At 48.6% G+C, this 57,671-nt stretch carries 50 protein-coding genes and 1 pseudogene (1 of these 51 running past the window's edge); 9 read left to right on the top strand and 42 right to left on the bottom strand.

Annotation, left to right across the window (positions count from 1 at the left end):
- From NK662_RS18510 to NK662_RS18450, 13 genes are all read right to left on the bottom strand, one after another.
- On the bottom strand, positions 1 to 600 hold the 5' portion of the coding sequence (locus NK662_RS18510) for a Gfo/Idh/MocA family protein (protein ID WP_254760433.1). 441 nt of this gene lie to the left of the window's left edge; only the first 600 of its 1,041 coding nucleotides appear in the window; the start codon lies at positions 598 to 600; its stop codon lies beyond the left edge, outside the window.
- Positions 601 to 661: 61 nt separating this feature from the next.
- Positions 662 to 1,819 carry a Gfo/Idh/MocA family protein gene (locus tag NK662_RS18505; RefSeq protein WP_254760432.1) on the bottom strand — a complete coding sequence of 386 codons (1,158 nt, stop codon included), beginning with the start codon at positions 1,817 to 1,819 and terminating at the stop codon, positions 662 to 664.
- Positions 1,816 to 2,709 carry a sugar phosphate isomerase/epimerase family protein gene (locus NK662_RS18500; protein WP_254760431.1) on the bottom strand — a complete coding sequence of 298 codons (894 nt, stop codon included), beginning with the start codon at positions 2,707 to 2,709 and terminating at the stop codon, positions 1,816 to 1,818. Before NK662_RS18500 ends, NK662_RS18505 begins: the two co-directional genes overlap by 4 nt.
- Positions 2,710 to 2,739: 30 nt before the next feature.
- Positions 2,740 to 3,594, bottom strand: coding sequence for an AraC family transcriptional regulator (locus NK662_RS18495; protein WP_254760430.1), 855 nt, complete (start codon positions 3,592 to 3,594; stop codon positions 2,740 to 2,742).
- A 326-nt stretch (positions 3,595 to 3,920) separates the two neighbouring features.
- A complete protein-coding gene (gnd, locus tag NK662_RS18490; protein ID WP_254760429.1) occupies positions 3,921 to 5,333 on the bottom strand; it encodes an NADP-dependent phosphogluconate dehydrogenase in 1,413 nt (470 codons plus the stop codon).
- Positions 5,334 to 5,349: 16 nt separating this feature from the next.
- Positions 5,350 to 7,152, bottom strand: coding sequence for a beta-glucuronidase (uidA, locus tag NK662_RS18485; RefSeq protein ID WP_254760428.1), 1,803 nt, complete (start codon positions 7,150 to 7,152; stop codon positions 5,350 to 5,352).
- 26 nt (positions 7,153 to 7,178) lie between these two features.
- On the bottom strand, positions 7,179 to 8,633 hold the full coding sequence (uxaC, locus tag NK662_RS18480) for a glucuronate isomerase (protein WP_254760427.1): 1,455 nt from the start codon (positions 8,631 to 8,633) through the stop codon (positions 7,179 to 7,181).
- A gap of 217 nt (positions 8,634 to 8,850) precedes the next feature.
- Positions 8,851 to 9,042: a 4-oxalocrotonate tautomerase gene (locus NK662_RS18475; RefSeq protein ID WP_254760426.1), complete on the bottom strand. Its 192-nt coding sequence runs from the start codon at positions 9,040 to 9,042 to the stop codon at positions 8,851 to 8,853.
- Positions 9,043 to 9,055: 13 nt separating this feature from the next.
- On the bottom strand, positions 9,056 to 9,841 hold the full coding sequence (locus NK662_RS18470; RefSeq protein WP_254760425.1) for a 2-keto-4-pentenoate hydratase: 786 nt from the start codon (positions 9,839 to 9,841) through the stop codon (positions 9,056 to 9,058).
- 15 nt (positions 9,842 to 9,856) lie between these two features.
- Positions 9,857 to 10,873 (bottom strand): 4-hydroxy-2-oxovalerate aldolase, encoded by a 1,017-nt coding sequence (gene dmpG, locus NK662_RS18465; RefSeq protein WP_254760424.1) that lies wholly within the window; start codon positions 10,871 to 10,873, stop codon positions 9,857 to 9,859.
- Positions 10,874 to 10,885: 12 nt separating this feature from the next.
- Positions 10,886 to 11,764: an acetaldehyde dehydrogenase (acetylating) gene (locus tag NK662_RS18460; protein WP_254760423.1), complete on the bottom strand. Its 879-nt coding sequence runs from the start codon at positions 11,762 to 11,764 to the stop codon at positions 10,886 to 10,888.
- Positions 11,765 to 11,777: 13 nt separating this feature from the next.
- Entirely contained in the window at positions 11,778 to 12,572 is a 795-nt protein-coding gene (locus NK662_RS18455) for a 2-keto-4-pentenoate hydratase (protein WP_254760422.1), read from the bottom strand.
- A gap of 12 nt (positions 12,573 to 12,584) precedes the next feature.
- Complete coding sequence (locus tag NK662_RS18450) at positions 12,585 to 14,048, bottom strand: aldehyde dehydrogenase (RefSeq protein WP_438503640.1); 1,464 nt, start codon at positions 14,046 to 14,048, stop codon at positions 12,585 to 12,587.
- Positions 14,049 to 14,254: 206 nt separating this feature from the next.
- Between NK662_RS18450 and NK662_RS18445 the strand changes: the two genes are divergently transcribed.
- Positions 14,255 to 15,025, top strand: coding sequence for an IclR family transcriptional regulator (locus NK662_RS18445; protein WP_254760420.1), 771 nt, complete (start codon positions 14,255 to 14,257; stop codon positions 15,023 to 15,025).
- 45 nt (positions 15,026 to 15,070) lie between these two features.
- On the opposite strand, the gene NK662_RS18440 is transcribed toward NK662_RS18445, so the two are convergent.
- The 3 genes from NK662_RS18440 to NK662_RS18430 are packed head-to-tail and all read right to left on the bottom strand — an operon-like array spanning position 15,071 to position 16,742.
- On the bottom strand, positions 15,071 to 15,508 hold the full coding sequence (locus NK662_RS18440) for a GlcG/HbpS family heme-binding protein (protein ID WP_254760419.1): 438 nt from the start codon (positions 15,506 to 15,508) through the stop codon (positions 15,071 to 15,073).
- Positions 15,509 to 15,528: 20 nt separating this feature from the next.
- A complete protein-coding gene (locus NK662_RS18435) occupies positions 15,529 to 15,807 on the bottom strand; it encodes a 2Fe-2S iron-sulfur cluster binding domain-containing protein (RefSeq protein WP_254760418.1) in 279 nt (92 codons plus the stop codon).
- A 20-nt stretch (positions 15,808 to 15,827) separates the two neighbouring features.
- A complete protein-coding gene (locus NK662_RS18430) occupies positions 15,828 to 16,742 on the bottom strand; it encodes a catechol 2,3-dioxygenase (protein WP_254760417.1) in 915 nt (304 codons plus the stop codon).
- 384 nt (positions 16,743 to 17,126) lie between these two features.
- On the opposite strand from NK662_RS18430, the gene NK662_RS18425 reads away from it, so the two are divergent.
- A complete protein-coding gene (locus tag NK662_RS18425) occupies positions 17,127 to 18,293 on the top strand; it encodes an ROK family protein (RefSeq protein ID WP_254760416.1) in 1,167 nt (388 codons plus the stop codon).
- Between the two features lie 106 nt (positions 18,294 to 18,399).
- Here NK662_RS18425 and NK662_RS18420 read toward each other — a convergent pair whose 3' ends face one another.
- Positions 18,400 to 19,251, bottom strand: coding sequence for an alpha/beta fold hydrolase (locus NK662_RS18420; protein ID WP_254760415.1), 852 nt, complete (start codon positions 19,249 to 19,251; stop codon positions 18,400 to 18,402).
- A gap of 368 nt (positions 19,252 to 19,619) precedes the next feature.
- Positions 19,620 to 21,026 carry an MFS transporter gene (locus NK662_RS18415; protein ID WP_254760414.1) on the bottom strand — a complete coding sequence of 469 codons (1,407 nt, stop codon included), beginning with the start codon at positions 21,024 to 21,026 and terminating at the stop codon, positions 19,620 to 19,622.
- A gap of 642 nt (positions 21,027 to 21,668) precedes the next feature.
- On the opposite strand from NK662_RS18415, the gene fsa reads away from it, so the two are divergent.
- On the top strand, positions 21,669 to 22,346 hold the full coding sequence (gene fsa, locus NK662_RS18410) for a fructose-6-phosphate aldolase (RefSeq protein ID WP_254760413.1): 678 nt from the start codon (positions 21,669 to 21,671) through the stop codon (positions 22,344 to 22,346).
- A 72-nt stretch (positions 22,347 to 22,418) separates the two neighbouring features.
- On the opposite strand, the gene NK662_RS18405 is transcribed toward fsa, so the two are convergent.
- Complete coding sequence (locus tag NK662_RS18405; RefSeq protein WP_254760412.1) at positions 22,419 to 24,641, bottom strand: MMPL family transporter; 2,223 nt, start codon at positions 24,639 to 24,641, stop codon at positions 22,419 to 22,421.
- Positions 24,642 to 24,754: 113 nt separating this feature from the next.
- Between NK662_RS18405 and NK662_RS18400 the strand changes: the two genes are divergently transcribed.
- Positions 24,755 to 25,390 (top strand): TetR/AcrR family transcriptional regulator, encoded by a 636-nt coding sequence (locus NK662_RS18400; RefSeq protein WP_254760411.1) that lies wholly within the window; start codon positions 24,755 to 24,757, stop codon positions 25,388 to 25,390.
- A gap of 60 nt (positions 25,391 to 25,450) precedes the next feature.
- On the opposite strand, the gene NK662_RS18395 is transcribed toward NK662_RS18400, so the two are convergent.
- The 5 genes from NK662_RS18395 to NK662_RS18375 all read right to left on the bottom strand — a co-directional run bounded on the left by NK662_RS18395 (position 25,451) and on the right by NK662_RS18375 (position 30,695).
- A complete protein-coding gene (locus NK662_RS18395) occupies positions 25,451 to 26,239 on the bottom strand; it encodes an ATP-binding protein (RefSeq protein ID WP_254760410.1) in 789 nt (262 codons plus the stop codon).
- A 660-nt stretch (positions 26,240 to 26,899) separates the two neighbouring features.
- Entirely contained in the window at positions 26,900 to 27,238 is a 339-nt protein-coding gene (locus NK662_RS18390; protein WP_254760409.1) for a zinc ribbon domain-containing protein YjdM, read from the bottom strand.
- Between the two features lie 189 nt (positions 27,239 to 27,427).
- Positions 27,428 to 28,243: a DUF4405 domain-containing protein gene (locus tag NK662_RS18385; RefSeq protein WP_254760408.1), complete on the bottom strand. Its 816-nt coding sequence runs from the start codon at positions 28,241 to 28,243 to the stop codon at positions 27,428 to 27,430.
- A gap of 164 nt (positions 28,244 to 28,407) precedes the next feature.
- Complete coding sequence (gene scpC / locus NK662_RS18380; protein ID WP_254760407.1) at positions 28,408 to 29,922, bottom strand: succinyl-CoA:acetate CoA-transferase ScpC; 1,515 nt, start codon at positions 29,920 to 29,922, stop codon at positions 28,408 to 28,410.
- Between the two features lie 128 nt (positions 29,923 to 30,050).
- Positions 30,051 to 30,695 (bottom strand): LytTR family DNA-binding domain-containing protein, encoded by a 645-nt coding sequence (locus NK662_RS18375; protein WP_254760406.1) that lies wholly within the window; start codon positions 30,693 to 30,695, stop codon positions 30,051 to 30,053.
- A 132-nt stretch (positions 30,696 to 30,827) separates the two neighbouring features.
- On the opposite strand from NK662_RS18375, the gene NK662_RS18370 reads away from it, so the two are divergent.
- The gene (locus NK662_RS18370; protein ID WP_254760405.1) at positions 30,828 to 31,589 is read left to right on the top strand and encodes an SDR family NAD(P)-dependent oxidoreductase; all 762 of its coding nucleotides are present in this window, start codon (positions 30,828 to 30,830) and stop codon (positions 31,587 to 31,589) included.
- Positions 31,590 to 31,826: 237 nt separating this feature from the next.
- Here the strand turns inward: NK662_RS18370 and NK662_RS18365 are convergent.
- Both NK662_RS18365 and NK662_RS18360 read right to left on the bottom strand, forming a co-directional pair.
- Positions 31,827 to 32,099 (bottom strand): annotated as a pseudogene (locus tag NK662_RS18365) (methyl-accepting chemotaxis protein); the annotation flags it as partial.
- A 348-nt stretch (positions 32,100 to 32,447) separates the two neighbouring features.
- On the bottom strand, positions 32,448 to 32,648 hold the full coding sequence (locus tag NK662_RS18360) for a cold-shock protein (RefSeq protein ID WP_254760404.1): 201 nt from the start codon (positions 32,646 to 32,648) through the stop codon (positions 32,448 to 32,450).
- Positions 32,649 to 32,944: 296 nt separating this feature from the next.
- Between NK662_RS18360 and NK662_RS18355 the strand changes: the two genes are divergently transcribed.
- Both NK662_RS18355 and NK662_RS18350 read left to right on the top strand, forming a co-directional pair.
- Complete coding sequence (locus NK662_RS18355; RefSeq protein ID WP_254760403.1) at positions 32,945 to 33,106, top strand: DUF3934 domain-containing protein; 162 nt, start codon at positions 32,945 to 32,947, stop codon at positions 33,104 to 33,106.
- A gap of 271 nt (positions 33,107 to 33,377) precedes the next feature.
- Positions 33,378 to 33,800 (top strand): MarR family winged helix-turn-helix transcriptional regulator, encoded by a 423-nt coding sequence (locus tag NK662_RS18350; RefSeq protein WP_254760402.1) that lies wholly within the window; start codon positions 33,378 to 33,380, stop codon positions 33,798 to 33,800.
- Positions 33,801 to 34,018: 218 nt separating this feature from the next.
- Here the strand turns inward: NK662_RS18350 and NK662_RS18345 are convergent, their stop codons facing one another.
- Both NK662_RS18345 and NK662_RS18340 read right to left on the bottom strand, forming a co-directional pair.
- Entirely contained in the window at positions 34,019 to 34,657 is a 639-nt protein-coding gene (locus NK662_RS18345; RefSeq protein WP_254760401.1) for an MOSC domain-containing protein, read from the bottom strand.
- Between the two features lie 35 nt (positions 34,658 to 34,692).
- A complete protein-coding gene (locus tag NK662_RS18340) occupies positions 34,693 to 35,589 on the bottom strand; it encodes a LysR family transcriptional regulator (protein ID WP_254760511.1) in 897 nt (298 codons plus the stop codon).
- Positions 35,590 to 35,708: 119 nt separating this feature from the next.
- Between NK662_RS18340 and NK662_RS18335 the strand changes: the two genes are divergently transcribed.
- The gene (locus NK662_RS18335; RefSeq protein WP_254760400.1) at positions 35,709 to 36,653 is read left to right on the top strand and encodes a DMT family transporter; all 945 of its coding nucleotides are present in this window, start codon (positions 35,709 to 35,711) and stop codon (positions 36,651 to 36,653) included.
- Between the two features lie 76 nt (positions 36,654 to 36,729).
- Here the strand turns inward: NK662_RS18335 and fabF are convergent, their stop codons facing one another.
- From fabF to NK662_RS18270, 13 genes are all read right to left on the bottom strand, one after another.
- Entirely contained in the window at positions 36,730 to 37,965 is a 1,236-nt protein-coding gene (gene fabF / locus NK662_RS18330; RefSeq protein WP_254760399.1) for a beta-ketoacyl-ACP synthase II, read from the bottom strand.
- A 30-nt stretch (positions 37,966 to 37,995) separates the two neighbouring features.
- Positions 37,996 to 38,940 (bottom strand): beta-ketoacyl-ACP synthase III, encoded by a 945-nt coding sequence (locus tag NK662_RS18325; protein WP_254760398.1) that lies wholly within the window; start codon positions 38,938 to 38,940, stop codon positions 37,996 to 37,998.
- A gap of 493 nt (positions 38,941 to 39,433) precedes the next feature.
- A complete protein-coding gene (locus NK662_RS18320) occupies positions 39,434 to 40,201 on the bottom strand; it encodes a LamB/YcsF family protein (RefSeq protein WP_254760397.1) in 768 nt (255 codons plus the stop codon).
- Complete coding sequence (locus tag NK662_RS18315) at positions 40,176 to 41,180, bottom strand: 5-oxoprolinase subunit C family protein (RefSeq protein WP_254760396.1); 1,005 nt, start codon at positions 41,178 to 41,180, stop codon at positions 40,176 to 40,178. Before NK662_RS18315 ends, NK662_RS18320 begins: the two co-directional genes overlap by 26 nt.
- Positions 41,177 to 41,854: a 5-oxoprolinase subunit PxpB gene (gene pxpB / locus NK662_RS18310; RefSeq protein ID WP_279665135.1), complete on the bottom strand. Its 678-nt coding sequence runs from the start codon at positions 41,852 to 41,854 to the stop codon at positions 41,177 to 41,179. Before pxpB ends, NK662_RS18315 begins: the two co-directional genes overlap by 4 nt.
- Before the next feature lie 44 nt (positions 41,855 to 41,898).
- On the bottom strand, positions 41,899 to 42,546 hold the full coding sequence (pcp, locus tag NK662_RS18305; protein WP_254760395.1) for a pyroglutamyl-peptidase I: 648 nt from the start codon (positions 42,544 to 42,546) through the stop codon (positions 41,899 to 41,901).
- Between the two features lie 12 nt (positions 42,547 to 42,558).
- Positions 42,559 to 43,521, bottom strand: a complete 963-nt coding sequence (locus NK662_RS18300) for a DUF979 domain-containing protein (protein WP_254760394.1) — start codon at positions 43,519 to 43,521, stop codon at positions 42,559 to 42,561.
- Between the two features lie 10 nt (positions 43,522 to 43,531).
- The gene (locus tag NK662_RS18295) at positions 43,532 to 44,230 is read right to left on the bottom strand and encodes a DUF969 domain-containing protein (protein WP_254760393.1); all 699 of its coding nucleotides are present in this window, start codon (positions 44,228 to 44,230) and stop codon (positions 43,532 to 43,534) included.
- A 30-nt stretch (positions 44,231 to 44,260) separates the two neighbouring features.
- Positions 44,261 to 44,992 carry an IclR family transcriptional regulator gene (locus NK662_RS18290; RefSeq protein ID WP_254760392.1) on the bottom strand — a complete coding sequence of 244 codons (732 nt, stop codon included), beginning with the start codon at positions 44,990 to 44,992 and terminating at the stop codon, positions 44,261 to 44,263.
- A 230-nt stretch (positions 44,993 to 45,222) separates the two neighbouring features.
- On the bottom strand, positions 45,223 to 47,709 hold the full coding sequence (locus tag NK662_RS18285; protein ID WP_254760391.1) for a sensor domain-containing protein: 2,487 nt from the start codon (positions 47,707 to 47,709) through the stop codon (positions 45,223 to 45,225).
- Between the two features lie 319 nt (positions 47,710 to 48,028).
- Positions 48,029 to 48,259: an alpha/beta-type small acid-soluble spore protein gene (locus tag NK662_RS18280; protein WP_254760390.1), complete on the bottom strand. Its 231-nt coding sequence runs from the start codon at positions 48,257 to 48,259 to the stop codon at positions 48,029 to 48,031.
- A 131-nt stretch (positions 48,260 to 48,390) separates the two neighbouring features.
- Positions 48,391 to 50,094, bottom strand: a complete 1,704-nt coding sequence (locus NK662_RS18275) for a tetratricopeptide repeat-containing diguanylate cyclase (protein WP_254760389.1) — start codon at positions 50,092 to 50,094, stop codon at positions 48,391 to 48,393.
- Positions 50,095 to 50,546: 452 nt separating this feature from the next.
- The gene (locus NK662_RS18270) at positions 50,547 to 51,662 is read right to left on the bottom strand and encodes a site-specific integrase (RefSeq protein ID WP_254760388.1); all 1,116 of its coding nucleotides are present in this window, start codon (positions 51,660 to 51,662) and stop codon (positions 50,547 to 50,549) included.
- A gap of 1,027 nt (positions 51,663 to 52,689) precedes the next feature.
- On the opposite strand from NK662_RS18270, the gene NK662_RS18265 reads away from it, so the two are divergent.
- Positions 52,690 to 53,790 (top strand): hypothetical protein, encoded by a 1,101-nt coding sequence (locus NK662_RS18265; RefSeq protein ID WP_254760387.1) that lies wholly within the window; start codon positions 52,690 to 52,692, stop codon positions 53,788 to 53,790.
- Positions 53,791 to 53,866: 76 nt separating this feature from the next.
- On the opposite strand, the gene NK662_RS18260 is transcribed toward NK662_RS18265, so the two are convergent.
- Positions 53,867 to 57,211, bottom strand: a complete 3,345-nt coding sequence (locus NK662_RS18260; protein ID WP_254760386.1) for a DEAD/DEAH box helicase family protein — start codon at positions 57,209 to 57,211, stop codon at positions 53,867 to 53,869.
- Positions 57,212 to 57,671 lie beyond the last annotated feature (460 nt).

Here is a 57,671-nt window from a genome sequence, read left to right as displayed (position 1 = left end):
GTCCACATTGCCCCTTATAGAATGAATTTCACCGCCAAGCAGCTGCATGATATCCAGCGTATGCAGCGCCTGGTTAATCATCACGCCGCCGCCAGCGTACTTCAGCTGTCCGCGCCAAGGCTTCTGTTCATAATAGTCCTTTGGCCGATACCAGGCGACCAGCCCTTTTATCCCGAGAAGGCGGCCGTATCGGCCGCTGCGGACGATTTCCAGCAATCTTTCAAAGGATTCATTATAGCGGTTTTGCAGGCACACGCAAATTTTCACATGCGGATATGCTTCCTCCAGCTTCACCAGCTCCAAGCCCTCCTCCACGTTCAGCGCCAACGGCTTTTCCTGCATAACATGAATGCCCTTTTCCACACATGCCCTCGTGGCGTGGTAATGGAGGTGATGGGGCAGGCAAATATGGACACAATCCAGGGCCTCCCTTTCCAGCATCACATGATAGTCCGTGTAAAAGCTGACGCCAGGCACGGTGCCGCGCAAGGATTCATCATGATCACATACAGCGACCAATTCGGCTTGCCCGCTTGCCTGTATTGCCGACAGATGAACATTTGAAACATCTCCCAATCCAATGACAGCGACCCTCAGCATGTGTTCATCTCCTTTTGGCTGAACGCACGGAGTCTTCCCCCATGCGTTCAGCCGGGTTTCCTTACTGGGCCACGAGCGCCTTTTCTTCTGCAATCTTTTTGTTCAGCTCCGCCACATACAGCTCTTCATCAATTGGAAGCTCGACTTCCTGTTCCAGCCAGCTTGACAGATGAATTGCGTTTGCCAGGGCGACGCCATGGATGCCGTCACTTCCTGCAGCAATTAACGGTGTGCCATCCACAATGTTGGCTGCGAAGTTTTCCAGCACAGCGATATGCTGCTCGCCCCAAACACTGGCAAACTCCAAAACTTCCTCGCTGTAAATCTCCTCTGGCATTTGGCCCATGAACAGCTTCATCGCATCGGCCCAGCTCATGTTGGCATTCATTTCAGATTCCGACTTGTTAAGGCGCTTGATGATCAGCTTCTTACTGTCCTCAACTACAATCTTCCCTTTGTCGCCTAAAATTTCAAAGCGGTCAGTGCCGATGACATCGTGTGTTGCCGTAATAAATACACCCGTTGCCCCATTACCGTAATCCAACAGTGCCGTAACTTCATCCTCTACCGCAATATCCCGCTGATAGCCGTACTTCACGTTTGCATATACCTTCTTTGGCATACCGCAAATCCATTGGAGCAGGTCAATTTGGTGCGGTGCCTGGTTCACCAGCACGCCGCCGCCTTCGCCGCCCCACGTTGCTCTCCAGGCGCTTTGACCGTAGTAGGCCTGCGGGCGCCACCAGGTGGTGATCATCCAGTTGGTACGGCGGATGCTGCCAATTTCACCATCATCAATAATCTCCTTCAGCTTCTGATACAGCGGGTTCGTCCTTTGATTAAAGAAAATAGCGAAGGTCAGCTCCGGCTTTGTTGCCGCAAAGTCGTTCAGCTCTTTAACTTGCTTCGTGTATACACCGGCAGGCTTTTCCACCAGTGCATGAATATCACGTTTAAATGCTTCAATTGCCATATGCGGGTGCAGGTAGTGCGGCACTGTTGTAACAACTGCATCCACATTGCCGCTTTCCAGCATGTCAATGTAATTGTCGTAAAAAGGCACATCAGGATACGTTTGCGCACATAATTCCTTCTTCGCTGGATCGATATCACAAATGGCTCCAAGAACCATATTCTTCACTTTTCCTGTCGCAATAAAGCCGGCATACGTTCCGCCTTGTGCACCCAATCCGATAATTCCCAGTCTCACTTGCTTCATATACATGTCGCCCCGCTTTCAATTTGCTGTAAAATGTTCACTAATGCTTCATACTGCAACCTGTAGCCTTGCGCGCCATTCAGCCCTTTGTTGTCCTTGATGATGTCGGCCGGATCCTCCAGCTCTAAATCCTTTAAGGAATCAAAGAGAACAAGGTGCGGCTCCAGTGTCAAAAATCCTTCATAGCCGCTTGCAATGAATTGTGCCAGCACCTCGGGAATTTTCCCCTCCCCGGTACCGCATACCACATTTTGGCTGTCAGTCGTTACCGCGTCTTTAATATGGATGTACACAATCTCATCCCGCAGCAGATTGTAGCAGTCCTGCGTATCCTCACCGCATTGTACAAAGTTGGCAAAATCAAAGATTCCTTTCAAATATGGTGATGCAACCTGCTTTAAGATCTCATAGCAGCGTCTGGAGATGTCGCCGTACGTATCCTTCTCATTCTCGTGCAGCAAAATCATGTTATATTGAGCAGCAATGCCGGCGAACTCCCGCAGCTTACTGATGACAGCATCCCTGTAGTCGTCTGGGTTCTTGCCCCTTGGGATATAGAAGCTGAACATCCGAATGTATTTACAGTCTAATAGATTGCCAATCCGGCAGAGGCGGTCCAGTACAAGCTTTTGCTTTACAAAGCCTTCTTCGTCGTCAATAAAAACCTTGCCGATTGGCGATCCGATAGAGGAAACACCTATTCCCGCCTGCTGAAGCCGCGGCAGTATGCTTTCCTGAATCTCCGCCACTGTGTAGTCCCCAATATTCCTTCCGTCAATGCCGCGCAAGGAGATATACTGCATCCCCAAGCCCGACACCCCCTCCAACTGTGCATCAAAGTCAGATGAAATTTCATCTGAAAAGCCTGAAATCATAAGCTTCCCATTCATGTGTAACTGCCTCCATTCCCCTGCAGCGGTCTATATGGTTTTGTGTTTCCGATAATTTGCAGGAGTGACGCCTGTCTTCTCCTTAAAATAGCGGCTGAAATGTGAAACGCTTTCAAAACCGGCCGCGTGGGACACCTCTGCCACCGTTTGCACCGGTTCCATTTCCAATAAATACTTTGCTTGGTTCAGCCGGCAGCCCATGACATATTCCATCACGGTAAAGCCTGTTACCTCTTTAAAAACATGCGAGGCATAGTACTTGCTCAAATTCAATTCATGCGCAAGCCGGTCGAGGCTGATCTTCTCGGCATAGTGAGCATCAATCCAGGCGGCAATGCTCTCGGCATAATGCTCCTTTTCTGTCTTGCTCTGCTTTACCTCGGCCAGCTGCTTCTGGCTCATATCATAAATTTTTAACAGCAGCTGTACGAGCTCCAGCTTCAGCTCCGCCTCAATGTGCTCTCCATGTTTTCCCGCCTGCCGTTCACTGCGTATGAGCATGGCCGTAATACGTTCCATCTGCTCATCCACCAGCCGGCCGCCCTCATCACAGCCTGTCCGCAGCAAGCAGTTGTTCAGCTTTTGAAACGGATCCAGGATATGGCTGATGCCGAGCACCGCGAGAAGCTCACGCAGCCACGTTGGGGAAAAATGAATGACACTTCGTGTGTACAGGCTGTCCGGCCGCGGATTGGGCTTGTGCAGCGTACGCCCATCCATGATAAAAATATCGCCAGGCTGCAAATCATAGATGCGGTTGTTGATCAGATACTTGCACTCGCCGCTATGAAAAAAGTAAATCTCATATTCATGGTGTGAGTGAAACTGGAAGGCTTGTGCTGCCGCTCCTTGCATCCGATAGCCTGCTATCAGCCATTTCTGCATGCTCTTCCCTCCCGACTGATCATGCTTTTATTGTAAGAAATGATGGGCCGAAGCACATTCTCTGAGGCTGCTGACAATACGAAGCTTTTTGACTCAGATTGCTTTTTCAGCCGCTTTCCCAGTCAATAAGAGAGACAGCCGCCATGCTGACAGCTGTCTCTCTTAGAGTTTCTTAGTGTTTGGAGCCGCCGGTTACGCTTTCCTTCTGTCCAGCTGCGGCAGCCAGCCGTCTGCCAGGGAGAACCCTGAGCACAAAAAGGCAAAAAGCACCTTTTCGGGTCAGGAACCCTCCTTCTGATGGCTAAGCGGGCTGCCTCCGCTTTTCTTTATTCCATCCAGTTTGTATGGAATACACCTTCTCTATCTGTACGTTGGTACGTATGCGCGCCAAAGTAATCACGTTGTGCCTGCAGCAGGTTGGCAGGCAGTGTTTCCGTACGGTAGCTGTCATAATAAGAAATTGCACTTGCAAAGGCAGGCACCGCAATGCCGCGTTCAATGGCAATGCCTAGAACCCTGCGCAGCGCACCTTGATAGCTTTCTACGATTCCCTGGAAATATGGATCCAACAGCAGATTGGCCAGTTCCGGATTCCGATCATACGCTTCCTTAATTTTTTGCAGGAACTGCGCGCGGATGATGCAGCCGCCGCGGAAAATCATCGCAATGTCGCCGTAGCGGAGGTCCCAGCTGTACTCCTCGGAAGCAGCGCGCATTTGCGCAAAGCCCTGTGCGTAAGAGCAGATTTTACTCATATACAGCGCTTTGCGCACTGCTTCCACGAGCTCATCCCGGTCACCCGCAAATGGTTCTGCAGCCGGTCCGCCAAGCAGCTTGCTTGCCTGTATGCGCTCATCCTTCATGGCAGACAGGAAACGGGCAAACACGGACTCGGTAATGAGCGGCAGCGGCACGCCAAGATCCAGGGAGTTTTGGCTGGTCCATTTGCCAGTTCCCTTTTGGCCGGCTGTGTCCAAAATGACATCCACCAGCGGCTTGCCTGTTTCTCCATCCATCTTTGTAAAAATGTCGGCTGTAATTTCAATGAGATAGCTGTCCAGCTCACCCTTATTCCACTCAGCAAATACACGATGCAGCTCGTCTGCCTCCAGACCAAGCACGTTTTTCAGGATAAAGTACGCTTCACAAATGAGCTGCATGTCACCGTACTCGATGCCATTGTGCACCATTTTCACATAGTGGCCGGCACCGTTTGGCCCGATGTATGTGCAGCACGGATCACCTTCCACCTTTGCGGAAATCGCTATGAAAACCGGCTCCACGAGTTCGTACGCCTCGCGTTTGCCGCCCGGCATCATCGCAGGGCCCTTCAGCGCGCCTTCCTCACCGCCTGATACGCCTGTGCCGATAAAATGAAAGCCGGCTGTTTCCAGTTCCTTGTTCCGGCGGATCGTATCCTGGAAGAAGGTGTTGCCGCCATCAATAAGGATGTCGCCCTCCTCCAGGTAAGGCTTTAAAGCCTCAATAGTTGCATCTGTAGCTGTACCTGCTTTTACCATCAATAAAATTTTACGAGGCTTCTCCAGTGCAGCGACAAACTCCTCCACAGTAGCGGCGCCGACAAAGTTCTTGCCTTCCGCCTCATTCTTTAGAAATTCTTCCGTTTTCTCATAGGAACGGTTGTACACAGCAACAGAATAGCCACGGCTTTCCATATTCAAAGCCAGGTTCTTTCCCATGACTGCCAAACCAACCACGCCGATTTGTTGTTTTGCCATTATGCTTCTTCCCCTCTTAGCCTTTATAGTTGAAATCAGGAATGGCTGTCCAGCGTCGGCGCAGCTCATGTGCCGCCGCTTTCGGCTTGCGGTCCCGTGTGAATACACCTTTCTTGTTGCCCTGTACGCGCATAATGCCTTGACTTGTCGCAAAGTCAGCAAAGTTCCACACGTGCTCGCCGACAAAGGAAGGGAATTCGTCAAAGGCTGTATGGTTAGCCCGCAGGAACTCCACTTGATATTCTTCAGTGAACATGACCGGATCCACATCATGAAGGCCGGCCACTGTGTCGGCACCATATTCCGTCATCATCATCGGCTTGCCCGGGCAGCGCTCCACCCAGCCCGCCAGTTCATGGCGCAGATTGGCTGTAGCAGCTGCCAAATCGCCGCTGTCCACATACCAGCCGTAGTAGCGGTTCATAGCCAGCACATCAACAAGCTCCGCCACTTCATCACGCTGCGGTGTTGCTCCCAAATGTGTAACAATCGTAACCGGCCGCTTTTGCGGGTCACATTCCTTTGTCAGCTCAACAAGCGGTTTGAAATATTCGTACGCACCCTTTTCCTCAGTGGCAGGCTCATTGGCTACACACCACATCACCACACATGGGTGGTTCTTGTCACGGGCCACGAGCTGCTGCAGCACATCCCTATGGTGCTCGAAGGTGCCGACCTGTGACCAGGTGGTTTTCTCAGCCACAGCACCGCCCAGCACACTTGCCATAAAGTTCGTGTGAATGCCAACTGCCGGCACCTCGTCGATAACAACCAGGCCTTCGCGGTCAGCCAGACGCATCAGTTCTTCAGAATACGGGTAATGAGAGGTGCGGAAAGAGTTGGCCCCTGTCCACTTCAGCAGCTTGAAGTCCATGACGTTCGCTGCCTCATTAAAGCCGCGGCCATGGATTGCTGTATCCTCATGCTTGCCAAAGCCTTTGAAATAAAACGGCTTGTTGTTGATCAGGAACCGGCCATCCTTTACCTCCACCGTTCTCACACCGAATGGCTGCTCGTACACATCCACCACATCGCCTGCTTCCAGCAGTTCCACGCGCAGGTTGTACAGATATGCATGCAATGGCTCCCACAAACGAACATCCGCAATAGCGAGCGTGCCGGCAGCTCCTTCTCCGGCTGCAACCGTCTGTCCCGCTTCATCTGTTACACTCACTTTCACTTCAGCGCCGCCGACTGCGTCCACCGCATAATGGACTTTGCCAAGCTTGCCTTCAAAGCCGGTCACAATCGTCACATCCTGCACATGTGTTTGTGGTGTTGTATATAGCTTGACCGGGCGCTGAAGACCGGCATAGTTGAAGAAGTCAAAGTTTGGTTCATTGCGGCGCACAGTACCGATGCCTGGAATCTCCTTTTCCTTATAAAAGCCGACTGGCAGCGTTGTCAAATCCAATACGTTGTTGACAGCGACCGTCAAGCGGTTCTTGCCTGCAGTCAGCAGCGTGTTGACTTCCGCTTCAAATGGCAGGAAGCCGCCCTTATTGGTCACAACCAGCTCCCCGTTCACATACACTTTTGCTTCATGGGAGGCCGAACCAAAGCGCAGGACGATGCGCTGTGACGCCAGTACAGCCGGAACCGTGAATTCACGCTCATACCATACCCAGCCTACGTGGTTGCGAATTTCCGAAGTAACACCAACATCATTAAAGGAAGCCGGCACAGCCATCGGGATTGTATCGCTCAGTTCTTTTTCCTGCCAGTTCTCCTGAAAGCCGGCACCGTGGTCCAGCTTAAATTTCCAAATGCCATTTAAGTCTACAATGCTTCTTGTTTCCGTTACGATTGGATATAACAACGTGTTCCCCTCCGCTTGTAAGTATGTTAGGAATGAAAAAGCCCACCGATTGTAGGACGCTTGTCTGCTTCCCGTACCGGACGATGCAGGAAATACCGTTCCGCATTGCTATAGCTGATGTCCTTCGCCATTTGCCCAAGCAGCTCCATATCCTGCGGCATCAGGCCTGCCTCGGCCCATTCCCCCAGGAGATTGCAGAGAATGCGGCGGAAATAGTCGTGGCGGACATAGGATAGGAAGCTGCGGGAATCTGTCAGCATGCCGATAAAGTGCCGCAGCAGGCCCACATTTGCCAAGTCCTTCATCTGCTTCTCCATGCCGTCAATATGATCATTGAACCACCAGCCGGAGCCAAACTGCATTTTTCCAGGCACACCCGCTTCATAGAAGTTGCCCATCATCCCAGCCAAAACGGCATTGTCCTTTGGGTTCAGGTTGAACAGTACCGTTCTTGGCAGCAACTGCTCCTGCTCGAGGGCATCCAAGAACGCGGATAAGCCTGCAGCCATGTTGGCTTCTCCCACCGAGTCAAACCCGGCATCGGGGCCAAGCTGCTGCTTCATTCTCGTATTGTTGTTGCGCATTGCCCCCATATGGAGCTGCATGACCCATTCCTTTTCTGCATACATTTTACCCATTTCCTTCAGCAGATAAGAACGATACAGAATGAGCTCTGCAGCTGTCAAACCTTCGCCCTGCAAGCGCTTAACAAAAATTTGCGCTGCCGCTTCCTGCGTGGCTTCTACATACTCCATTTGCTGAATATCATGGTCAGATGCTCTGCCGCCCATTTCATGGAAAAAGTCTACCCGTTGCTGCAGTGCTTCAAGCAGTGTTTCCAAGGACATGACTGCAACTCCGCTGACGGCAGACAGCTTTTGGATCCAATCCGTAAAGGTTGGACGCTCCAGGAATAAGGCGCCGTCCGGCCGGAATGTCGGCGCTACGGCAACTTGAAAGGAAGAGTCTTCCCGCAGCAGCTGGTGATATTCCAAAGCGGAAGCCGGATCATCTGTCGTGCCGATAAAAGCGACCTTGGAGCGTTCAATCAGCGCCCGCGGACGAAAATCCTCTCCTTGCAGCTTTTCGTTGCATGCCTCCCAAATCTCCTGGGCGGTTTCCGGTGTCAGCAGCTTTTCGATACCGAAAAAGGTTTGCAGCTCCATGTGGGCCCAATGGTGCAACGGATTTCCAAGGAGATAGGGCAATGTTTCCGCCCAGGCTGCAAACTTCTCCCAGTCACTGGCACCTCCCGTTATGTAATGCTCGCTGATGCCGTGCATTCGCATCGCCCGCCACTTGTAGTGATCGCCGCTCAGCCATACTTGTGTCATATTTTCATAGGACTTGTTCTCGTATATTTCCTTTGGACTCAGATGGCAATGAAAATCAAAGATTGGCATGTCTTGTGCAGCGTTCTCATACAGCTGGACAGCCATGCTCGTATGCAGCAAAAAATCTTTGTCCAAAAACTTTCCCATGCTTCTTCCCCCTTCATAATTGTAACAGCGCAATACCGCAGTGTACGCCTGCTATATATCTCTTTTATTAATTTGTTTATTAAACAAATTAATAGACAAGACTAATTTACCATTTTTATAGTTTTCCGTCAATGTCTTTGCCGCAGGATGTCATGATCTCTTCACAATAGATGAAGCTGCCAAAAAAATTCCGGGTCCTCTTCGGGCCCGGAATTTCTCAACGCTTCAGCTCTGACATCGGTATGCCGCCGACACCCCAGTGTGTACGCGGGATTTCTGTCACAATGACACGGATGCTTTCCTTCGGTGCTTCCAATGTGGCACTTACGGTTTCAGTGACCTGCTGGATCAAATTCGTAACCTTTTCTTCCGGTCTTCCTTCCAACATCTGAATATGAATCAATGGCATGAAACAATCCTCCTTATCTTGTAACACGGAACTGCAACTCTCCCAATCCATCCCATTTTGCCGTCACAGTATCACCTTCCGTAAGCATCACTGCTCCGGTGACACCGCCTGTTAAAATGACCTCGCCGGCCTTTAGCTTTTCATGCTTGCGCGCCAGCATATTGGCAAGCATCGCCACTGAATTGGCGGGATGCCCGACAACTGCGGCGCCGGCACCAAGCTCCTTCAGTTCGCTATTGATATACAGTGTCACCCCAACCAAATCAAGCTCTATGCCATCCGGCTTTGTAAAACGGTTGCTGAGAATCACGCGGGAGGATGAGGCATTGTCGGCAATTACATCAGGCAGCGTGAACTGAAAATTTTCGTAGCGGCTGTCAATGATTTCAAGAGCAGGCGCTACATACTCCGTTGCAGCCATTACGTCCTCGGCTGTAATGCCCGGTCCCTCCAGATCTTTCCCAAGAATAAAGGCAATTTCCGCTTCCACCTTCGGATGAATGAGCTCATCCAGTTTGAGCGCTTCTCCCTCCGAAAGCATCATATAATCAAAAACGTAACCGTAAATTGGCTCTTCCACCTTCATCTGGACCATTTTGGCCCGGCTGGTCAGCCCCATCTTCGGCCCGATAATCCGGTGCCCAAGCTCTGTCTTCATGGCGACAAGCTCTTCTTGAATCTGATACGCTTCGCTTACCGACAAGTCGGGATGCTCCGCTGTGATGCGTGTCACCTCTTGCTTGTTCATCTCCGCGTCATGCAGAAAGGAGGCCAGCTCCTTCACTTGTACTGCATTCATATTCTCCTCTCCTTTCTATAAGACGACAGCGCGGCTTCTAGCCAGCTCTGCAGCAACATCAATAATCATATCCTCTTGTCCGCCAACAACCTTGCGCTTGCCCAGCTCTATTAAGATATCGCGCGCATCAATGCCAAACTGCTTGGCTGCCCGCCTTGCATGAAGCTGGAAGCTGGAATATACGCCGGCGTAGCCAAGCACCAGGCTGTCTCTCGTAATCTCCTGCGGCACCTGCAGCAACGGCGCGACAATCTCCTCAGCGACGTCCATAATTTGATAGAGATCAATGCCAGTTTGGCAGCCAAGCTGGTCCAGCACGGCGGTAAGCACCTCGGTCTGCGTATTGCCCGCACCGGCGCCCAAGCAACGGATGCTGCCGTCAATGCGGACCGCACCCTCTTCAATGGCTGCAAGTGTGTTTGCCATTGCCAAGGAAAGGTTATTATGTCCATGGAATCCAATATCAACCTGCAGACTCTGCCGGAGTGCATGAACACGTTCTTTTACCTGATGAGGCAGCAGTGCGCCGGCTGAATCAAACATGTATACGGCATCCGCACCGTAGCTTTCCATCAGCTTCGCCTGCTCCACCAGCTTCTCAACCGGCGCCATATGCGACATCATTAAAAATCCGACTGTCTCCAGCCCAAGTTCCTTTGCCTTGGCAATATGCTGTGCAGACACATCTGCTTCCGTCACATGTGTGCCGATTCTCGCCATCTTAACCCCGAGTGCGGCCGCCTCCTTCAGCTCCTTGACAGTCCCGATGCCCGGCAATAAGAGCACAGCAATTTTAGAATTGCGGCACGCCGCCACGGCTGCTTCAATCAATTCCATTTCATTCGTTCCCGATAAGCCATACTGCAGCGACGAACCGCCAAGACCATCACCGTGGGACACCTCAATATATGGCACGCGCGCCGCATCAAGTCCCCGTACAACGCGCGTTACCTGTTCGGCCGTATACTGGTGCGCCACCGCATGACTGCCGTCCCGCAGCGCTACCTCCGTAATGATAATTTGCTTTGTCATGTGCCATCCTCCTTACACTGCATGCACTGCACCGTGCTTCGCAAATTCTTCAGCAACCTTGACAGCCGCAGCCGTCATAATATCGAGATTTCCGGAGTATGTCGGCAAATAATCCCCTGCACCTTCAACCTCAAGGAAAACAGTAATACGATTTCCGTCAAAAATCGGCTTTGTGCGGAGACGATAGCCTGGTACATAGGACTGCACAGTTTGCACCATGTCTTGAATCGAAGCGGAAATTTTTTCCTCATTCATCGTCCCATCCTCTACAAGCGCATGAACCGTATCCCGCATTAAAATAGGCGGCTCTGCTGGGTTTAAAATAATAATGGCCTTTCCCTTTTTCGCTCCGCCAATTACTTCAATGCCTTTAGCAGTCGTCTCTGTGAATTCATCAATATTGGCCCGTGTGCCAGGTCCTGCACTTTTGCTGGAAATGGTGGCGACGATTTCGGCGTACGCAACCGGACTTACCCGGTGAATCGCATGAACAATGGGGATAGTTGCCTGGCCGCCGCATGTAATGAGGTTCACATTGTCCTTATCCAAATGCTCCGCCATATTGACCGGCGGCACAACGAGCTCCCCGACTGCCGCAGGTGTCAGGTCAAGCACAAGCTTTCCCGCTGCCCGCAGCAGCTCGGCATGGTGAAGATGCGCCTTTGCCGATGTTGCATCAAATACGAGATCCGCCAGTTCAGGTCGCTCGAGCAAACCATCGATGCCGTTGTCAATTGCCTCGTAGCCAAGCTCTTTGGCCCTGCGCAGCCCGTCTGATGCAGGGTCAATGCCGACAACCGCTGTCAGCTCCAGATGCTCTGACCGCCCGAGCTTGATCATTAAATCTGTACCAATATTTCCTGAGCCAAGAATGGCAACCTTCATTTTCATGGGCCTTCTCCTCCTACTCTGTAAACTGTACAGTTACTTCGCCCAAATGGGCAAACCGCGCTTTAAATTGGTCTCCCGGCTGTGCTTCTACGGCGGCTGACAGGGCGCCTGATAAAATGACCTCGCCGGCCTTCAAGGCTATTCCGAATTCTGACAGCTTGTTGGCCAGCCAAGCTACACATGTTGCGGGATGACCAAGAGCAGCCGCACCAACTCCTGTATTGACGATTTCACCGTTTTTGTACAGCACCATGCCCATCTGCGCCATATCAAACTCATGGACAGCAAGCTGCTTCCCGCCAAGCACGTATAACCCTGATGAAGCGTTATCCGCAATTGTATCCTGCAGCTGAATCTGCCAATTGGCAACGCGGCTGTCAACAATCTCCAGCGCCGGTACTACATATGCCGTTGCGCGCAGCACATCGGCGGATGTCACTCCCGGCCCTTGCAAATCCTGCTTTAATATAAAAGCAATTTCTGCCTCTACCTTTGGCTGCAGTACCCGCTGAAAGGAAATGCGCCCGCCGTTCTCCGCCTCCATGTCATCCAGCAAGTGTCCATAATCCGGCTGGTCCACACCAAGCAGCAGCTGCATCGCTTTTGAGGTAAGGCCAATTTTTTTGCCGGTAATCCGGCTTCCCCTTTGCAGCTTGCGGTCAATCGTGACCAACTGCACCTGGTACGCATCCTGTACCGTAAGCGCCGGCTCCAGTTGTGTCAGCGGCGCCACACCGGCACGGGACGATTCCGCCCCGGCCAGATGCTCCGCCAACGTTTCGTAGGATTCAGAAACAGTTTGGCTCATCTTGCTTCCTCCTTATAATTTAATACAGATATTCGTCAGTTCACTGTAAAACTCAAAGCTGTGCATGCCGCCCTCACGACCGATGCCGCTTTGCTTCATGCCGCCAAACGGTGTGCGCAAATCGCGCAAAAACCAAGTGTTTACCCATACTATACCAGCCTCAATTTGCCCCGCAACACGATGCGCCCGGCGCAAATCATTGGTCCAAACCGTTGCGCTCAGCCCGTAATGTGTATCATTCGCTTGTTCCACCACTTCTTCCTCTGTATCAAACGGCAGCACCGTAACGACCGGACCGAAAATTTCTTCGCGCACCACGCGGCAGGAACGGTCCAGCCCTGTAATGATTGTAGGCTCCAAATAGAAGCCCTTCTCCAGCCCCTCCGGCCGCTTGCCGCCTGTTACAACCGTGCCCCCTTCTGCCTTCGCCAGTTGGATATAGCTGCTGACGCGGCTATAATGCTCTTCGCTGATGAGTGCCCCGACCTTCGTATTTGGATCAAACGGATGGCCGACCGTCAGTTCCTTCGCTTTTGCGGTAAACTTCTCCACAAATGCCTCATAAACTGGACGCTGCACATAGATGCGGGAGCCGCACAGGCACACCTCGCCCTGATTGATAAAGCTGGACTTCAGTGTTGTTTCCAAGACTTCATCGAGGTCACTGTCAGCAAAAATGATGTTGGGATTTTTTCCGCCAAGCTCATAAGAGAGGCGTTTCAACGACTGCGCAGCAGCCTTCATAATGATTTTTCCTGTAGTTGTTTCACCTGTAAAGGAAATAGCGTCCACATCAGGATGCTCTGTCAAGGCTGAGCCGGCAGAATCCGGTCCGAAGCCGTGCACAATGTTCACAACACCGTCCGGCACACCAGCCTCTTTACAAATTTCTCCAAGCAGCGTTGCAGTCATCGGCGTCAGCTCGGCTGGTTTGATGACTGCCGTATTGCCGGCTGCCAAGCAAGGCGCCAGCTTCCACGTCAGCAGCAAAAGCGGCAGATTCCATGGATTAATGAGACCGACTACACCGACTGGACGGCGCACAGCGTAGTTAATAGCGACATCATCGTGCTGATATGCTTCTGTTCCGATGGAGCGCAGGTAATCTGCAAAAAAATGGAAGTTATAGGCGGAGCGCGGGATGTCGACTGTGCCGGATAACCAGTACGGCTTTCCTGTATCAAGAGATTCTAAGCGGGCCAGTTCGTCCTTGCGCTCGAGGATGATATCACCGATGCGGCGAATGATGGAGATGCGCTCATGCTGGGTCATTTTTTTCCAAGGTCCGCGCAGCGCCTTGCGTGCGGCAGCCACCGCCAAATCAATTTCCTCTTTTCCGCCTTCTGCCACCGTGCCAAGTATTTCTTCCGTTGCCGGATTGACATTCACAAACGTCTTTTGATTTCCAGAAGCTACATACTTGCCATCAATAAAATGACGGCAATCCATCGTTTTTATCAAATCAGCTGCCTTCATATGTTCCGCCTCCATTTTTTTGAAATTCTGAATCTATTTTCATCTTAGCGGCGCCTTGTTCTCTATACAACATCCGTGTTCCTATATAAGCAACGAGAGGAATATTTTTTTGAATATTTTTTCTTTTGTTGCGAACTATCCAGCATTCCCCTTACACTGATACATAGAAACACCGTTCTTTTATACGGAATATAAGGGGGATACATATGAAGCTGGCAAATCAAGAAGGCGTGCTCTCCTCTGTCAAAAATGCGCTGTCACTCCTGCGCTGCTTTACACTGGAAACACCTGAGTGGAAGGTGACGGATTTGGCGGCGCATCTGCAGCTTGGCAAAAGCACTGTCAGCCGCATGCTGACGACACTGGCAAGTGAAGGCTTTGTGCAAAAGAACCCGGAGACACACAAATACAGGCTTGGATTAACTATTTTGCACCTGAATACGGTCGCTGTTTCCTGCCTGGAGGTAAGCCGGGAGGCACTCCCTGTATTGACGCGTCTTGTGCAGGAAACTGGCGAAACCGCCCATATTTCAGTACTGCAGGATGATGCGGTTGTATACCTGAATAAAGTCGAGTGTAAGCATCCGGTGAAAATTCTTACGCATGTCGGCAGACAAAACCCAGCCCATTGCACCAGCTCCGGCAAAATCATCTTGGCGCATCAAAGCGAGCAACGTGTGGACGCCTTCATCGCGAAAGGATTACAAAAATACACGCCAAACACGGTGACAGATCCGCAGGATTTTAAAGCAATGCTGCAAAAAGCAAAAAAGCAGGGCTACGCAATCAGCATGGAGGAAATTAACGAAGGCGTAGGCTCCATTGCAGCGCCAATTCGCGATTATACCGGCAGGGTCGTCTATGCCGTCAGTGTGATTGGGCCGGTGCATCGGATGAATCCGCATGAGCCTTCCATCCTTCACAGGGTGAAGCTGGCTGCACATGAAATATCAGAGCGGCTTGGCTACTTTAAATAACAGATAAGGCCATGCATGAATCCATGCATGGCTTTTTACGTCTCTTTACTCAGCAGCGAGCACGGCTTCAAGCAGTTCAAGCGCATAGTCGGCGCATTGTGCATCCTCCTCAACCGTTCCGCCAGACACTCCGATGCCGCCTGCAAGCTGGCCCTGAATGCGGATGGGCACCCCGCCGCTAAAGACGGTCAGCCGCGGGGTATGCACAATGCCATGCAGCAGCTCGGGGCTGCTGGAAATGAGCGGATACCAGTCCGAGGTGGGCAGACCAAAGGCTGCCGCCGTATAAGCTTTGTCCTGAGCAATCCCTATGCTCAACAACGGGGCGCCATCCATACGCAGAAACGCCTGCAAGTTTCCGCCGCCATCTACGACTGCGGCATTCACGGCAACTCCAAGCTGCCCTGCTTTCTCACAGGCACGCTGCGCCAGCGCCGCCGCCATATCCATTGTTAAAATTGGCTTCATTTCGTATACCTTCATCTGTTCCTCCTGTGCACCCGCTATACGCGAATTTTCAGGTGGCTGCGGGGATATGTCTTACATGCCAGGCTGTAGTGCAGTTCCCGCTCCTGATCGGAGAGCACGGCCTTTGAGCTTGCGCCCCGCTCATACTCGCCGCCTTCAATTAAAATTTTGCACAAGCCGCAGCCGCCGCCCTTGCAGGCATACGGAATGGAAACCCCGTTCGATCTCGCCGCATCAAGCAGCGTCTGGTCTTCCGGGCATACAAAGGCAGCTTCCTGATCTGCATGACTCTGATGAGCCGTAACACGATACATCTCTCATCCCCCTCTGCTTTTTATGTCAGTGCTTTCCCGAAGGACTCCATCAGTTCACGGCGATGATAAAAAATACCCGTGCCGATTTTATCCTCTGTCCAAGTAATTGTCGGAGAATCGTGATATACGGTCGTTCCGCCTGCGAAGGCTTCATTTCTGTTTCCGGATGGATCGAAGAAATAGACGGTCTCCCCGCGGGTAATACCATGGCGCGTCGGTGTAACCTCAATCGGTACATTGAACATCGTCAGCCGGTCTGCCGCCTTCAATACGTCGTACCAGTTGTTGACAAAGAACGCCGCATGGTGCAGCTTCTTATCCGGCCCTTTTACGAACGCTAAATCATGTGCCTTGCCATTACGGGCGTGCAGGAAGCTGCCGACCATGACTTCCCCGTCCACTGTCATAATTTTTTCGCTTTGATGCAAATCAAGCGCTTCTGTAAAGAAGCGTGTTACAGTCTCAATATCTTCCCCTGTCAACAGACAGTGGTCAAATCGATGAGGCGCGATGCCCTTTGTGTCCAGCGGCCACGGGTGCGGATTTATGAAGCCTACCTTTGTGCCGACCATTTCAATATCCTTATACAGCTCCACCTGATGACCTGTCGGAATCTCAATCCGCACGGCTTCGCCTTCCCCGATGCGGCTGCCGTTGGAAACACGTTTCACTGTACAGCCAAAGGCTTCTGCACTCTTCTCAAAGCGTGCTAAATCCTCCCATGTTTCCACCTTAAAAGCAAGGTGGTCAATACCTGCAGAATCGGATTCCTGCAGAATGATGCTGTGGTGGTCAAACTCATCCCATGCTTTCATATAAACACGATGCCGGTCCCTGGCAACAACATCAAGACCAATTACGTTCCGGTAATACTCCACTGACTTTTCAAGCTCCAGCACTCGCAGCTCCGCTCTGCCAATTCGAATAATTCCCATTTCCTCACCCTCACCATTTCATATTGGACCTGCAAACAAGTAAATGAAACCGCTAACAAATCACAACTTGCTCGTGTATTCTGAAGATGTGGGAAGAAGCATCACTATTTTCGGAATATTAGGAATACTACTTTCTCTTATGATAGCGCTCCTGCAATTCCTATAACAACACTGCCATTCCTCTATATGGAACAAAACAAAAATTTTCCTATTACTTGCGGGAACTTTCAGACTCCATCCCCTCTCAGGAAATACGAAACGTCACACTGCATCAAAATCCCATGAAACAGCACAAAAGTGCACTTAATTTGCAGTTTTCTTGCGGTTTGCCGTTTGTTAACTGCTATAATGAACATAGAAACTGCTGAAAAATGGAGGACTTGTATGGTTACTGGCGATGCGGCTTATATAAAAAAAATTAATCGTGCCCTTATTCTCGAGAAAATTATAGAAGAAGGCATGATCTCAAGAGCTGATTTGTCAAAAGTCACTGCTCTCACACGCGCTACCATTTCCGCACAGGTTGCGGACTTATTACAGGAAAACTTAGTGGTGGAGGCCCAACTGGAGCACAATACGGTAGGCAGAAAACCCATTATGCTCTCCTTAAACCGCTCTGCCGGTTACGCCCTTGGCATCGACTTGGACTATGGGCAAATTACATTCACCTTATCCGACCTGCTCGGACGCCCCGTTTCGTCGAACGTTGTGGAGTTGTTTACCACAAATTACGAGGAGATTCACCGGCTGCTTACGGAACACATCCGCGTATATGAACAGAATTGTACAGACAGCCATTACGGTCTGGTCGGCATTGTAGTGGCTGTACATGGTCTTGTGACGAAGGAAGAAATCATCCACTACATCCCGCGCCTGAACTGGCATGAGGTTGATTTAAAGCGTGATTTGGCGAAGGAATTTACCATCCCGATTCACATTGAGAATAATGCTAATTTGTGTGCGTTTGCGGAGCGGGTATATGTACATCACCAGACAGATAATTTGCTCTGTGCCACCTTGTACTCAGGCATCGGTGTCGGCATGATGATGAACAGCGAATTTTTCCGCGGCCATGACGGTTTTGCCGGCGAAATTGGCCATATGATTGTGATGCCGGAAGGAAAGCCATGCGAATGCGGCAACAAGGGCTGCTGGGAGAAATACGCTTCAGAAACAAGTGTCTTTAAAGCACTCTCCATGAGCCGGCATATAAAAGGGCTGACACATGCACAAATCCAGCAATGGCTTCAGGATGGTGATGGGGAGGTGGAACAGCTGATGGAGCAGTTCCTCTATTACCTGGCAATCGGGCTGAATAATATTATTAACATGTACAATCCCGATGTACTGGTATTGGACAGCAAGCTGCTGCAGCTGTACCCAAGTGCGCTGCAACGGATTCAGGGGCATTTGCACTCTTCCATCAGCCACTATCGCGAGCTGCGCATTTCCTCGTTGGGAAAAGAGTCCTGTGTACTGGGCGCCTGTGCCCTTGCCATTAAATCCTTCCTGGATGTGCCGAGACTGAATTTATCTTGGGAAAGCGCCTGAGTTTCACTTGTGAATTAAAAAAGGACTGATGGAACGTACAACTGCGCTTCCATCAGTCTTTTTCCGCATGCCTCAGGGCTCCCATCACGGAAGGCGGGCAAATCTTTTATATGCGTTGCTTGTATACGGGCTTACGATTCGTTTTAATGAAAGTTAAAAGGTTATCAATGAACGGCTCTGTTTTTTCAATTTGCGTCCAATGGCCGCACTCATTGAATACATGCAATTCTGCATGCGGCAGCAGTTGGATGAATCGGTAGCTCGTATGTTCAATAGGGATGACCTGGTCATGTAAGCCGTGGAAAATCAATGTTTGAATTTGGATTTCTTTGATTTGCTCGTCCTCTAACGCCATCTCATCTAATTTCTTTTGGCGTGGAGCCGGGAACATAGCAGAGAATGCTTCTCTTGTATCAGATCTCATACTTGCTTCATAGCGCATACGAACAAGCTCCTCGTTGTTTGCCGTTTCTTGATTATAGGAGAACAGCCTAATAAGCTCCCTCATGGATTCCAGGCCTGGTTCATACCCCCATACAAGCTCTAAGCCTGCAGAAATAGGATGTTTCGTGCCGACACTGCCCATTAAAATTAACTTTTTCACCAAATCAGGCCTGCGATATGCGATGTGAAGGGATAATGCACCGCCAAATGAGTTGCCAACTAAATAAACCGGTTTATCTGAAACAGCCTCAATGAAACCGATCAAATGCTCTATCCACAATTCAACAGTGTAATCATGATTTGCCAGCTTGTCTGTTTCGCCAAAACCAATAATGTCCGGTGCGAAAACCTTGTAGGATTCGCTTAGACGAGGAATCACCAGGCGCCAGTTTGCAAGAGCTGAAACTCCTGGGCCGGATCCATGTATTAAAATGATAGTTTCATCTCCAAAGCCCTCTTCATGATAGTGCGTTTGAATTCCATGAATTCCCATGTACTTTGAACCAATCTGCAAGTAAATTCCCCCTTTTATAGTTTCTAAGACGTGCTGCCTGCTGTGTCTGCCTCATTTCCACAACATTGTCTGCATGTCTCCTCCCTAACAAGCCCTCTAAAACTATGAAATGATGTTTCAAGCTCATTATAAAGGCCAAAATATGGGAAATTAAGGTATGGAAAGTGTCAGAAATCGGAACTTTTCAAATACTTCCTTTTCATCCGTCCCGTTGATCGTCAAATTGTTAAAATGCCTTGCTTCAAACCATTTTCGGGGAGAAAATCAGCCAGCAAGAGAGTTACTGCATTCAGCAGAAGCCCTCCCTTTCCATGCGTAGCGGATGAAAGAAAAAGGGTATCCTGATTGGAATACCCTTTTGCCACTGCTTATTTGCTTGCGCGCTTCGCCGCCAAATCGACAGCCAACTGCTGTGTTTTTGCTTTGTTAAGCGGATACAAAAGTGAGATTATTAGGAAAATTAAGACAAAAACAACTGCAGGTACCAGTGTTGCCAATGTGTGAATGCCATCCAGTGTGCCTTGAGCTTGTGCTTTCAGAGTTGGGTTGTAACCGACCGCTGCAATTACCGCACCGCCCAAACCACCCGCTACGGCTTGGCCCACTTTGCGTGACATAGAGTAGATGGAGTAAACAGTTGCGTCTTCACGCAAGCCCGTCAGATATTCATGATAATCAATTACGTCTGTGACAAAAGCCCAGATTACAAGGTTGAACAAGCCATATCCAAAGCATGCCACTGCCAAAATGCTGACGAATTGGTTTGCAGTCAGGTTTGGCAAGAAATAAAGGAGGGCGTATACGCCAGCTGCAAGCAAGATCCCTGCCGATGCCACTTCCTTTTTACCAAATCTGGCTACCAAAGGCTTTACGAGAGGCATACCGATAAATACCGCAACAGATTGGACAAGACCCACCTTACTCAGTGCTTTCGCATTTCCGAAGTAATCCTTAAACAAGTATACGTTTACAGCACCAATCAGCATAAATACGATCATAAATGTTAAGGATGCAATTAGAATCCACATCAAGGGTTTATTTTTCACCAAACCCTTGGCAGTTTGTGCAAAATTTACCTTTGGCTTTGCTGTTTCATCCATTACAATTCGTTCCACTGATAACTTGTAGCATCCAATGTAGCAAGAAAGAGAAAGAATACCGAAAATAAGAGCACCTACCAGGAAGTGATTTGCATCTGCTTTATTATTGACAAACAAAATCATCGGTCCTACTACGTTAATAATTAAGCCGGCTAAGTTTGCACCCAGTGTTCTCCAGCTTGATAGCGTCGTACGCTCTACTGGATCGCCTGTGATAACAGACGCCATGGAGCCGTAAGGAATATTCACCGTACTGTACAAAGTCCCCCATAAAATATATGTTACATAGGCCCAAGCAAGATAGAAACCGTTCCCCATGCCTGGAATGTGCACAAACATTAAAACACCGGAAATAACCAACGGGAAGGACATCCTGAAAATCCAAGGTCTAAACTTCCCGTGTACTCCTGTTTTTCTGGTATCAATGAAGCGGCCCCATGAAATATCCGCTACAGCATCCCATAAACGCGCAAATAAGAACAGCCCCCCGACAGCTGCCGGATTGATGCGGAAAACATCCGTATAATAAACCATGAGGAAGGAAGCGACCAAAATGAAAAAGAAATCGTTTCCAAAATCGCCTAGTAAATAACCAATCTTATCCTTCATGCCAAACGGTCTGGCATTCTCTTGAATTCCTCCCGCTTCAAGGCTTTTAGCAGTTGCTTGTACCATCTCTACCCCTCCATATCATATGTATCATGAAGTCTTCCTCCTAAACCTCGCAGCTCCCCAACCTGCCGTATGTCCTCTTGCGTACAAAACAGCAGTTTCCATGGCTGCAGCAGACAGCTTTTCTAAAACCCCTTCCAAAAGCATGAAAATAATAATTCCATTTCCCACCAAATTTGTTCGATAAACAAATTAATTTGACATCTTTGTGTTAGCTTATCAATCCCCCCGTAAAGTAGTCAATAAGAACATTTCTACATTCGTCTGTCTCAATGAACAGGGACAGAAGCAATGTATTCCTTCCTATTAATTTGTTTATTGAACTAATTAATAGGCTTGTCTGTAGATTATCATCTGCTTCCTCTCCCGTCAATGTTAAATTGAAAGCGTTACAACATTTATTTTCTCTATTCTTTATATTCTGTACAATTTTGAAAACACCTCAATCTAATAGTACCTTACACTTTATATTCCTCTTACATGCAGACTGCCTGGAATTCTCCGCTGTATATTGACAGAATATAGCGAGTATTATTAAACTAGCACTATATTAGTTTGTTAGGTAAACAAATTAATATGAGGTGTGTGAAACTGCTGTATCTTCTCCAGTGGCCGGACACATATATTCCTTAAGGGGGACCATTTATGAAGTTCTTTATTGATACTGCAAATTTGGAAGACATTCAAAAAGCCTACAAAATCGGCGTATTGGCAGGTGTGACCACCAATCCATCTCTCGTTGCCAAGGAGGGGATCCGCTTCGAGCAGCGCATTGAAGAGATTCTGCAGCTTGTTCCTGGTGTAGAGTCCGTCTCGGCAGAGGTCACTCCCGATGCCGTTACAGCAGAAGAAATGATTGAACAAGCGGAAAAGCTCATCCTGTTGAACGGCCGGGATCCAAGCATTACAATTAAGCTTCCGATGACGACAGCTGGATTGGAGGCCACCCGCTATCTGTCTCAAAAGGGTGTCAAAACAAATGTCACTCTCATCTTCACCGTGAACCAAGCCTTGCTGGCGGCACGTGCAGGAGCAGCCTACATTTCCCCTTTCCTGGGTCGTTTGGATGACATTTCTGAGGATGGAATTCAATTAGTGACAAGAATTGCTGAACTGCTGCGCATTCATGACCTGGACACGCAAATTATTGCGGCATCTGTCCGCCATCCGGACCATGTAACACGCGCAGCCTTGGCAGGAGCCCATGTTGCCACTATTCCCTACAGCGTCATAGAACAGCTCGTGAAGCATCCTCTTACAGAGCAAGGCATGCAGAAATTTACTTCTGACTGGTTGAACGTATTTGAGGGACCATCCACCTAAAGAACATCTGTCTCTACGCTCCACGCATCCCACAGCAAAAGGGCAGAGGAAGCCTTCCCCTGCCCTTTTGCTTTATAGACCCAACTGTTTTTCTTCTTGCTTCCGCCACAGCTTTCCAGGCCAGAAGGCATAGCGCCCCAGCACAGCTGTTAATGCTGGTACTAAAAGCGGCCGCACCACGAATGTGTCCAACAGCACACCAATTGCCGTTACGATCCCGAACTGCACCAGCACCTGAATAGGCAGTGTCGCGAGGACTGCAAACGTTCCCGCCAGGATGAGGCCGGCTGAGGTAATGACGCTGCTCGTCTCGCTGACCCCGCCCGCAATGGCTTCAGCGTGAGGCTGCCTGCGTTTCTTTTTCCAAATACTCGAAATCATAAAGATGTTGTAGTCTTCTCCGAGCGCCACCAAGAATACGAAGGCATACAGCGGAATAGAGCCTGACATAGCCGGCATATCCAATCCATAATGAATGATCAGCCAGCCGGCGCCCAGTGCGGAGAAGTAAGACAACAGCACAGTCGCAATGAGATACACTGTTGCAACGATAGAACGCAGGTATACAAGCAGCAGCAAGGAAATGATGCCAATCACAACCGGGACAATGATACCTGTATCACGGTCAATGACCTGCTCTGTGTCATATACCTTTGACGTTTCGCCGCCAATCCAGTAATGATCCTTCGATTCAACTCCAGACGCCTTCAGGTATTGGGAAACACGCTCGCTGATTTTCGGAATGGTCGCGACAGATTCCTCGGCATACGGATCCTGCTTCAGTACGACATTCAAGGATACGTAGTTTTTGTTCTCCGTGCTTGGAACCGGATCCGTTACAGAAGCAACAAACGGCAGTGCACTTACCTGCTGCTTCAGCTGCAGCTCCTTTCCTTCCGTGTTTACAATCACCTGGACCGGTGCCAAATCACCCGGGGAAAAATGCTGAGTCATGAGCGTGAAGCCTTCACGGGAAGGCATATCCTTCGGGAACGACTCCAGCAAATTTTGTGTGTACTGTGCTTTTGGCGCGAAGAACGCAAGTCCGCCAAGAGCGATGGCGCTTACAAGGATGACCGTCAATGGTTTTCTTACAACAAGCTTGCCAAGACCTACGCTCAGCTTGCCATGTGCTGCCGGTCTTCTGAGCTTCTTCCCCTTTTTCGCCTCCCGTGCCAGCAGCATTTCTTCCGTTCTCGGAATGAACGGGAAGAAGGAAACACGGCCCAGGATCGCCAGGAGCGCGGGAAGCAGCGTAAGGGATGTGATCCCCATGATGAAAATGGACAGGCTGAAGGGAACCCCGAAGCGGTGGAAGGAACCGAATTCTGCCAGCAGTAAGGTGCAAAGGCTTACGACCACAGTCATGGCACTTACAAAAATCGCGCCGCCGGAATCTTGAATGGCAAGCCGCAATGCCTTCTTTGTATCAGCCTCCGTCAGCAAGTGCTCCCGGTACTTGGATACAAGGAACAGGCAGTAATCTGTGCCGGCGCCAAACAATAAAACCGTCATAATGGACACTGCCTGCGAGTCCACCGTAATGATGCCATCCTTCGCCAGAGCCCCCAGAATCGGCCCTGTCACGCCGTAGGCAAAGCCGACGCAAATAAGCGGGACAAGCGCCAGAATAGGCGAACGGTATAAAAGGATTAATAGAATCAGTACAATTAAAACTGTTGCAATTAACAAAGTGACATCTGCTTTACTGAACAGAGCCGTCGCGTCTGTCGCAATGGCTGCCGGACCAGTGAAACGAACGTGCAGACCGCTTTCGTCCAGCTTCTTATCAAACACATCCTTGGATGTCTGATCGGCAATATAGCTCTTCAATTCCTTCTGGCTGTCAGACAATTCCTCCGTGCTGGCTCCTTTCTCCATGAAGACCGGCGTCACAATGGAGGTGCCATCCTTGGAAGCAGAAGCCTGCAGCGCCTGCGGCGGCAGTTTGCCAAACGGCGGAATGGACTTCTGTACAGCCAGTGGATTTGCATCTAAATGCTTATACACCTGGCCGATCACCGCATAATCCTGCCCGGTGAGCCCTCTGTCACGGTACCAGACAAGCAGCAGCGGCGTGCCGGCATTGCTTGGGAATTTCTCCTTGGCTATCTTTTCTGCTTGCTCCGACATGGCGGTTGCCGGCAGGTTCTTAGCCCCATTATCCGTAACCTTATTGACATTTGGAAAAACGGATGACAAAACCCCCGCGAGAAGAATCCACATGGCCAACGTAATCCATCTGCCCCTTCGGCCGGAAACGGATTGTATAAAGAGCATAAGAAAATGTTTCATAACTTTCCTCCGTTCCTTTTTTAAATTATACTTACTAGTAGAATTTCTTCTGCCCTTAATTATATATACCAGTCGGTTAATTTTCAATTTTATTTTCACGAAAGGAGCTACAAATGACCACACAACGATTCGGCCGTTCACCTGGCAGACCAAAATCTGCTGAAAAAAGTGTTTCGACAAAGGAAAGCGTCCTGCATGCGGCAGCCTCACTCTTTTTGCAAAACGGATTTCAGAAGGTGTCCATTGACGATATTGCCAAGGAAGCAGGCGTGACAAAGGCAAGTGTATACTATTATTTCGGCTCAAAGGCGGAACTGTTCACCGAAACCATGATCGCAATGATGAAGCGTATCCGGGAACAGATTGCCCAACTCCTGCAGGCAGACACCTCCTTATACGAGCGGCTCCTCGCTGTAGCAGTTGCCCATCTGCGCTCCACTGCCACCTTTGACTTGGAAGGATTTATGCGGGAAAGCAGAACCTCGCTGAGCGAGGAGCAGATGGAGCAGATGCGCCTGGCTGAGGAAGGTATGTATGAATGTGTGGAGGAGGCCTTTCTTCAGGCGATACAAGAGGAAGACATTCCTGAAGTGAATGCCCGGTTTGCCGCACACTCCTTCATTGCCCTTGTACGGGTCGGAAACTACCGGCAGCCGGACGGCTCCTTCTTCTTCGAAACAACAGAGGAGGCAGCCGCTCAAATTATGTCCGTTTTCTGGAATGGGTTTTTCAGCAGTCCGGCATCCTGAAACGGAAGAAGCATAAAAAAGAGGAAGAGCCCAACCCGAGGGATGGTTCCTTCCTCCTTTTTATTCGTGATACAACGGAAACCGAATGATGACCGTGGTTCCCTGCCCCTCTGAACTGCGAAAGCGAATGGTTCCCTTGTATCTCTCTACAATTCTAAAGCAAATCATCATGCCCAATCCTGTTCCTTTGCTTTTCAGGGAGTAGAAAGGCGTGCCAAGGGATTTCAGCGCTTCCTCCGACATGCCGCAGCCCGAATCGACCAGTTGAATTTCAACGTGGCCGTCTTCCCTGGCTGCCCCTACGGCGATACTGTCGCCAACGCCGGATGCCTCTATTGCATTTTTAATCAAATTGATCATCAGCTGTTTAAACTCTATCATATGAGCCCCAATATAAAGCTGCTCCTGAGCATGCAAATGAATATGGTTGTTATGGAGAATACCATAAAACTGCAGCAGGTCTGTTACGCTTTGCAGGGCCTCCTTCACATCCACCTTCTCCACTTCTTTATCCTGATGCGGTCTGGCAATGGCCAAAAATTGCGAAATGACATGCTCCGCAGTATCCAATTCATTAATCATAAGAGAGAAGTTTTGCTTCATACGGGACTCTACAGAAGCATCCCCTTCGTAGAATTGCAGAAATCCTCTCACCACTGTCAGCGGATTCCGGATTTCATGCGCCACCGCGGCTGCCAATTCCCCAGTTGACCGCAATCGCTCTGAATCCTGCATTTGGTCGTAATAGTATTGCTGCTTCTTGATCCGCTCAACTGTAAAGTAAAAAATAAACAGGACAATGACTTGGCTGGCAATAAAGTTAATTATGCTGCCGGCCAAATCCATCATAAGATATGTAACATCTTTATTCCCTTGAGTGGCTAACTTAAAGTAGACCAAGGTAATGGTAAATGCCATGCCATTCATGAGAAAAGAAAGATAAAATAGCTTTACATCAAAAAACACGATAGAAAATATGGGGATGAAGCATATGAAAACAAAGGTTGACCACTCCTCGGGATACAAAAAGAAAAACATATAAAAATATGCAATTCCGACTGTCACCATAATGATCCGCATTCGGTGTGTTTCATGGAGAGGATACACAAACAAACACACTGAAAAGACAAAAGCCAATACAATATGGCACAAATCCATTGTAATCGGATTGTGGAAACGCGTAATTGCAAGCACTGTCCCTATCATAATCAGTGATACTGCAACGAATACTAGCGTATAATATAATTTCTTGTTGATCAAAATCTCAAGCTGCCTCATGCATACACACCTTATCCTAAATATCTTACTATATAGTATTAGGGAATTGAATAAAATTCAAGTTTTTCGGCTTTCCCCGACAAGCTCCATGTCTTCCTTCACAGAAATAAGGAAGCATCTGATTTCCTTTAAACCTTCAGTGCATGCCTTTCAAAACTGTTATCGACCTGGCTGTACACCCAAATAAAAAGCTGCAGCTTCCCCCCTCATCCGGGGAACTGCAGCTTTCCCTTATATTTTCTTTACAAACTCCGACTTCAGCTTCATTGGACCAAAGCCTTCAATTTTGCAGTCAATATCGTGGTCCCCATCAACCAGACGAATATTTTTTACCTTTGTTCCCATTTTCACAACCAAGGATGTTCCCTTTACCTTCAAATCTTTAATGACCGTCACGGCATCGCCGTCCTGCAGTATATTGCCGTTGGCGTCTTGAATCACCTTTTGCTCTTCAACGGTTGTTTCTGCTTCCGCGCTCCATTCATGCGCACATTCCGGACAAATAAGCAAGCTCCCGTCCTCATATGTATATTCCGAATTACATTTCGGGCAGTTTGGCAGAGTAGGCATCGTTTTCTTTCCTCAATTCCTTTAGATTGCAGTACCTTCCCCATTATACAAGCCCCTGTCCGGACCCGCAATGGGATGGATTGCATTTCGCCCTTCACAGGCGACGCATCCGGCATGGACAGGCAAACTGCTGGGACATGGCATCAAAAAAAGAAGGATACGCCCCCGTATCCTTCCCCGCATTCCTGATTACGCAAGCTTTTCCTTCGCTTTTACAGCCAGTTTCCGCTTGCGCTGCCATCTTCCTTCCACTCTATATGTGTAGAAGGCCATAGTACCGAATGCCGCGGAGTACAAAATCAGATTCGGAATGTTCCCGAGCAATCCGATTACGGTTACGCCGTCCTTGCCGTCATGGCCTTCCCGCTTTTGATCCTGTGAGCCGGTTCCGTTCTTTTGCTTCATATGACTTTCCATATCCTTCTTCATTTCGGAAGCGCTCTGGAACATGCGCGGCGCCTGTGTCACCAAGTCAGGAAGCTGTGTCAGCATGTAGATGGTGCCGACCGCCAATACAAGACGCGCCACAATCTTTGGTGAAGGCTTTCGGAAGGTAAACCATTTCGCCAGCTTCGGGAAACGGCTTCCCATTTGTTTAATCCAGTTCCAATGCAGCCCGATGTGAATCCCGACAACCACCAGCGCCAGTGTGGATGAGAACACGTGGATGGACAGCCAGTTCACGTTTGGCAGAATACCGAGCTTCGGAAGCACAACCTTGGAAACCAAGAGTCCGCTGATGCCGATCACGAGCATGTCCAGCAGCAGAATCACATTCAATACATAAGAAAATCTTGTCTTGCCCTTTACACTTTTGGAAAATATTTTCTTGCTGATGCCAACCACCCAATCCTTATTCATGAAAACATGAACAAGAATGCCTCCTCCTAATACAAGACCTGCAATTTCATGAAATGCCTGGCCTGTAGAATGCGGGCTATATAATAAGCACAATGCAATGGTCATACTCAAGTCCAGCCAAAAACGAATCTTATTCTTCTTCATTCCTCATTCCTCCTCGTTCCGTTTGCTTTCTGAGGATGAGTATAAAGCGGAAATGCCGGAGAATTATCAAGGAAATGTGTGAAGAATATGTGTTAAGGCAGCCACATAAAAGTGAAAAACCCCATCCGCTCTGACCGGATGGGGTCTCTTTCAAACAAGCAATGCTACACAGGCTGCCCTGCCGCCTCAAGCATAGTACCGTTCTTCACATAATTCACATGCCAGGAGAAGGCTTTCTCCAACATATGGGGAGTTTGTCCGCCCCTTGCTTTCGCTTCTTCATAGTAGGCCCGCAGCTGGCCGCGGTACATCGGATGTGCACAGTTCTCAATCAGGAGCTCCACCCGTTCTCTTGGCGCCAAGCCTCTTAAGTCCGCATAGCCCTGTTCAGTCACAATGACATCCACATCATGCTCCGTATGGTCCACGTGGGAGACAAATGGCACAATGCTCGAAATATCCCCGCCCTTGGCAATGGATTTCGTCACAAAGATGGCGAGACGGGCATTTCTGGCAAAATCACCGGAGCCGCCGATGCCGTTCATCATCCTTGTGCCTAAAACATGGGTAGAGTTCACATTTCCGTATATATCCAGCTCCAGGGCTGTGTTAATGGAGATTAAGCCGAGACGGCGGATGATTTCGGGATGATTGGAAATTTCCTGCGGACGCATCAGCAGCTTGCTGCGGTATTGCGCAAAGTTCGAAAACACATGCCGCATCTTCTCTTCTGAAAGTGTAAGAGAACAACAGGATGCAAACTGCACCTTGCCGGCATCCATGAGGTCAAACACGGCATCCTGCAGCACTTCAGAGTATACCTCCAAATCATGAAATTCCGAATCAAGCAGGCCGTGCAGCACGGCATTCGCAACAGACCCAATGCCTGACTGCAGCGGTGCCAAGCTTTCTGCCAGCCGCCCTGCCTGCACCTCCTTACGCAGAAACTGAATCAGGTGCTGCGCCATAACGACAGTTTCCTCATCCGGCGGAACAATGGTGGACGGTGAATCCGGCTGTTCGGTAAAGACAATTCCCTTTACCTTTTCCGGATCAATCGGAATTCCGGTTGTCCCGATGCGGTCGTTTGGCTTTACAAGCGGGATGGGAAGGCGCTCTCCCTGCTTACCCGGCTCATACAAATCATGCAATCCCTCAAGCTCCGGTGATTGCGCCAGATTCATTTCAATAATGATTGCCTTGGCATGCAGCGCGAAGGCCAAGGAGTTTCCAACCGAAGTGGTTGGAATGACCATGCCGTCCTCCGTTACCGCAACCGCTTCCAAAATGGCGTAGTCTACATCCAGTACACCTCCGCGCAGAAGCTCTGCAGTATGGGACAAATGCTGATCCACAAACAGAAATTCCCCTTGGTTAATTCCTTTCCGCATGGTGGCGTCCGCCTGAAAGGGCAATCTTTTTCCCAAAATGCCGGCTTCGGCGAATAATTTGTCCACATCCGACCCTAAAGAGGCTCCTGTATACACGTTCACCTTGAAGGACGGGTCTCCCTTCACCCGGTTTATCAAAGCAACCGGAACGGCCTTCACATCACCGGCCCGCGTAAAGCCGCTCAAGCCAAGTGTCATGCCGCTTTGAATCCAAGAAGCTGCCTCCTCGGGCGTAACAATCCGATCCCTCAGCCGTGGATCTCTAATTCTCTCTACACGTTGCTCCATACATGCATCCCTCTCTTAATGAATTGTTGCCTCTATTGTAACGGGGAACACCACCAAGATTAGAATTTCCGGCATAGAATACGGAATATTAAGACAAAACAGTAAATTCCTGCACCAAAGCAGTATGCTTAGAAGCCAAGCAATCTGCGGAAATAGCTGGAATAGGATTGGCTGACAGGCACCCGGTCGCCATTATCCATGGAAAGCAAAAAGGTGGAATGGGTATCCGGATAAATTTCTTGAATATGATTCACATTGACGATAAAGGAACGATGGCAACGGATAAAGAAGTCCTTGGGAAGCAAATACTCAAACTCCTGCAGCGAATACCGATGCGTTCCCGCTACCTTCTCTCCGTACACGCTTGTCTTCTTATCCTTTGCTTCCAGGTACACCACCTGTGAAAAGGGAATGGGCATCCAGCCGTCCCCCGTTTTTACGGTAACAACCGCTTTTCCATCCGTCAAAGCCGGATAAATGGCAGTTACACACCCTTCCAGCTGCCCCCCATGCAAAAGCGGCACCGCCATGCCGTGATATGGGACCCCGAAGACATCCCGATTGATAAATTCAGAGACCTTTTGCCTTGTCATCAGCGCCTTGTAAGCAATAGTCCCTTCTCTGACAGGGTCGCCGGCACTGATTTTTAAATCAATTCGTTTACTCGGTCTGTAGTATATATACTCCCTTGTGTCGGCCACGGCGATGGAAATCTCATCTGAGAACAATTCGCCGATGACATTGAGCAGTGATCCTAAGGTGATGGCTTCCATTCTCTAACCCCCTTGCTCTCTTATTATACTATGAATCACCTTGCAAAGTCCGCGGGGCCGTACTACATTAGAAATAGGATTTGCGTCATCGTAAAAATGAGTTACATAGCAAACGCCAAGGAGTGTGTAAGGATGTATCCAACATTTGACCTGAAAGGAAAAATCGCTGTTGTAACCGGGGCCAGCATGGGAATCGGGTATGGATTGGCAAAGGCGTTGGCCCATGCCGGCGCTACCGTCATTGCCGCTGCCCGCAATCTCCCTGCCCTTAGGCAGCTGTGCGCAGACATTCAGCAAGAAGGCGGAACAGCATTTGCCGTCTCTCTGGATGTCACCAACGTTCCCCATATCCACGCGGTGATGGAACAGATTGCCAAGGAGCATGGCCGCATTGACATTCTTGTCAATAACGCGGGACTGGGCGCCAACCACCCTGCTGTAGAAGTAACAGAAGCTGATTGGGATACCATGATGGATGTAAACCTGAAAGGTCTGTTTTTCTGCTGCCAGGCAGCAGGCAAGATCATGCTGAAGCAGGGCTTCGGCCGCATCATCAACATGAGCTCACAAGCAAGCGTAGTCGGAATTGTCGATCATGCCGTCTACTGCACTTCCAAGGGAGGCGTCAATCAGCTGACGCGGGTACTGGCGCTCGAATGGGCTTCCCGTGGTATAACCGTCAATGCGGTCGGACCGACATTTACCTACACCCCGGGGACAGCAGAACGGCTGGACGACCCCGCATACCTGCAAGGTGTCCTCGACCGCATTCCTGCCAAAAAGGTGGCGGAAATCAAGGATGTCGCAGGGGCTGTCATTTACCTTGCTTCACCGGCCGGGGATATGGTGAACGGAACCATTCTTTTGGTCGACGGCGGCTGGACGGCACAGTAAGAAAACGAAGGAGCCTCTCTTAATCGGAGGTTCCTTCGTGGTTCATCTATCCAATACCTGAAAAAGGAATGTATTCTCGCATCTTACCTTTCCTTATAATGGAACTTCGGCAGCTTCACTTAAGCAAAACAGACAAAAAAGCCGTTCCCATCAGGAATGGCTCCTAAGAAGTAACCCTCCATTTTCCGGACCGCAGAGAGAGGTTTACATCACAGCTGATAAGCATCTCTGCGCACTTCACAATTCCGATGCATACTTATTCAGTTGCCGGCTCATTTCTTCAATCTCCGTAATGTACCCTTTTACATCCTCTGTAGATTTTACCTGTTTCTGCGCAACGCCTGTCACCCGTTCAATGGAATTGGTTGTGGACTGTATCGATTTTTGCATATTGGTAAGGATGGTTCGAATCTTTTCCGCCGAATGGGCTGTCTCATTGGAAAGCTTGCGGATCTCCTCGGCAACTACACTGAAGTCCCGGCCTGCCTCTCCGGCCCGGGCTGCGCGGATTCCGCGCTCTCTTCCTTGGCTCGGCTCAAGTAGTTTATGCCGCTTCTGGATAATGGCTGCTTCTGGCGATCGGGCTTATCGTTGAACGTGGACATCTCGCATCCGCTCCTTCTTTCATATCTATAAGGTATAGCTTTCTACATAAGCCGCTGTCCGATTATAGAATCTCCGATGCGCTCACCCTCCTGTATATTATCAGTTGCATCTGTTCGCGTGCTGCAACTGGGCAATCTCATAATGTCTATATTTTTCTTTTTTTCGTTTATGAGTCCAGTCGATTTTGAGATCATCAGCCAGGTTTTCACCAAATAAAAAGGACTCCGTGATAACATGGAGCCCTCCTCGTCCTTAAGCTGTCTTTACATTCGTAGCTTGCAGTCCACGCTGGCCTTGTTCCGTATCAAACGTAACCTTTTGGCCTTCGTCTAAAGACTTAAATCCTTCGCCTTGGATCGCTGAGAAATGTACGAATACATCCGGTCCGCCCGCAGTCTCGATGAAACCGAAACCCTTTTCTGCATTGAACCACTTCACTGTACCTTGTTGCATATATATTTCCTCCTGTGTGGATGTCCTCCACCATGTACTACTATAGTTGCTCAATTCGATATCAAAGGCGAAAAGTGTACATACTCATTCTAACCCTACAGACCGAACAAAAATAATGTTCTTTAACAGTAACATATCACATGAACAAAAGCAAATTCGTGCACCCTATCTTTCAAGCGGCATGAATAATGGTTGTGATTCCGACACCATTGCACTATAGTAGGAAGGAGGTTGCATGCAAGAAATGTAACCGAAATAAGAGAAGCTTAGCTATGCAATGACAATGGAGTGATGAGATGCCTAAGGCAAAGAGTAAAAGCGGAATTGGAAGAGGAACAGATAAAAAAGGATGGAATCGCTGGCAGGCCAAAGCCAAGAAGGTTAAGAGTGCGAAGCCGTATGTAAGCAAAGGGACGAAACAGACTGCCGGCAATGCCCAAAATGACACCTCAAAATAAATTCATTATGATAGAAGAGCTTTTTCATACATTTGTTTCAATCAGAACAAGGAGCATTCCATCCCAAGTTGCTCCTGTTCTTTTTTATGAATGCCTATGTTAAAGATTGTGCCGCAAAACCCTACCATACTATAAATCATGTTTTTTGTCCCCAGCTATAGATATTCCATTGCCCATCTACACGACAAGCCCAATACGTGTATAATGAGAGAATGGGATGGGTGCTCCCCCCTACATACTAGACATCATCCTATCAGCACGGGAGGAACATATGAACACTGAGCATGAAAAACTGGTAATAGAAGTAGCAGATCATCTCCGACTGTTATTTCGCAGCACACAACAGGATTTGAATGAGTTGTTCGTCAATGATATACCCCTAAATGAATTTGCCACATTGCGGACCATCCACCTTGCCAAGCGGCCCATGATGGCATCTGAATTGGCGTATTCCCTTCGTGTGACATCAAGCCATATTACTGCAGTCACTGACAGGCTATATAAAAAAGGCCTCATTACCCGCGAACGCTCTGATACGGATCGACGTATCGTTTATATGCAGATTACAGAGCCAGGTAAAGAAATGGCTGCCAAATTAGAACGGGTGCGGACGGACTATTACATTGAGAAATTTACAGGCTTGAACGGCATAGAAATGACACAACTGAAGGAACTGCTCGTTCGTATTTTATAGAAATTCCCTGGATGTGGTCACATGACCACATCTTTTGTTTCACTCTCATTCTGTATCAGGAAGCCTTCACGTCCGAAAAGTTGCACATGTTTAGTGATAAAATAGAGGAAGAAACACTTCTTGTAAAGTATGCGAAAAAAGAATGCAGTGATCAAAATTCGCTGCATCGTTCTTATGTAACCAACAGATAGAAAAAACCTAGCTTTTCAGGCTAAGTTTTATAACAATCTTAAAAATCTATTTCTCCATTCTTCTGCAAGAGCATCCACCATCAATATTTTTTCAACGGCTGCTCGATCCTGTTTTTGATGAAACAGAATGTGTGTGGCATACGAAACAGATATCTCATTTGCATCTTTTTCCACAAGGTGTATGTCTGAATCGCACATGATGGTTCCCTCTTCCAATACTCGAAAAAAGTAACCAGTTAGAGTCGTCTCAACAACTTTCTCTAAAAGTCGTTTCTCCTGGTTGTGTTTAGAGATCGTAGCACAAGGTACTCTTCCCTGGGATACTTGCACAATCGCATCCCCGATCTTATATATATCCCCGATACAAACCTGTTCCTCCGTCATTCCTGTTGCAGTAATATTTTCCCCAAAAGCAGGCAGAATCAGCTTTTTTTGAAATACCTTCTCCCAATACGAGTAATGCTCATATGGATATAAGCATACGGCACGGTCCGGTCCCCCGTGAAACTTGTGGTTGGCAACATCATCCCCAACAAAGCCGGCTGTTTTCAACTCAACAGCCTGTACAAATGATTTTCCGATTGCGGAAAGCTCTTTTTTATCGTTCCAATTCAATTCCTTCGGTGTTCCAACAGCTAAATGCACCATTTTTCGATTCACTTTCATTCCCCTCTCTTCCCTGACACTTTCCAAAGTGCCGGCTATTGTCCAATCGAACGGTCGTCTGCTGAGTCCGCTAACCATGATCTCAAATATGCAATGAATTTTTTCGTAGCCGGGGCAAGCGTTTTAAAAGATACAGCCGCAATCCCGATTGTACGATAATTCTCTTGCTCCAAATGTAGAATACGTACACCCTTTGGCAGTTGATACAGCACCATTTCAGGCAGAATGCTGATTCCCATGCCATTCTGGACCATAGAGATAATGGCCAGGTCATCCCTAAGCTCGAATTTCACATTCGGTGTCACGTGGTTTTCTTTAAAAATTCGCCGCAAATCGTTATCGCTCCCCTTTCTGGACATGATGAGCTCCTCCTCCTGAATGCTAGCAAAGCTGATTGTATCCTGCCGGGCGAGAGGATGCTGGTCAGACACAATACAAAGCATTCGATCTTTGCGTAAAGGAACGACTTCAAATTGCTGCGCAGTCGGCAAAGACACAAATCCAAAATCGACCAACCCGGCTGAGATCCAATGCTCAATATCACTATAATCCCCCTCCAGCAGCTTAATTTCAATAGAGGGATGGAATTCATGAAAGGTTTTTAGGATTTCTGGCAGCCATTGGACCGATACACTGGAAAACGTCCCAATCCGTACCGTACCAATTTCCAGCCCCTTGATGCTTGCAATCTCCTGCTCCATTTCTTCCTTCCATTTTAAAATCTCGCGGATATATCGTAAGACACGCTCTCCATTGCTTGTCAGACTGATGCCGGAACGTCCCCGGTTCAGGATGGAAAATCCCCATTCCAATTCGAGACTGGCAATGGCATGGCTCACGGCGGATTGTGTCAAGCCGAGGGTGTCTCCCGCTTTCGTGAGGCTCCCCAATTCCACAACGGTACTAAATATTTCAAACTTAGCAAGAGACAGCTGGAACACCCCTTCTACATGAATTTGATTCATGCAATCTTTTAAAAACATTCATTTTTCTTGTTTTCATTCTACGATTATACTGGAAAGAAATCAACGACGGGTCAGGTGATACAAGTATGCACGAACATGCATCGATCAGGAAAAGAAAAGGAGTTGGGGCAAGCTCTCAGGTCAAGGCTGATTTCACCATGCTGGTGGTTACCATGTTTTGGGGCTCTTCCTATTTGTTTACCAAGATGGGGCTGCAATCGATTGAGGGATTTACTATTTTGGCACTGCGCTTTGGCATAGCCTTCATCCTGGCAGGGCTTGTGTTTTATAAAAAGTTCCGGCATGTGAACGCAAAAACCATTTTATCCGGGTTTATATTGGGCTCTATTCTGTTTTCCTTGGTATCTGCTGTGACAATTGGAGTGAAATTCACATCCATCTCAAACGCGGGCTTCCTATTCAGTCTTTCCGTCGTATTTGTCCCATTGCTATTAGCGGTCTTGTTCAGAAAGAAGCCTGAAAAGAAGGTTGTCCTTGGCGTAAGCCTGTCCATTACAGGGATTGCCCTGCTAACCTTGCATTCTGGCTTGGAAATCAATCCGGGAGACTTTTTGGTCACGCTGGGCGCCGTCTTATATTCCATCTACATCATTGTGACAGATAAGCTGACAAAGAACGTGGATTCCATCGCCCTTGGCGTGTTACAGCTCGGCTTCAGCGGGGTGTGGGGCCTGCTGTTTTCCTTCTGGTTTGAAACACCGCAGCTGCCTGACACCGCGCAATCCTGGACTGCCATTTTGGCGCTGAGTGTCCTATGCAGCGCAGTCGGCTTCATTGGCCAAACGGCAGCGCAGCAATATACAACGCCGACGCATACAGGCCTGATTTTTTCCCTGGAGCCTGTTTTCGCGGCAGCATTTGCTTTCATGTTCGCGGGCGAAATACTCCCGGCTAAAGGATACGCAGGTGCAGCCCTTGTGCTGCTTGGTGTTTTGGCTGCCAAAATGGATGTAAAAGCACTTATGACCCGAAAAAACTATCAGGAGCAAGTCTACGAATCTGAAGTCTAATGGCCCGCCCCCATTGTTTAACACACCTGGCAGAATAATATAAGAAGGGGGAGCCCAGTACGGGCTCCCCTGCCTGTTACATCCCTTTAAATACAAGTGTTGCGTTATGTCCACCAAAGCCCAGGGAGTTGGACAATACGACGTTGACATCCGCCTTTCTGGACACGTTCGGCACGTAATCCAGGTCCATCTCCTCATCAGGTGTTGTGTAGTTAATGGTTGGAGGCAGCACTCCGTCCCGAATCGCAAGCAAGGAGAAAATGGCTTCCACTGCTCCCGCTGCCCCGAGCAGGTGGCCTGTCATGGACTTTGTAGAGCTGACAGACAGCTTGTACGCATGATCGCCGAACACTTCCTTAATGGCCTTCGTTTCATACAAATCATTGTAATGTGTAGACGTTCCGTGTGCATTAATATAATCCACATCTTCAGGAGCCAGGCCGGCATCCTGCAGTGCCAGCTTCATCGCGCGCTGGCCGCCTTCACCGTTCGGCGCAGGTGTCGTGATGTGATGCGCGTCGCCTGTCGCACCGTAGCCGATCAGCTCTCCGTAGATGTGAGCACCGCGTGCTAATGCGTGGTCAAGCTCCTCCAAAATCAAGATACCGGCACCCTCTGCAATAACGAAGCCGTCGCGGTTTTTATCAAACGGACGGCTTGCGCTGCCCGCGTCCGGGTTTGTAGAAAGAGCTGTCATGTTTGAGAAGCCTGCGACTGTCATTTCTGTAATGGCAGCCTCTGTTCCGCCGGCAATCATCACATCCGTGATTCCGTTTTGGATGACACGGAACGCATCGCCAATGGAATTGGCGCCGGACGCGCAAGCCGTGACCGAACAGTTGTTGATTCCTTTCGCCCCAAGCTCAATGGATACACGCCCGGAAGCCATGTCCGGTATCAGCATTGGAATGATGAACGGGCTGACACGCTTCGGCCCCTTTGCCAAAAAGCGTTTATGCTGCTCCTCGAATTCGTCCAAGCCGCCGATGCCGGAGCCGATCCATACGCCGACACGCTCCGCTTGTACATTGCTGCCGATTTCCAGCTTTGCATCCGCTGCAGCCATCTTACTCGCTGCAACCGCAAGCTGTGTAAATCGGGCCATTCTCTTTGCTTCCTTGCCATCCATAAACTCTTCCGGCACGAAGCCTTTTACTTCTCCTGCCACTTTGACATTAAATTTTTCCGCATCAATCCGGGTAAAGGGCGCGATGCCGGATACGCCGTTTTTCGCGTTCTCCCATGTGGTGAACACATCATTTCCCAGCGGCGTCAATGCGCCAATTCCTGTAACCACTACTCGTTTTTTCATTGTCTGTTCCCCCTCTTGTATTCTTATATATTACTTGCCCCATCTCAGGCAAAGTGAGCCCCACGTTAACCCGGCTCCAAAGCCGACAATTACAACAACGTCACCGTCATGAATCTTTCCATTTTGCAGCTCTGTAAATAGTGATAACGGAATGGAGGCGGCAGATGTATTGCCGTGCTGCCTTACCGTAGTAGACACCTTCTCCTCCGGAAGCCCGAGTCTTTCCCGTGCAGCATCAATAATTCGGACATTTGCCTGATGCGGGATAAGAAAATCTACATCCTCCTTCTGTAAACCAGCCTTCTCAACAGCCCGCAGGCTCGATTCCGGCATTTGGCGGACAGCGAACTTAAAGACCTCCCTGCCGTTCATACAGACGAAGTTCGTCACATTGTTGACGAACAGATGCTGTGCCCCTGAGCCGTCAGATCCCATCTCATAAGATAAAATACCTTTTCCCTCCGGCACTTCACCAAGCACAACAGCACCGGCCCCATCACCGAATAACACACACGTATTGTGGTCAGACCAGTCTACGATGCTGGAGAACTTCTCACTGCCGATGACTAACACATGCTGATATGTATTGGTATCTATGAATTGCTTCGCGGTTACAAGGCCATATACAAACCCGGAACAAGCGGCACTTACATCCATGGCGGGGATATGCTTCATCCCGAGAGCTTCCTGCACCATACAAGCAACGGACGGAAAGGAGTGATCAGGCGTTGCAGTCGCGACTATAATTAAATCAATATCTTCAGCAGCTACTGCCGCGTCTCTTAGTGCATTTTGAGCTGCAAGAACGGCCATATGGGAGGTACCCATATCTTCCCCTGCAATTCTTCTCTCCTCAATTCCCGTTCTCGAACGGACCCATTCATCGCTCGTGTCCACCAGCTTCTCCAAATCACGGTTCGTTACAATCCGGTCCGGAACGTAAGCCCCGACACCGATGATACCAACACCCTTCATTTCATCACCCTAGCTCCTGTAATTTATGACCAACTCATAATACCTAATACGCATTTACTATTGTACAGTATAATTCCGGGAAAGAGAAGATTTATCATATAAAGGTGATGACAAGATGAATCATAAGAAGCCTTAGCTTCCCCATCATTTATAGCTGTATCCATTCTACCAGACTCATAGCGGAATGATGCGGGCTAAAAAGAAAAGATCCCGCCGAGACAGTTGAAGTTCCTGTATAACAGTAATTGGTTTGACTGCCTCTGCCACCAACACGAAGCAATTTACAGGAATTTCAAAATTTGGTTGTTCTTCGTCACGGTTTCAGTTTCCTTGCTGCTACATTCACAATAATCCCCAGGTTGCCCACACTTTTAATTTGTTTTTTGTTGGCCATACAGCTGCCTTAGGTTGGTATTTTAAGAAAACTCCAAAGTGACAAAACGAGGAAGCTATGCGCTCCCTCGTTTTGTCATCCTTCTGGAAAAACCTTTTGTTATAAAAAAGCATGCACCGGAGCAGGTTGAATGCCGGCTTCCTGCAAGGCTTGGGAGATATGTGCAGCAAACTCCACAGCGTGCGCCCCGTCCCCGTGAATACAAATGGTTTCTGCCTGTATGGCGGCATCGGTTCCCTGCAGCGTTCCCACCTTTCCTTTCTTCACCATCCGAATAACCTGGTTCACTGCTGCCTCCGTGTCGTGAAGCAAAGCATTCGGATGGGTTCTCGGCGTGAGCGAGCCATCCTCCTGGTACGTGCGGTCCGCAAACACTTCCGACGCCGCACGCAAGCCGATTTTCCGCGCAGCCTTTCCAAGCTCTCCGCCCGCCAAGCCAAACAGAATCAAATTTCCGTCCACCTTATATACCGCTTCAGCAATGGCTTCTGCCAATGCAGCATCCCGTGCTGCCATGTTGTACAGGGCACCGTGCGGCTTCACATGCCGCAGCGTTGCTCCCTCTGCTTTCACAAATCCGTACAAGGCGCCGATTTGGTACACAGTCAGGTCGTAAGCCTCCTGCGGTGAGATGAACATGTTCCGGCGGCCAAACCCTGCCAAGTCCTGAAAGCCCGGATGGGCACCGATGGCCACCCCCTTGTCCAAGGCAAGCTTGACCGTCTTCCGCATCGTAGCCGGATCGCCCGCATGAAAGCCGCAGGCAATGTTGGCCGAAGTGACGTAACCAAGAATCTCCTCGTCACGGCCCAAGGTGTATGCACCAAAGCTCTCGCCCATATCACAATTCAAATCCACATACAGCATGCTGGCTCCTCCCCTTCAGCTTGATTCCTGTTTCCAGTTCCTTCAATGCTTGCTCCTGCTCTTGCAGCAGCCGCTGCGCCTCTTCCACGGCAATCTCCTGAAACCGGACAGATTCGCCCGGCTTAACCTGTGCCAGCAGCGGCAGGTCAACCGTGGCAACAGCAGCAAGTTTCGGGTAGCCTCCTGTCGTCTGACAGTCCGCCATCAGCACAATCGGCTTTCCTTCCGGCGGAACCTGCACGGTGCCAAACGTGACAGCCTCCGACAGCAGCTCCAATGGCTCCTGCAGCGTAAGCGCCCGGCCCTCCAGGCGGTAGCCCATCCGGTCAGAGGCAGCCGTCACCTGAAAGGACCCGTTGAAAAATTGCCGCTTGGATTCTTCTGTGAAGCAATCATATTGCGCACCTCTCATCACGCGGATGACAGGTGAAGTGTTGTAGGCCGGCCGGGCATACGGACTGACTCCCCAGCTTGTCCTTCCTCCCGCTTCCAGCTGCTGTGCGAGTGTGGAAGGAGTGCCAAGCTCCAGCACATCCCCATCCTGCAAAGCGCGGCCCTTGTAGCCGCCGATGCCTGCCCGGACATAGGTGCTTCTGCTGCCCATTGCTTCCGGAACGTCGACGCCACCGGCTGCCGCAATGTACAACCGGCAGCCGCTTCTCATGACCCCAAACTGCAGCACATCTCCCGCTGCCAACAGAACAGGCCGCCAAAGCGGCGCCGGATTGCCGTTTACAAGCATTTCCGCCTCCCCCCCGCACACCGCAACAAGTACAGACCTCTCGCACCGCAGCTTCGGCCCCAGCAAAGTGGCCTCCAACACCGCCGCGTTCCTCTCATTGCCGACAAGCAAATTTGCGGCCTGCATCGCAAAGCTGTCCATGGCTCCACTGCGGACCACGCCATATTGACGGTATCCATGTCGTCCCAAATCCTGCACGGTTGTATAAAAGCCCTTTCGCAGCACTGTAAAGCTCATGTGGTCTCCCCCCATTTCTCATACTCCTGTTCGGAAATGGGCTGAAACCGCACAAGGTCTCCTGCCCGCAGCAGGCTTGGCTCCGCGCGCTGCGGGTCAAACAAAGCCAGCGGGGTGCGGCCGATGAGCTGCCACCCGCCTGGACTTTCGAGCGGATATACGCCGGTTTGGCTGCCACCGATGCCGACGCTGCCAACCGGAATGGAAAGGCGCGGAGTGGCACGGCGCGGAGTGGCAATCCGCTCCGGCATGCCGCCCAAATACGGAAACCCGGGGGCAAACCCAATCATATATACGGTATATGTTTCATTTGCATGAATGGCAACAACCTCTTCCGGTGTCAGGCTGTTCAGCTTGGCAACCTCCGCTAAATCCGGCCCAAATACCCCGCCGTAACAAACCGGAATTGTGACCTCCCGCGGACAGTCAACGGAAGCAGCTGACAGATGCGCCAATCGGTCCTGCAGCTGCTGCATTGCTTGCCTGTAGCTGATCAGAAGCGGGTCGTAGAACACGGTTACAGACGCGAAGCCGGGCACCACCTCACGAAAGCCAGGCATCGGCTGCTCCTCCAGGCAACGTGCCAGTCCGCGCACCTTTCTATGAATGTCAATCTGCATGATGTCCCCGAGCTGCACTGTCACCGCACAGTCCCCCTCTGGATAAAACCGCATCCCTTCATCTCCTTTCATGGAAAAAAAGAGGACTGAGCCCTCTTTCAGCTGATTTGGCCGCCAACCGCTACAATATCCTTTTCATAGCGGACTGCCGCGTCAATGGAAATTCGCAGTCCCTTGACAATAGTTTCAAGCGCCATGCTCGGCTGTCCTGCCTGGCGGGCGGCCTGCTCCGGCAGGTATGGAATATGAATGAAGCCACCGCGGGAAGCAGATCCCGTCACGGCCAACTGATGCATCAGTCCGTAGAAAATGTGATTGCAGACAAACGTACCTGCTGTATGGGAAACAGAGGCTGGGATGCCCTGCTCTGTCATTTCCTTTACGAGTGCCTTGACCGGCAACGTGGACCAGTAAGCGACCGGACCGCCCGGCACCACTTCTGTGTCAATCGGCTGCTGGCTGGCATTGTCGGGAATGCGGGCATCATTGACATTAATCGCCACCCGCTCCACTGTCATATCGGTGCGGCCTCCCGCTTGCCCTACACATAGAATCAGATCAGGCTGCAGCTCCTCCATATAGCCGCGAAGCTTTTCAATGGATCGGCCGAACACAGTCGGCAGCTCACGCACCTCCACACGGAAGGAATCTGAAGCATATCCTTCCAACTGCTTCACTGCCTCCAAAGCCGGATTGACAATATCGCCGCCAAATGGATCAAACCCTGTGACCAATACAGTTTTCATGCAAACTCCCCCTTAAAATTGGTAGACAAGCACGTACATCAACAGCATATTCACCAGCATGAGCGGAATGGCAATCGGCACCTGTGCCTTAATGACCGCATTCTTGTCCTTCAAATCCAACAGCATCGCCGGAACGATATTGAAGTTGGCCGCCATCGGAGTCATCAGCGTGCCGCAGTAGCCGGCAAACATGCCGAGCGCTGCCATGATCGCCGGGTTGCCGCCGTGCAGCTGCACGATGAGCGGCACACCGATTCCCCCGGTAATGACCGCAAACGCGGCAAATGCATTCCCCATGACGATTGTAAAAATGGTCATGCCCAAACAGTAGGCTGCCACTGCAACAAACGCATATTGTGTCGGCAGAACATCACCGACAATTTTAGAAACCACATTGCCGACACCCGCGGCCGCAAAGGTTCCGCCAAGCGCGGACAGCATCTGCGGCAGAATGATGGCCCAGCCGACTGCCTGCATCAAACGGCTTCCCTCCTGCATCGGCACGGAGGCCTTTGCTTTTGTCAGGAACTGTGCGGCTGCGTAAGCAATGATGGTGCTGAGTCCAAGGGAAATTAAGGTGACGTTTTTCGGATCCACCAAATGTGTGCTGCCAAACTGAATTTTCCCCAGTGTTAAAGTGCCGACCACCGTAAACACCGGAATGAGCAGAGCCGGAATGAAAATACGGCCGCCCAAGCGTTTGGCATGCTGCTCCCGTTCAGCCTTCGCAGGCTCTTCTTCCTTGCCGGCCTTCACCTTTCCAATAGAAGCAACAATCACCATCAACAGCACCAAATAGCCGACGGCAAGCGGCGGAATTTGCTTGCCGAATAAAAAGGTGACGGAGAAAATTCCCCAAAACAAGGCAGAGCCCCAGCGTGTCGGATGATTTTTGTCCATGGCGACACGAAACGCCACAAACGCGACGATAATCCCCAATATGTAATAGATATAATCCAGTGTGAGCAGGTTCATATTATCCCTCCTATGCGATATGGTCGTTGGAACGTGTTTCTGCCGGCTTCACGGCACGGGCAATGCGGCGGTCCAGCCGTTTGAAGCGCAGCCAGGAAAGGACAAACGCAGAAATGGCAGTCGGAATGCCCCACAGCGCCATATCCCAAACACCAACGTCCATTCCCACAGAATCAAAAAAGCCCTTCATCAGCAAAATGGCCCCGGTTGCGATAAAAATATCTTCCCCGAAGAACCAACCGACGTTTTCAGAAGCAGCCGCATGTGCCTTTATTTCATCCTGCAGCTCCTTCGGCAGTTCGCCATGCTTGGCCGCAGCCGCTCCTTCCGCCATGGGCGCCACCAGCGGGCGCACCGTTTGGGCGTGTCCCCCGATGTTCAAACCAACTGCCGCGGAAACCTCCCGGATCAGGAGATAGGACAGCATCACCCGGCCGGCCGTAGCCGCCTTGGCCCGCTTAATCAGCTCCTCCGCCCGCTCCTTTAAGCCGTACCGCTCCAAAATTCCGATGACCGGAAGCGTCAAAATAATCGGCAAGGACATATAACGGTTATCAATGAAGACCTGCCCAAACTTTGTCAATACATCGTGAAAGGACATGCCGGAAACCAGCCCCGTCACAATCCCCGCCGCCATGACCACCAGCAGCGTGTTGAACCGCAGGGCAAACCCGACAGCCACAATTACAATCCCAATCAGCTTAATCATGTGTGTTCTTCTCCCCCTTTTTGTAAACGCTTACCTATACCCCAATGCTGTAGATATTCTTGCTGCTGTTCGCCTTGTTTCTTCGATTAAAAAAGGCAGCCGTTCTTCCCCGAAACGGTGCGTCGGACCTGCCAAGCTGAGCCCGGCCACCACCAGACCGCTGTGGTCAAAGATAGGAGCGGCCACTGCCGAGGACTCCTCAGTCAGCTCGGAATGACTAACCGCATAGCCGGATATCCGTGACTGCTGCAGGACAGGCAGCACCTCTTCCTTGCTTTTCATCGTGCCGGATGCATAAACCCGCCAATCGGCCGTATTTAAAAGATGAGTGCGTTCTTCCTCTCCGGCAAAAGCAAGCAAAATGCGCGGACAAGCCCCCGCATACAACGGTGCCGTGCGCCCAACCTTCGTAAATACCCGGACCGGCTGCGTGGAATCAATTTTCTCAATGTAAATCGCCAAGTCCCCTTCCCTGACAATCAGATTGACAGACTCTCCCACGTCCTCCTGCAACTGCTGCATGAACGAATAAGCCACACCCCGCACATCCAGCCGCTCCTTCACCAATGTCCCATAGCTGAGCAGCTTCAAGCCCAGTTCATATCCCTCATCAGCACATACGTGCAGCAGCCCCGTCTCCACCAACGTGTTCACACTGCGGTGAACCGTTGTCTTCGGCAGCCCGGTCAGCTTCACGATTTGGGACAGTGTCAGCTTTCGGTGCTCCATGAACAAATCCAAGATCTCAATTGCCTTTTTCATCGTTTTACTCGTATCGATACAATCACCCCCTTCCGTTCCGATATTCGGTACAGTAGTTCCGAAAAATATTTAATAATAAGGTAAATTATAAATTTTCTAACTATTTTAGTCAATTGGAAAATAAGGATTTTTTCGGCAGTTGTGCCTGTTTCCACAGCAAAAAATCCATTACGCAGAAGAAATAAAAAGAGGGACTGACCCAAAACGCGTTAACGTTTTGGGTCAGTCCCCTAAATCTTGTGCTTTAACCACTCCTCAATATGTTCGGACGTAAGCGGACGGCTGAAATGGTATCCCTGTCCTACAACATCTCCAAACTCAGTCAGGATACATTCTTGTTTCTCTGTCTCGATTCCTTCGGCAACCACTTGTAGGCCCAATGACTTTGCGAGTTCTACGATAGACTCTACAATCATGGAATCCTTCGGCTGCTGGTCAATCTCTTTAATAAAGCTTCGATCTATCTTGAGAATGGAAATTGGCAAGTGACGGATATAGGAAAGAGAGGAGAACCCTGTCCCGAAGTCATCCATCGCAATTTGAATCCCCACCTCTTGGAACTTCTGAAGGATATTGAGTCCGGTTGAAAGATTTTCAATGACTCCTGTTTCTGTAATTTCCAAAACAAGACGCTGGCTGCTTACCTGATTTTTTGTCAAAATAGCTGGAACTGCCTCTACTAAGTCTGTCTGTCGCAAGAGGTACGGCGAGAAATTAATAAATAGCTTTGCGTTCCGGAGGCCAAGTTGATCCCATTTATATAGTTGTTTCGTTGCCTCCTGAATGACCCAAAGTGTAATGTCATAGATCCAATGATTCCTTTCGGCCACAGGGATAAACTCTAACGGAGAGACTTCCCCCAACACAGGATGCTTCCAGCGAAGCAACGCCTCTATTCCGTATACCACGTTATTTTCCAGGTGCAACAGGGGTTGAAACACGAGGTACAGCTCTTCGTTGCGTATCGCTTTTGGCAGACTTTCCTCAATCGTCAGAGCCCGTTCATGCATTTCTCCATAGAAAGATACCTGGTTCTTTCCATTCGTCTTGGCATAGTACAGGGCCTTATCAACCTTCTTCATTAACCTTTCCAAGTTGCCCTTTCGTTCCGGAAACGACACGACGCCAATTGAGAGGGTAGAATAGATTTCATTATCTTTGTACGTAAATGGCTGGCTGAACTTCTCAATCAGTACAGAAGTAAGCTGCTTGATGTCTTCCTCGTTCCGTCCCGGAGAGATAATAACGAACTCATCCCCTCCAACACGAGCTAAGAACTCATCGGGTTGGAGAACACGCTGTACTCTCTTCACTGTCTCAATCAGAAGAGCGTCTCCGGCTTGGTGGGAATACTGGTCGTTGATAGACTTAAAATTGTCTGTATCTAAATGACAGAGATAAAATGGCTGGTTATCCCCAATCAGCTTGGCTGCATACGCTTCAAAGGAAGCCCGGTTTGCAGCGCCAGTCAGAAAGTCCCGAAACGCCAAGTTCTCTAACTGTAACTCGTAATCTTTCCTCTCCTGTATGTCTTGGACGGACCAAATAACAAAGCGAATCTCCCCGTCATCTCCGAAGATAGGCACGCCTCTTGTCTCTACCCAATTCCAGTGTTTCTTGCTGTCTTTTCTTCGGCACTCCAAGCAAACAACCCGTTTTTCCCGATACAGCATCTCTGCCCCTGTAAGTACTGAGGCAATATCATCAGGATGTATAAATTGTACAAAGGAGCTGTACAAGTTTGTATCTGTTGCCTTCAGCTGAAACATTTCTTCAAAGATAGGGGAAACATACACTAGTTTGGCTTCTGGTTGCTTAATCACCACGATGGAGTCTGAAGTGTATTGTGCCAACAGATGATACATTTGCTGCGACTCTTCTATCACCTGCTCCATTTCCTTCTGATCAGACACATCTCGTATGACAACTGAAATCATGTGAATGGTTCCGTATTCACTATATATAGGTGAAAGGGTAGCTCTTGTTGGAATGGTCTGTCCAGACTTACTTTGGGCCAAAATCTCAAGGTCTTTTAGGACCTCACCATTCTGAACTCGCTCTAATACCTGCAATCCCATGCCTGCTCTCCAATGTACCGGAAGATGCGGAGGGAAAAGTCCTTGAACTTCCTCCTGCTTCCATTCAAAGAGTGTTTCATACGCCCTATTTACTTGTAACACCTTTCCTTCCAGGTCTAGAATCTCCATTGCATCAACAGAATTTGTAAAAAATGCCTGTGTCTTTTCAGCAGTCTGTATTTGGCCTGTCACATCACGGACAGTCGAGTACATAGCGTGTAGTTCGGTTCCTATATACACAGGAATATGGCGAATTAACACCTTCTTATGTTCACCTGTCTTCGCCACGAGAACAATATAATACTCTCGTACACTTCCTTGCATCGCCTGCCGCAGTTGTCTGCGAACCAAGTCCCGGTACTGCGGATGCGCCAAGCATTCCCACTCCATATGTTGTAATTCAGTCAGGGAATACCCTGTAATCTCCTCCATGAGACTGTTCATATTAAGAACAGTCTCATGGTTCTTATATACAACCAATCCATCTGGATGGTGGACAAACAATGAATCACAGTGCTCATTTGCTATTTGCGCAGAACGCTCATAGAATCTTTTTTTAATATACAAATAAAAGGAAAATGAAGACAAAGCAAGTATGCCTATTAACAACATCACATTTGTTGCGCTCCACGCGACCATCCCATTCCCTCCAACAATCTCTCATTCTTATATTCAATTTTTGCATAATACATCTCTTTGGGCAATCATTGATATTGCTTCTACAATTGGAAAATACACGAATTTTCGGATCGAAAGAGGAGGTTTCATTCTTGGCGGGTAACCGTACATCACATTCTGGTGTTTCGTAAAATCGTACACCTCACTCACCCACGGTAAATACTCTGAAATAAAACACCTGGATACCCTTCTAACCAACGAAGGGGCATAGCTGTATGCCATGCCTTCTCTACCGCTCACCTATTGTTGTTTACCGTTGTGAGGAGAATAATTCGTTGTCCTATTGACTTTGATAGCTACCACCTAATTGCTGCTCCGCCATTGCGGCTAGGCGCTTTATTATCTCGCCGCCCACAGAACCGTTTGCACAAGATGTGGTTTCAGCACCTAATTGAATGCCGAACTCTTGAGCAGTCTCCATCTTCATTTGATCCAGGGCAGATTTTGCACCTGCAATCAGCAGATTGTTAGAAGAACGACTGCCAGACACTGTCGTATTGTTCGTTGCCATGTTATCGACACCTCCTTGGTGCCATTAGACTGTACAAGCATTGAGGCTTTTATGAGGGCTCAAACATGGCAGCTTTCTCATCAATCTAAAAACTCCAAAAGACTCTACACTCATTTTTAGAAGGTTCCATTTTAAAAAACATGATCACTTACAGATGTTGCTACAATTCGATTTCGCCCTGACCGTTTTGCCGTATATAGATTCGTATCCGCTTCCTGCAGCAGTGTTTCTATACAATTGATTTGCGAAAGATAAAACGTACTGACTCCTATACTGACTGTAACGGGTAAATCTCCTACAATGGGATTCCAATCGGCCTCCTGAATAGCTTGATGAAGGCGCTCGATGCACCGGCGGCTGTCATCCTCCGTAAGGCCAACAAATATGAGAAGAAACTCTTCACCGCCATACCGGGCAATGGTCGCCAGCTCAGCTGCTTCCTGCATCAGTATTTTTGAGAGTTGTACGAGGACAGTGTCTCCAACCGCATGGGAACATGTGTCATTAATTCGTTTAAAATAATCTACATCCAGGACGGCAACTGTCGCCAACTCATTTTCCCGACCCGTGTTCTCGGTTAACGTTCGTATATAGGCCTCAAGATAGCGTCGGTTATATAAGTTTGTAAGTGGGTCACGCAACGCGAGCTTCTGAAAATGTGCCAAGCCTTTGCGGGCTTCCGTAGCATCAAACACTGCATGCAGAATGCGCGCACGCCCCTCCCGTTCAGCGCGACGCAGGGCTGCCTCTTCCACATGGAAGCGACAGTGCGCCTCATAAGCTTCCTTGTACAGTCCCTGTGCAGCAAACAAACGGGCTTGTTCCAGACACACGTTTACCATAATTGGTGTTAAGTTATACTGCATACAGAGTTCTTTCGTTTGGTTTAACGTAGCTTGTGCCTCTTCAAAGATTCCCTGTACTCGTAAGGCTACTGTGTACGTAAGCATGCATTCTGGCAGCAGAGCAAATTCATTGGGGACATATCCGGCAGCTTGTACAATTGGCTGTAGCGTAGAAGCTGCATCGGCAGGACGCTCCATGAGTATTTCTGTCCTGGCAATTGTATCAAGGATTCCAATATTGGTTGGCATTCTATACTCTTGAATGATACGCTTCATTTGCAGTACGAGTTCCCAGGCCTCTTCCCTGTTCCCCAATTCACACTGCGTAAAAGCTCTATTATTAAGAGCCATGAGAGAAAGCGTAATATCCTCTGTTTCGGCAGCAAGGCGGACAATTTCTTGAAACCATTGGGCTGATTCATCGTATGCTCCATTTCCGTCCAGGGCATTCGTAAGGGCGAAAATATGGTCCGCCCGGATATAAGAGCGTGCTGAATCAGAGAGGTGCTCAAGCCCTCGAACGGCATGTTCAAATGCACTGGCGTAATCGCCAATTCTGCTGAAAAATACCGAAAGTAAGCGGTGGCTACGTGCAAGCACATAAGGTGACTGGCCATTGACAGCCCACACATTTACTTCGTGAAACATGCGTCCACCTTCTGCAGCCTGTCCCTTTCTGCTTATCACGTCCGCGTGAACAAGACGAGCCCGCATTTCCAACTCTTCAACGCCAAGGTAATTGGCAATCTCCAAGGCATCCTGAGCAGGCTGAATTGCCAGCTTTAAATGACGAAAAGGAAGTACCTCCAACATATCCAAGATAGCTGTAAATAATTCAGGTGTGTAGTCATGCAGCGGCCTTGCTCTTAAATCTATAGAGGTATCCGTATGAAATCTTTCCAAGCCATGCATACACACATTATAGTTCGTTTCATTATCATGAATCATTTGCTTTAAACATGAGAGACAAAAGACATGATGAGTAAACAAAATAGAACCCCCTTCTTTAGAATAAACGTTTTTCCTGGTAGTTGGTATGGGTGTCTCACATGGTTTTTTACTACCCTCCATTATATCACTTATAACTAAAATGTTAATATATTAAAAATTACATATAATTCTATCCGCAATTTCAGGGGGACACAGAAATGTAAGGAGTTTGTCTGCCAAAACAATAAAGAGTATGGAAACTAGGTATAACCACTTAGCCACAAACGTTGATATGACAGCATCGGTACACAACGATGACTTACATTAAACTATGGACTTCTAGGGACACCTTGACAGGGTGGAGGTCGCTGGTTCGAACCCAGTCGGGATCATACCTAAGAGAAGCCGTAAGTCCTTGGTACACAAGGGTTTGCGGCTTTTTCTATTTTGTATGTAAAGCACCTTGGCACTCTCCAATACGTGAGTGGTGCCATTTTGGTGCCGTAGCTCATTTACGTTGTTTTTGCGAGCAGCGCATCAATTTGGTTCGCAGCTTCCTCCTGCATGCTTGGCAGTACGTGAGAGTAGATGTCTAGGGTCGTTTTAATGTTGCTGTGACCAAGACGTTCTGAAATAACCTTCGCATGTACTCCCTGCGCCAGAAGCATTGTAGCATGGGTATGTCGCAAATCATGAAAGCGAATGGTTGAAACATCAGCTTGTTTGGTTAAACGAATAAATGTGCGCTTCAGGTTCTCGGGGTTCATTGGTGTCCCCTTTGCAGTGCATACTACCAAATCATAATTAGAGTATTCTGCCCCGCCCTTCAGCCGCTCTGATGCAACCCTCGCTTTATGCTTCTTTAAAGCAGCAATCGTTTCTTGTGACAGCTTAATGCTTCTTACACTCGAATCGGTTTTCGCTCCTGTTAAAAATGTTTTCCCATCCTTACTGAGAGTCTGCCTGACATACAGCATGCCTTTTTCAAGGTCTACATCCTTCCAACGAAGTCCGAGAATCTCTCCCCGCCGCATGCCTGTTGTAATTGCTAGATGAAAGGCTATATAGCTTCGGTCCTCTCTGGCTACCTTGAGGAAAGCCTGAATTTCCTCCACATCCCACACCGCCATCTCCTTCTTCTTGCTCTTTGGCAGTTGAATCTTCTTCGCAGGATTAGATGGCAGCAGCTCCATGTTTACTGCATGCTCCAGAGAATTGCTGATGATGTTGTACAGCTTCTTAACCGTTTCACTAGCTAATCCCTCTTCGGTCAGGTCACTTACATAGCCTTGGAGCAGCATCGGAGACAACTGTGCCAATGGGATATGACCTAACACTGGCAGCACCCGCCGCTGGATATATCCCTCATATGCTTCAGCAGTCTGAATGTTAATGCTGTTTTTCTTTACCTTAAACCACTCCCTCAGGTGGTCCTGATAAAGTAGGCTTGATGGCTCAAAATACGTTCCTTTTAGCACTTCTGCCTCAACTAACGCTAGAGCCTTCTCTGCATCACGCTTCGTTTTAAAGCCTCTCTGCTTCTTTCTTTTACGCTTTCCTGTCAACGGATCAGTACCTAGTTCGGCTACAAAGTACCATGTTGACCCGTCTTTTTTCACGCTTCCCATAGATGACATCCTCCTCTCGTTAGATGTCCTCTAAAGGGTTGACAAGCTTCTACCACACTGTAGCAGATGCTTCTAGTTTTTACAACAGCTATCATGTGCTTCCTTCCCCTCTTCTCAAAATAATCAGCCACATATGCTTATACGAACTGAGAGAGGGTGAGTTAAGGTGAAACTTATAGGAAATTTCCGTATGTTTATGCTTGTTTCTGACAAGTGAGCTTGGCCGGGGATATAGGGAAAGCAGCTCTTAATACACAGGAGGGGGAGTTTGCGGCACACAAACTGGTATAGCAGCTTAGCTGCCAATCCATTGTATTCAAAAAGGGTACAACACCCTCCTTCCACCTCCTTCTCCTCCACAGTTTTTACTATACATAATCCACTCCTGCTTCACGTGGAGGATATTGAATTCTTCCTATTTATGTGCGAAAAAGTGAAACTTGGGCAGGAAATCTCTATCCCTAGCTGCCAAAAATTATTTTTTTACCTTTCCAAAATATGACCTCCCCCCGGTGCCTAGGAAAAACAAGCACTCTCAGCTATTTGGCGGGGGGCACATGATACCAACGGGAAATTTTTGCAGAAGGCTGGTGCGGATTCAACTCCATACAACTAGGTAGCAATTATTTTCTTTGAAGTCTGCACTTAACCTTAAGGGCTTTGATTCGTATAAAACAGTGAGGGGGATTAAGGGATGTTAAAGCGGGAATATCATATTTTCTCGTTCTTGTCCTTAACTAGCTTCATGCCAAGTCGTATAAAGTAACGTGGGCAAAAAAGTATGCTCGCTAGGCCAGGGTTGCGCAACAAAAATTTTGTAAAGCTTCTTAACTATTCTTGCCGCACTTCGTATTAAGAAGCGTAGGGATCTTAATTACCGAAGGGGTGTGACTGTAAAACACTGTATACTCTTACTCACTGGCTTTAAAAGCATTAACACGCAGCGCTGACATGAGATTTACCGCTAGCGCAAGAAACAAGCTAACAGGTAATTTCACTAATAATAAATAAAGGGAGAGAAACACTCATGAATCACAATACAAAATTCGAATTGGATTTCAATCACACAGAGAAGCTAATTGAACTGGCTTTTAACGAGAACCACTCTTTGAAAATGACATTCAACCATAGTTACGTTATTGCCCCGCAAAAGATACTGCGCTGTTATAGGCTGACAGCTTCAGAAAAGATGCTGCTTTTGGATATTATGTCTTCAATGGGAAGAGGGCTTTATGCAGAAGTAACCTTTGAAAGCTTGGCTCTCCGATTAGAGCTAGAAAGCATCCAGGAGGTTATCGACACGTTAAATTCTCTCCATGAGAAAGGATTTATTATGTGGGTTGGCACTTTTGATTATGACACTGTCGTACCTTCCAGAGGTCTTCCTTTTAGTTCCATTGGATGTTGCCCTAAGCCTTTTCATACGAATCCTTACATTATCATGAGTGAATTCGTTCATTATTACACTGACTTTATATGGGGAATTTATGGGGATCAAATTCAGTACAGTCAGTTAAGAAAAGCTATAATGGGCATTGTCTCTTCCCCTGAATTGGGTAAGGTGGAGAAGAAGGATATTTACGGTGATACTTTAGCATACTTGGCACAAAACCCAGATGTGAGAGATGACCTCCGCTTGTACTTCCAATTCGGGAACTATCTGCAGTTCTATATCGAGCAAGAGACTGACATTTGTATTGACCCTGACTGGATTGGGCATGTTATAGATTGGTTTAAAGAAAATGTCACACTTGGGTACCATAAGGTGGAGGACGGTGACGACATTGAAGAAATCATCCCGGACCCGTATGATTCCCTTCCATTTGTAGTTGCATTTGAGGGGATTGATGAGGAAGGAATGGAAATTTTCTACGAAGAAAATGACAAAATTGCCAGACGAGTGCTGAGCATGTCTGAATCAGAGTTAAGAAAAGAAATAGAACGCCAAGCGTTAAAAGCTCCGCACTGCTTCTTTCACACAAAAGCAGACTATGATGCCTATCTAGCGAAAAAAGATGCTAATCAGGAATGTTGGCCTCTCCTTGCAAATATGATTTGTGGGGCGCCAGAAGGCTTTTTAATTCAGAGTTTAGCATCAGAGCTCAAAGAACGCTTAAAAAATAGATAACAACAGAAAACGCCCTTGATACGGGGCGTTTTCTTTTTAAGAATATGTCTCCTCAGCAGTGTACTTCTAACAACAGCTACCCTATAACTAATTCGGAATTTTTATTGATTTCATCAATGATACTGATAATCCGCCGTGCATCATCCATGTTATGTCGGAACAATTCTACAATGCTGCCCACTGTCTTAAACGGCTCCTCCTGCAGCACCCGTTTATCCAGCATGCCGTTGCGCACAACATAGTCTACGATGAGCTTTACAAATGAGATTTGCTGCGGATTTAGGCGTTCTTCAGACAGAAACTCTGAGAAAGCACCGTTGGCAGCCTGAATATCTAAGCCGACAATTTGTCGCACGAGCTTGGTAATAGGCGTGTCTCCATATTCCTTCTCATAGTCGTCACGAGTCCCTAATTCTGTCCACAAAATATGCTCTAATGTCTGCAAATCCTGAACTGTAAGCTGCTTGTTGTTACGAAGCTTGTGAACAGCCAACTGGTCTTGATGCTCTTTGAGATACTGGCTGACCTTTTTCCGATAGCTCTGCAAATCATTCGCATGATACATAGCGCCATTTTCTTGAATAGACAGAATCTCATCTTGAAAATCAGTGTAGTACGTCTTTTGCGCTTCCCGCTCCAAGAATTTAATCAGGTCACGCAGGGCTTCACGGACTGTCTCCATTTCCAGCACATCGGCTTCTTCCCAGAATTCTGTTGTCCGCACTTTGTCAATAATATACTTTTGCTCCACTACCTGTGGAATAGTCCCAAGTTTAGAAAGTGCCTCTGCCGTTTCCACAACGCTGCGGATCGGCTTACCTGCATTGTTATTTTGCAACTTCGCAAGCTCGATAGTATACATGAGATAATCAAAACGCTTCGCAAACTCATCATCTGCAAGTGGCATCATGAGCGGAGAGACGTGCTCCTTAAGCTCATTCACATCCATAACACTCAGAGAATTCCATGCAGGTGCCTGTTGGAACTTGTGTACATACTTAATATGCTGTCGTACACGGAAATGCTCCTCATTCAGACTAAGTGCCCCCGCCACCGCAGTTTCCACAAGCTCCTTGCGGTACGACATATACTCTTCCTCTTGATATGCCAACTCCTGCAGCGTGCGAATTAGTTCTACCTTCGCATTGAAAATCTTCTCCGTCAGGCTCTTTACAATAGCGCCCTCTGTCCCCTTCTCATCTGCTCGGAAGAATTCAAAGTTGCCGCAGAAGTCAAAGATGAGGAACTCTTGCTTATCCTCTCCAACCCCAAGCAAATCCTTACAAAGACGAGTCCCCCGTCCGATCATCTGCCAGAACTTCGCCTTAGAACGTACCTTCTTGAAGAAGACTAAGTTCACTACCTCTGGAATGTCTACGCCTGTGTCCAGCATATCAACAGACACGGCAATCTGTGGGAGCTTCTGCCGCTCGGAAAAGTCGTCAATGAGCGTTTGGTAGTAGTTAATGCTGTAGTCAATCACCTTAGCGAAGTGGCCTTTTTGAGCCGGATACAACATGTCAAAACGCTCCGCAATCCGCAATGCGTGCTTATGATTCTTAGCGAAGACAATCGTTTTCCCCAGTTTGTCGCCGCCCTCTACATGAATGCCCCGCTCCATCAGCATCTGCAGCACTTGGTCAATTGTATTATCATTGAACAGCCAGTTGTTTAATGCCACACTGTCAATATCGTCCCCGACAGTTTCATCGTCGTCGAAGGTTTCTTCATAACGTGCCTTTTCTTCTTCGGACAATTCATCGTAATGAATCCCTTTCTCTAGGAACTTAAACTGTGTTTCCACTGTCCGATAATCAACGAGGTACCCATCCTTTACAGCCTGCTCTAGCTCGTAAGCATAGGTAGGTACACCGTTCTCCAAATCAAAGACCTCGTATGTGTTCTTGTCAATTTCATCCTTTGGCGTGGCAGTAAGCCCCATCAGCATTCCGTCAAAGTAATCAAAAATGGCTCTATACTTCTTATAGATACTGCGGTGCGACTCGTCCACGATAATCAAATCAAAGTGCCCCACCGTAAACAGCTTCTTGCCATCCTTGCGCTTTGCATCGTCAATAGCATTCATCATCGTTGGGTACGTGGAGAACACAATCCGGCTCTCCTCTGGATTATCTTTATTGTCCAGCAAATTACAGACCGGCATATTTGGAAGTAAAGTGCTAAAGCTATTCTTAGCCTGTGTCACAAGCGTTTTCCGGTCAGCAAGGAACAGGACATTCTTCACCCAGTTATTCCGGCTCAAAACATCCACCAGAGAGACTGCAGTACGTGTCTTGCCGCTTCCTGTCGCCATAACGAGCAGCGTTTTCCGCTCTTTCCTGCTGAATGCTTGGCAAACAGACAATATGGCTTCTTTTTGGTAATAGCGGTTTGCAATGTTTTCATTCAGGTATAAATCCTGCAACGGCTTCTTCATACTGCGGCGGTCAATCAGTAATGCCAGCTCTTCCTTATTGTAAAAGCCGGACACCTTGCGAGCAGGATACTCTAGGTCATCCCAAATATATGTCTCAAAGCCATTGGTGTAGAAAATAACCGGACGTTGCCCATACATGCTCTCCAGGCAGTCTGCATATAGCTTAGCCTGTTGCTTTCCTTTGTTAGGGTCTGCACTCGTCCGCTTTGCTTCCACTACTGCAAGGGGCTTACCGTTATCTCCAAACAGAACGTAGTCTACATATCCTATGCCCTGCTGATTCGGCATACCCCGCACTTGCAGCTCTTCCTGCACATCCTTACCGAATGTCCAACTAGCCAGCTTCAACTCCAAATCAATGTACCGCTTGCGGGTTTCATGCTCACTAATCTCATCGACATGGAAGGTGTACTGCTCTGTGTTGTCCACACGCTTTTGCGTTAATTGCTTACGCAGTTCTTCGTTCTCCTTCATGACTTGCTCTAGGTCACGGTCTTTAGAGCTTAGGCGATCATACAAATCCTTCAGCTCTTCTGGACGAGTACGCCTCTCTTCTCCTGCTTGCAGCAGTTCCTCGTTGAATTCCCCTGCTGTGTAGGCATCTGAATAGCAGTAGTCAATCCAAGCAATGAACTGATGGAGGTTATGAAGGGATAAGACCGCTTCACTATGTGAAATGTTTGAGTTCGTGTGAACCGCCACATTGCCGAGCTTAATGATATATTTCAAAAGCGGGAGCAGTTCCCGGTCGATGACCTGAAGGAAGCTGTTCTCATGAATCAGACTAGACAAGTTATCTTGATACGGAATTTTCAAATCGCTGTCGTGGCTGTATAGCCACTTTACTGCCAATTCCAATGCACGTCGAGATAGGATGGCGCAGGTTGCAGGACTGACAAGGAGACTTTTCTCGGCCTCTAGACAAGCATTGGTGAAGACAGTGTATTGTTCCTTTTCTTTTAGGAATGTAAAGTTGGAATACACTGGTTTCGCCTCTCTCTACATGATGATGTTACAATACTTTTTCTGTACGGATGGATAATTCTCCTTTAAAGGCACGTTGGAGAAGGGATTGGAGGTTGTACTCTAATAACGCTAATGATTTTTGCATTTTTTTCTCTTGTTCTTCCACATGCTGTACTAAACTGAAGAACTTATCTTGTAACGGTTTAGGCGGAGCAATACATGAAAAGCTCTCCAACTGTGCCTTATTTACCTTAGGAATATTGGTTCGATTGCTAAGTTGTTCAACATGTCCTAAAAAGGCTTTTGATCTTAACACATGAGCAAAAAAGTGCCTGTTTGTGTGTTCTGCATTTACTTTTATTGGATAGGCATCTGCACTGCAAAGCCCATTAAAGTTCGGTTGTTTAATGCAAAATAAAAGTACAGACTATTGCAAGGGATTTGTACATAGTACGAGTGCATAAAAAAAGGCTTGCCA

The organism is Ectobacillus ponti (assembly GCF_024294785.1).
In the GTDB taxonomy this organism is placed as follows: domain Bacteria; phylum Bacillota; class Bacilli; order Bacillales; family Bacillaceae_G; genus Ectobacillus; species Ectobacillus ponti.
The sequence above is the reverse complement of the archived record's forward strand: the minus strand, read 5'-3'. Positions and strand labels throughout refer to the sequence as shown.

What these genes read in the sequence shown, in the direction of transcription:
- NK662_RS18265 (WP_254760387.1), top strand. Translation starts at nt 52,690, where the DNA reads ATGAATCACAATACAAAATTCGAATTGGATTTCAATCACACAGAGAAG.
- NK662_RS18280 (WP_254760390.1), bottom strand. Translation starts at nt 48,259, where the DNA reads ATGGCAACGAACAATACGACAGTGTCTGGCAGTCGTTCTTCTAACAAT.
- NK662_RS18325 (WP_254760398.1), bottom strand. Translation starts at nt 38,940, where the DNA reads ATGAAGGGTGTTGGTATCATCGGTGTCGGGGCTTACGTTCCGGACCGG.
- NK662_RS18390 (WP_254760409.1), bottom strand. Translation starts at nt 27,238, where the DNA reads ATGCCTACTCTGCCAAACTGCCCGAAATGTAATTCGGAATATACATAT.
- fsa (WP_254760413.1), top strand. Translation starts at nt 21,669, where the DNA reads ATGAAGTTCTTTATTGATACTGCAAATTTGGAAGACATTCAAAAAGCC.
- NK662_RS18470 (WP_254760425.1), bottom strand. Translation starts at nt 9,841, where the DNA reads ATGAATGCAGTACAAGTGAAGGAGCTGGCCTCCTTTCTGCATGACGCG.
- NK662_RS18320 (WP_254760397.1), bottom strand. Translation starts at nt 40,201, where the DNA reads ATGCTGTATGTGGATTTGAATTGTGATATGGGCGAGAGCTTTGGTGCA.
- NK662_RS18440 (WP_254760419.1), bottom strand. Translation starts at nt 15,508, where the DNA reads ATGAAGGTATACGAAATGAAGCCAATTTTAACAATGGATATGGCGGCG.
- NK662_RS18395 (WP_254760410.1), bottom strand. Translation starts at nt 26,239, where the DNA reads ATGATGGATTTGGCCGGCAGCATAATTAACTTTATTGCCAGCCAAGTC.
- NK662_RS18500 (WP_254760431.1), bottom strand. Translation starts at nt 2,709, where the DNA reads ATGAATGGGAAGCTTATGATTTCAGGCTTTTCAGATGAAATTTCATCT.
- NK662_RS18385 (WP_254760408.1), bottom strand. Translation starts at nt 28,243, where the DNA reads ATGAAGAAGAATAAGATTCGTTTTTGGCTGGACTTGAGTATGACCATT.
- pxpB (WP_279665135.1), bottom strand. Translation starts at nt 41,854, where the DNA reads ATGCGGTTTTATCCAGAGGGGGACTGTGCGGTGACAGTGCAGCTCGGG.
- NK662_RS18285 (WP_254760391.1), bottom strand. Translation starts at nt 47,709, where the DNA reads ATGGTCGCGTGGAGCGCAACAAATGTGATGTTGTTAATAGGCATACTT.
- NK662_RS18370 (WP_254760405.1), top strand. Translation starts at nt 30,828, where the DNA reads ATGTATCCAACATTTGACCTGAAAGGAAAAATCGCTGTTGTAACCGGG.
- NK662_RS18455 (WP_254760422.1), bottom strand. Translation starts at nt 12,572, where the DNA reads ATGAGCCAAACTGTTTCTGAATCCTACGAAACGTTGGCGGAGCATCTG.
- NK662_RS18405 (WP_254760412.1), bottom strand. Translation starts at nt 24,641, where the DNA reads ATGAAACATTTTCTTATGCTCTTTATACAATCCGTTTCCGGCCGAAGG.
- NK662_RS18300 (WP_254760394.1), bottom strand. Translation starts at nt 43,521, where the DNA reads ATGAACCTGCTCACACTGGATTATATCTATTACATATTGGGGATTATC.
- NK662_RS18360 (WP_254760404.1), bottom strand. Translation starts at nt 32,648, where the DNA reads ATGCAACAAGGTACAGTGAAGTGGTTCAATGCAGAAAAGGGTTTCGGT.
- NK662_RS18335 (WP_254760400.1), top strand. Translation starts at nt 35,709, where the DNA reads ATGCACGAACATGCATCGATCAGGAAAAGAAAAGGAGTTGGGGCAAGC.
- NK662_RS18290 (WP_254760392.1), bottom strand. Translation starts at nt 44,992, where the DNA reads ATGAAAAAGGCAATTGAGATCTTGGATTTGTTCATGGAGCACCGAAAG.
- NK662_RS18505 (WP_254760432.1), bottom strand. Translation starts at nt 1,819, where the DNA reads ATGAAGCAAGTGAGACTGGGAATTATCGGATTGGGTGCACAAGGCGGA.
- NK662_RS18375 (WP_254760406.1), bottom strand. Translation starts at nt 30,695, where the DNA reads ATGGAAGCCATCACCTTAGGATCACTGCTCAATGTCATCGGCGAATTG.
- NK662_RS18430 (WP_254760417.1), bottom strand. Translation starts at nt 16,742, where the DNA reads ATGGGAATTATTCGAATTGGCAGAGCGGAGCTGCGAGTGCTGGAGCTT.
- pcp (WP_254760395.1), bottom strand. Translation starts at nt 42,546, where the DNA reads ATGAAAACTGTATTGGTCACAGGGTTTGATCCATTTGGCGGCGATATT.
- NK662_RS18295 (WP_254760393.1), bottom strand. Translation starts at nt 44,230, where the DNA reads ATGATTAAGCTGATTGGGATTGTAATTGTGGCTGTCGGGTTTGCCCTG.
- NK662_RS18460 (WP_254760423.1), bottom strand. Translation starts at nt 11,764, where the DNA reads ATGAAAATGAAGGTTGCCATTCTTGGCTCAGGAAATATTGGTACAGAT.
- NK662_RS18355 (WP_254760403.1), top strand. Translation starts at nt 32,945, where the DNA reads ATGCCTAAGGCAAAGAGTAAAAGCGGAATTGGAAGAGGAACAGATAAA.
- fabF (WP_254760399.1), bottom strand. Translation starts at nt 37,965, where the DNA reads ATGAAAAAACGAGTAGTGGTTACAGGAATTGGCGCATTGACGCCGCTG.
- NK662_RS18445 (WP_254760420.1), top strand. Translation starts at nt 14,255, where the DNA reads ATGAAGCTGGCAAATCAAGAAGGCGTGCTCTCCTCTGTCAAAAATGCG.
- NK662_RS18415 (WP_254760414.1), bottom strand. Translation starts at nt 21,026, where the DNA reads ATGGTACAAGCAACTGCTAAAAGCCTTGAAGCGGGAGGAATTCAAGAG.
- NK662_RS18270 (WP_254760388.1), bottom strand. Translation starts at nt 51,662, where the DNA reads ATGGGAAGCGTGAAAAAAGACGGGTCAACATGGTACTTTGTAGCCGAA.
- dmpG (WP_254760424.1), bottom strand. Translation starts at nt 10,873, where the DNA reads ATGACAAAGCAAATTATCATTACGGAGGTAGCGCTGCGGGACGGCAGT.
- NK662_RS18315 (WP_254760396.1), bottom strand. Translation starts at nt 41,180, where the DNA reads ATGAGCTTTACAGTGCTGCGAAAGGGCTTTTATACAACCGTGCAGGAT.
- NK662_RS18475 (WP_254760426.1), bottom strand. Translation starts at nt 9,042, where the DNA reads ATGCCATTGATTCATATTCAGATGTTGGAAGGAAGACCGGAAGAAAAG.
- uxaC (WP_254760427.1), bottom strand. Translation starts at nt 8,633, where the DNA reads ATGGGAAAGTTTTTGGACAAAGATTTTTTGCTGCATACGAGCATGGCT.
- gnd (WP_254760429.1), bottom strand. Translation starts at nt 5,333, where the DNA reads ATGGCAAAACAACAAATCGGCGTGGTTGGTTTGGCAGTCATGGGAAAG.
- NK662_RS18400 (WP_254760411.1), top strand. Translation starts at nt 24,755, where the DNA reads ATGACCACACAACGATTCGGCCGTTCACCTGGCAGACCAAAATCTGCT.
- NK662_RS18450 (WP_438503640.1), bottom strand. Translation starts at nt 14,048, where the DNA reads ATGAAGGCAGCTGATTTGATAAAAACGATGGATTGCCGTCATTTTATT.
- NK662_RS18435 (WP_254760418.1), bottom strand. Translation starts at nt 15,807, where the DNA reads ATGTATCGTGTTACGGCTCATCAGAGTCATGCAGATCAGGAAGCTGCC.
- NK662_RS18350 (WP_254760402.1), top strand. Translation starts at nt 33,378, where the DNA reads ATGAACACTGAGCATGAAAAACTGGTAATAGAAGTAGCAGATCATCTC.
- NK662_RS18425 (WP_254760416.1), top strand. Translation starts at nt 17,127, where the DNA reads ATGGTTACTGGCGATGCGGCTTATATAAAAAAAATTAATCGTGCCCTT.
- scpC (WP_254760407.1), bottom strand. Translation starts at nt 29,922, where the DNA reads ATGGAGCAACGTGTAGAGAGAATTAGAGATCCACGGCTGAGGGATCGG.
- NK662_RS18345 (WP_254760401.1), bottom strand. Translation starts at nt 34,657, where the DNA reads ATGAAAGTGAATCGAAAAATGGTGCATTTAGCTGTTGGAACACCGAAG.
- NK662_RS18495 (WP_254760430.1), bottom strand. Translation starts at nt 3,594, where the DNA reads ATGCAGAAATGGCTGATAGCAGGCTATCGGATGCAAGGAGCGGCAGCA.